Annotated in this window: 57 protein-coding genes (1 of these 57 only partly in view); 33 read left to right on the top strand and 24 right to left on the bottom strand. The window is 64.2% G+C overall.

Annotation, left to right across the window (positions count from 1 at the left end):
• On the bottom strand, positions 1–755 hold the 5' portion of the coding sequence (locus GCN78_RS19095) for a cryptochrome/photolyase family protein (protein WP_152253109.1). The gene continues 709 nt to the left of window position 1, outside the view; only the first 755 of its 1,464 coding nucleotides appear in the window; it begins with the start codon at positions 753–755; the stop codon falls past the left edge of the window.
• Positions 756–1,141: 386 nt separating this feature from the next.
• Here GCN78_RS19095 and GCN78_RS19090 point away from each other — a divergent pair, with 386 nt between their 5' ends.
• The 6 genes from GCN78_RS19090 to GCN78_RS19065 all read left to right on the top strand — a co-directional run bounded on the left by GCN78_RS19090 (position 1,142) and on the right by GCN78_RS19065 (position 5,975).
• On the top strand, positions 1,142–1,744 hold the full coding sequence (locus GCN78_RS19090) for a YqgE/AlgH family protein (RefSeq protein ID WP_034746689.1): 603 nt from the start codon (positions 1,142–1,144) through the stop codon (positions 1,742–1,744).
• 165 nt (positions 1,745–1,909) lie between these two features.
• A complete protein-coding gene (ruvX, locus tag GCN78_RS19085; protein ID WP_099668368.1) occupies positions 1,910–2,293 on the top strand; it encodes a Holliday junction resolvase RuvX in 384 nt (127 codons plus the stop codon).
• 39 nt (positions 2,294–2,332) lie between these two features.
• Entirely contained in the window at positions 2,333–2,857 is a 525-nt protein-coding gene (gene pyrR / locus GCN78_RS19080) for a bifunctional pyr operon transcriptional regulator/uracil phosphoribosyltransferase PyrR (protein WP_152253108.1), read from the top strand.
• Positions 2,850–3,815, top strand: coding sequence for an aspartate carbamoyltransferase catalytic subunit (locus GCN78_RS19075; RefSeq protein WP_152253107.1), 966 nt, complete (start codon positions 2,850–2,852; stop codon positions 3,813–3,815). Before pyrR ends, GCN78_RS19075 begins: the two co-directional genes overlap by 8 nt.
• 24 nt (positions 3,816–3,839) lie before the next feature.
• Positions 3,840–5,141: a dihydroorotase gene (locus tag GCN78_RS19070; RefSeq protein ID WP_152253106.1), complete on the top strand. Its 1,302-nt coding sequence runs from the start codon at positions 3,840–3,842 to the stop codon at positions 5,139–5,141.
• An 87-nt stretch (positions 5,142–5,228) separates the two neighbouring features.
• Complete coding sequence (locus tag GCN78_RS19065) at positions 5,229–5,975, top strand: lysophospholipid acyltransferase family protein (protein WP_152253105.1); 747 nt, start codon at positions 5,229–5,231, stop codon at positions 5,973–5,975.
• A gap of 9 nt (positions 5,976–5,984) precedes the next feature.
• Here GCN78_RS19065 and GCN78_RS19060 read toward each other — a convergent pair whose 3' ends face one another.
• The 7 genes from GCN78_RS19060 to GCN78_RS19030 all read right to left on the bottom strand — a co-directional run bounded on the left by GCN78_RS19060 (position 5,985) and on the right by GCN78_RS19030 (position 12,425).
• Positions 5,985–6,749 (bottom strand): ABC transporter permease, encoded by a 765-nt coding sequence (locus GCN78_RS19060; RefSeq protein ID WP_152253104.1) that lies wholly within the window; start codon positions 6,747–6,749, stop codon positions 5,985–5,987.
• Between the two features lie 2 nt (positions 6,750–6,751).
• Entirely contained in the window at positions 6,752–7,996 is a 1,245-nt protein-coding gene (locus GCN78_RS19055; RefSeq protein ID WP_152253103.1) for an ABC transporter substrate-binding protein, read from the bottom strand.
• Positions 7,997–8,013: 17 nt separating this feature from the next.
• On the bottom strand, positions 8,014–8,820 hold the full coding sequence (locus GCN78_RS19050) for an ABC transporter ATP-binding protein (RefSeq protein ID WP_152253102.1): 807 nt from the start codon (positions 8,818–8,820) through the stop codon (positions 8,014–8,016).
• On the bottom strand, positions 8,817–9,902 hold the full coding sequence (locus GCN78_RS19045) for an acyl-CoA dehydrogenase family protein (protein WP_152253101.1): 1,086 nt from the start codon (positions 9,900–9,902) through the stop codon (positions 8,817–8,819). Before GCN78_RS19045 ends, GCN78_RS19050 begins: the two co-directional genes overlap by 4 nt.
• Position 9,903: 1 nt before the next feature.
• The gene (locus tag GCN78_RS19040; RefSeq protein ID WP_152253100.1) at positions 9,904–10,458 is read right to left on the bottom strand and encodes a carboxymuconolactone decarboxylase family protein; all 555 of its coding nucleotides are present in this window, start codon (positions 10,456–10,458) and stop codon (positions 9,904–9,906) included.
• Between the two features lie 117 nt (positions 10,459–10,575).
• The gene (locus tag GCN78_RS19035; RefSeq protein ID WP_152253099.1) at positions 10,576–11,496 is read right to left on the bottom strand and encodes an AraC family transcriptional regulator; all 921 of its coding nucleotides are present in this window, start codon (positions 11,494–11,496) and stop codon (positions 10,576–10,578) included.
• A gap of 89 nt (positions 11,497–11,585) precedes the next feature.
• Positions 11,586–12,425 (bottom strand): symmetrical bis(5'-nucleosyl)-tetraphosphatase, encoded by an 840-nt coding sequence (locus GCN78_RS19030; RefSeq protein ID WP_152253098.1) that lies wholly within the window; start codon positions 12,423–12,425, stop codon positions 11,586–11,588.
• A gap of 456 nt (positions 12,426–12,881) precedes the next feature.
• On the opposite strand from GCN78_RS19030, the gene GCN78_RS19025 reads away from it, so the two are divergent.
• The 4 genes from GCN78_RS19025 (at position 12,882) to waaA (ending at position 16,984) form a co-directional block, all read left to right on the top strand.
• The gene (locus GCN78_RS19025; RefSeq protein WP_152253097.1) at positions 12,882–13,190 is read left to right on the top strand and encodes an H-NS histone family protein; all 309 of its coding nucleotides are present in this window, start codon (positions 12,882–12,884) and stop codon (positions 13,188–13,190) included.
• Positions 13,191–13,282: 92 nt separating this feature from the next.
• A complete protein-coding gene (locus GCN78_RS19020; RefSeq protein WP_152253096.1) occupies positions 13,283–14,665 on the top strand; it encodes a phosphomannomutase/phosphoglucomutase in 1,383 nt (460 codons plus the stop codon).
• A gap of 4 nt (positions 14,666–14,669) precedes the next feature.
• Complete coding sequence (waaC, locus tag GCN78_RS19015; protein WP_152253095.1) at positions 14,670–15,692, top strand: lipopolysaccharide heptosyltransferase I; 1,023 nt, start codon at positions 14,670–14,672, stop codon at positions 15,690–15,692.
• A 17-nt stretch (positions 15,693–15,709) separates the two neighbouring features.
• Complete coding sequence (gene waaA, locus GCN78_RS19010; protein ID WP_152253094.1) at positions 15,710–16,984, top strand: lipid IV(A) 3-deoxy-D-manno-octulosonic acid transferase; 1,275 nt, start codon at positions 15,710–15,712, stop codon at positions 16,982–16,984.
• Positions 16,985–17,002: 18 nt separating this feature from the next.
• Here the strand turns inward: waaA and GCN78_RS19005 are convergent, their stop codons facing one another.
• The 11 genes from GCN78_RS19005 to miaB form a co-directional block, all read right to left on the bottom strand.
• Positions 17,003–17,926, bottom strand: a complete 924-nt coding sequence (locus tag GCN78_RS19005; RefSeq protein WP_152253200.1) for a M48 family metallopeptidase — start codon at positions 17,924–17,926, stop codon at positions 17,003–17,005.
• 44 nt (positions 17,927–17,970) lie between these two features.
• The gene (locus tag GCN78_RS19000; protein ID WP_413465218.1) at positions 17,971–18,672 is read right to left on the bottom strand and encodes a lysophospholipid acyltransferase family protein; all 702 of its coding nucleotides are present in this window, start codon (positions 18,670–18,672) and stop codon (positions 17,971–17,973) included.
• A gap of 55 nt (positions 18,673–18,727) precedes the next feature.
• On the bottom strand, positions 18,728–19,315 hold the full coding sequence (gene gmhB, locus GCN78_RS18995; protein WP_152253092.1) for a D-glycero-beta-D-manno-heptose 1,7-bisphosphate 7-phosphatase: 588 nt from the start codon (positions 19,313–19,315) through the stop codon (positions 18,728–18,730).
• Positions 19,315–21,417 (bottom strand): glycine--tRNA ligase subunit beta, encoded by a 2,103-nt coding sequence (glyS, locus tag GCN78_RS18990; protein WP_152253091.1) that lies wholly within the window; start codon positions 21,415–21,417, stop codon positions 19,315–19,317. The genes gmhB and glyS overlap by 1 nt, the downstream gene beginning before the upstream one ends.
• A 39-nt stretch (positions 21,418–21,456) precedes the next feature.
• Positions 21,457–22,374 (bottom strand): glycine--tRNA ligase subunit alpha, encoded by a 918-nt coding sequence (gene glyQ / locus GCN78_RS18985; RefSeq protein ID WP_099376578.1) that lies wholly within the window; start codon positions 22,372–22,374, stop codon positions 21,457–21,459.
• Between the two features lie 147 nt (positions 22,375–22,521).
• Complete coding sequence (lnt, locus tag GCN78_RS18980) at positions 22,522–24,111, bottom strand: apolipoprotein N-acyltransferase (protein WP_226939726.1); 1,590 nt, start codon at positions 24,109–24,111, stop codon at positions 22,522–22,524.
• 16 nt (positions 24,112–24,127) lie between these two features.
• Positions 24,128–25,006, bottom strand: a complete 879-nt coding sequence (locus tag GCN78_RS18975) for an HlyC/CorC family transporter (RefSeq protein WP_034746750.1) — start codon at positions 25,004–25,006, stop codon at positions 24,128–24,130.
• Between the two features lie 117 nt (positions 25,007–25,123).
• Entirely contained in the window at positions 25,124–25,546 is a 423-nt protein-coding gene (locus GCN78_RS18970; protein ID WP_152253090.1) for a DUF4259 domain-containing protein, read from the bottom strand.
• Positions 25,547–25,550: 4 nt separating this feature from the next.
• Entirely contained in the window at positions 25,551–26,015 is a 465-nt protein-coding gene (gene ybeY / locus GCN78_RS18965) for an rRNA maturation RNase YbeY (protein ID WP_152253089.1), read from the bottom strand.
• Complete coding sequence (locus GCN78_RS18960; RefSeq protein WP_152253088.1) at positions 25,999–27,063, bottom strand: PhoH family protein; 1,065 nt, start codon at positions 27,061–27,063, stop codon at positions 25,999–26,001. The genes ybeY and GCN78_RS18960 overlap by 17 nt, the downstream gene beginning before the upstream one ends.
• Complete coding sequence (gene miaB, locus GCN78_RS18955; protein WP_152253087.1) at positions 27,060–28,427, bottom strand: tRNA (N6-isopentenyl adenosine(37)-C2)-methylthiotransferase MiaB; 1,368 nt, start codon at positions 28,425–28,427, stop codon at positions 27,060–27,062. The genes GCN78_RS18960 and miaB overlap by 4 nt, the downstream gene beginning before the upstream one ends.
• A 651-nt stretch (positions 28,428–29,078) precedes the next feature.
• Here miaB and GCN78_RS18950 point away from each other — a divergent pair.
• On the top strand, positions 29,079–29,405 hold the full coding sequence (locus tag GCN78_RS18950; RefSeq protein ID WP_034746769.1) for a hypothetical protein: 327 nt from the start codon (positions 29,079–29,081) through the stop codon (positions 29,403–29,405).
• A gap of 116 nt (positions 29,406–29,521) precedes the next feature.
• Here the strand turns inward: GCN78_RS18950 and GCN78_RS18945 are convergent, their stop codons facing one another.
• Positions 29,522–30,367: an HDOD domain-containing protein gene (locus GCN78_RS18945; RefSeq protein ID WP_152253086.1), complete on the bottom strand. Its 846-nt coding sequence runs from the start codon at positions 30,365–30,367 to the stop codon at positions 29,522–29,524.
• Complete coding sequence (locus GCN78_RS18940; protein WP_319633142.1) at positions 30,364–30,693, bottom strand: hypothetical protein; 330 nt, start codon at positions 30,691–30,693, stop codon at positions 30,364–30,366. Before GCN78_RS18940 ends, GCN78_RS18945 begins: the two co-directional genes overlap by 4 nt.
• Before the next feature lie 215 nt (positions 30,694–30,908).
• Here GCN78_RS18940 and GCN78_RS18935 point away from each other — a divergent pair, with 215 nt between their 5' ends.
• From GCN78_RS18935 to GCN78_RS18925, 3 genes are read left to right on the top strand one after another with little or no spacing between them, the layout of a single operon-like run.
• Positions 30,909–32,474: a sensor histidine kinase gene (locus GCN78_RS18935; RefSeq protein ID WP_152253085.1), complete on the top strand. Its 1,566-nt coding sequence runs from the start codon at positions 30,909–30,911 to the stop codon at positions 32,472–32,474.
• A 15-nt stretch (positions 32,475–32,489) separates the two neighbouring features.
• On the top strand, positions 32,490–33,077 hold the full coding sequence (locus GCN78_RS18930; protein ID WP_152253084.1) for a DUF1697 domain-containing protein: 588 nt from the start codon (positions 32,490–32,492) through the stop codon (positions 33,075–33,077).
• 19 nt (positions 33,078–33,096) lie between these two features.
• Entirely contained in the window at positions 33,097–33,276 is a 180-nt protein-coding gene (locus tag GCN78_RS18925) for a hypothetical protein (RefSeq protein ID WP_099376588.1), read from the top strand.
• A 76-nt stretch (positions 33,277–33,352) separates the two neighbouring features.
• Here the strand turns inward: GCN78_RS18925 and GCN78_RS18920 are convergent, their stop codons facing one another.
• The gene (locus GCN78_RS18920) at positions 33,353–33,760 is read right to left on the bottom strand and encodes a PEP-CTERM sorting domain-containing protein (RefSeq protein WP_152253083.1); all 408 of its coding nucleotides are present in this window, start codon (positions 33,758–33,760) and stop codon (positions 33,353–33,355) included.
• 333 nt (positions 33,761–34,093) lie between these two features.
• On the opposite strand from GCN78_RS18920, the gene GCN78_RS18915 reads away from it, so the two are divergent.
• The 4 genes from GCN78_RS18915 to GCN78_RS18900 are packed head-to-tail and all read left to right on the top strand — an operon-like array spanning position 34,094 to position 36,209.
• Positions 34,094–34,447 (top strand): ArsR/SmtB family transcription factor, encoded by a 354-nt coding sequence (locus GCN78_RS18915; protein ID WP_152253082.1) that lies wholly within the window; start codon positions 34,094–34,096, stop codon positions 34,445–34,447.
• 7 nt (positions 34,448–34,454) lie between these two features.
• Entirely contained in the window at positions 34,455–34,880 is a 426-nt protein-coding gene (locus GCN78_RS18910; RefSeq protein ID WP_152253081.1) for a YeeE/YedE family protein, read from the top strand.
• Positions 34,880–35,308 (top strand): DUF6691 family protein, encoded by a 429-nt coding sequence (locus tag GCN78_RS18905; protein ID WP_193316796.1) that lies wholly within the window; start codon positions 34,880–34,882, stop codon positions 35,306–35,308. Before GCN78_RS18910 ends, GCN78_RS18905 begins: the two co-directional genes overlap by 1 nt.
• Positions 35,309–35,351: 43 nt before the next feature.
• Positions 35,352–36,209: a ChaN family lipoprotein gene (locus tag GCN78_RS18900; protein ID WP_152253079.1), complete on the top strand. Its 858-nt coding sequence runs from the start codon at positions 35,352–35,354 to the stop codon at positions 36,207–36,209.
• A gap of 14 nt (positions 36,210–36,223) precedes the next feature.
• Here the strand turns inward: GCN78_RS18900 and GCN78_RS18895 are convergent, their stop codons facing one another.
• Positions 36,224–37,051, bottom strand: coding sequence for an IclR family transcriptional regulator domain-containing protein (locus GCN78_RS18895; protein WP_152253078.1), 828 nt, complete (start codon positions 37,049–37,051; stop codon positions 36,224–36,226).
• Between the two features lie 165 nt (positions 37,052–37,216).
• Between GCN78_RS18895 and GCN78_RS18890 the strand changes: the two genes are divergently transcribed.
• From GCN78_RS18890 to GCN78_RS18860, 7 genes are all read left to right on the top strand, one after another.
• Complete coding sequence (locus GCN78_RS18890) at positions 37,217–37,918, top strand: 3-oxoacid CoA-transferase subunit A (RefSeq protein WP_152253077.1); 702 nt, start codon at positions 37,217–37,219, stop codon at positions 37,916–37,918.
• A 12-nt stretch (positions 37,919–37,930) separates the two neighbouring features.
• On the top strand, positions 37,931–38,572 hold the full coding sequence (locus GCN78_RS18885; RefSeq protein WP_152253076.1) for a 3-oxoacid CoA-transferase subunit B: 642 nt from the start codon (positions 37,931–37,933) through the stop codon (positions 38,570–38,572).
• 41 nt (positions 38,573–38,613) lie between these two features.
• The gene (pcaF, locus tag GCN78_RS18880; protein WP_152253075.1) at positions 38,614–39,816 is read left to right on the top strand and encodes a 3-oxoadipyl-CoA thiolase; all 1,203 of its coding nucleotides are present in this window, start codon (positions 38,614–38,616) and stop codon (positions 39,814–39,816) included.
• A 152-nt stretch (positions 39,817–39,968) separates the two neighbouring features.
• Positions 39,969–41,264: an MFS family transporter gene (locus GCN78_RS18875; protein WP_058048361.1), complete on the top strand. Its 1,296-nt coding sequence runs from the start codon at positions 39,969–39,971 to the stop codon at positions 41,262–41,264.
• A 76-nt stretch (positions 41,265–41,340) separates the two neighbouring features.
• Complete coding sequence (locus tag GCN78_RS18870) at positions 41,341–42,036, top strand: fumarylacetoacetate hydrolase family protein (RefSeq protein ID WP_152253074.1); 696 nt, start codon at positions 41,341–41,343, stop codon at positions 42,034–42,036.
• Positions 42,037–42,054: 18 nt separating this feature from the next.
• A complete protein-coding gene (locus tag GCN78_RS18865) occupies positions 42,055–42,378 on the top strand; it encodes a thioredoxin family protein (protein ID WP_152253073.1) in 324 nt (107 codons plus the stop codon).
• Between the two features lie 507 nt (positions 42,379–42,885).
• Positions 42,886–44,172, top strand: coding sequence for an MFS transporter (locus GCN78_RS18860; RefSeq protein WP_152253072.1), 1,287 nt, complete (start codon positions 42,886–42,888; stop codon positions 44,170–44,172).
• A 63-nt stretch (positions 44,173–44,235) separates the two neighbouring features.
• Here the strand turns inward: GCN78_RS18860 and GCN78_RS18855 are convergent, their stop codons facing one another.
• Entirely contained in the window at positions 44,236–45,204 is a 969-nt protein-coding gene (locus GCN78_RS18855; protein WP_152253071.1) for an IS1595 family transposase, read from the bottom strand.
• Between the two features lie 285 nt (positions 45,205–45,489).
• On the opposite strand from GCN78_RS18855, the gene GCN78_RS18850 reads away from it, so the two are divergent.
• From GCN78_RS18850 to GCN78_RS18815, 8 genes are all read left to right on the top strand, one after another.
• On the top strand, positions 45,490–46,509 hold the full coding sequence (locus GCN78_RS18850; protein ID WP_226939724.1) for an ABC transporter substrate-binding protein: 1,020 nt from the start codon (positions 45,490–45,492) through the stop codon (positions 46,507–46,509).
• Positions 46,510–46,712: 203 nt separating this feature from the next.
• The gene (locus GCN78_RS18845; RefSeq protein WP_226939723.1) at positions 46,713–48,887 is read left to right on the top strand and encodes an ABC transporter permease; all 2,175 of its coding nucleotides are present in this window, start codon (positions 46,713–46,715) and stop codon (positions 48,885–48,887) included.
• A complete protein-coding gene (locus GCN78_RS18840; protein WP_152253069.1) occupies positions 48,884–49,969 on the top strand; it encodes an ABC transporter ATP-binding protein in 1,086 nt (361 codons plus the stop codon). Before GCN78_RS18845 ends, GCN78_RS18840 begins: the two co-directional genes overlap by 4 nt.
• Positions 49,966–50,796 carry an inositol monophosphatase family protein gene (locus GCN78_RS18835; protein ID WP_226939722.1) on the top strand — a complete coding sequence of 277 codons (831 nt, stop codon included), beginning with the start codon at positions 49,966–49,968 and terminating at the stop codon, positions 50,794–50,796. Before GCN78_RS18840 ends, GCN78_RS18835 begins: the two co-directional genes overlap by 4 nt.
• A 111-nt stretch (positions 50,797–50,907) precedes the next feature.
• The gene (locus tag GCN78_RS18830) at positions 50,908–52,002 is read left to right on the top strand and encodes a porin (RefSeq protein WP_152253068.1); all 1,095 of its coding nucleotides are present in this window, start codon (positions 50,908–50,910) and stop codon (positions 52,000–52,002) included.
• A 62-nt stretch (positions 52,003–52,064) separates the two neighbouring features.
• Positions 52,065–53,054: an inositol 2-dehydrogenase gene (gene iolG, locus GCN78_RS18825; RefSeq protein WP_152253067.1), complete on the top strand. Its 990-nt coding sequence runs from the start codon at positions 52,065–52,067 to the stop codon at positions 53,052–53,054.
• Positions 53,055–53,066: 12 nt separating this feature from the next.
• A complete protein-coding gene (locus GCN78_RS18820; protein WP_152253066.1) occupies positions 53,067–55,013 on the top strand; it encodes a bifunctional 5-dehydro-2-deoxygluconokinase/5-dehydro-2-deoxyphosphogluconate aldolase in 1,947 nt (648 codons plus the stop codon).
• Positions 55,010–55,482: thiamine pyrophosphate-binding protein (locus GCN78_RS18815; protein WP_264372692.1), on the top strand; the 473-nt coding region annotated here is incomplete at its 3' end. The genes GCN78_RS18820 and GCN78_RS18815, both read left to right, overlap by 4 nt.

Genomic DNA, 55,482 nt, shown 5'->3' with positions numbered 1-55,482 from the left:
CCGAAGCGCAGATGCATGGACAGGTAGGACGGTCCCTTCAGGGCGGGGAAATCGCGCGCCACGTCATAGCGGGCCACGCGCGGCAGGAAATCCTCGAACAGCTTGCTGGCGCCCGACATGCCGGTGGGAATGGCCAGCTCGGTCAGGTTGCTGGCCTCGAAGCCCAGCTCGCCCAGGGTGGGCAGGGGCGCCGGCGTGCCGGTGCGCGGCGGCGCCAGGCTGGCCGCGTGCGGCTCGATGGCGAACGGCGCCAGACAGCCGGGTTCGGCGCGCATTTTCTTCAGCCAGGCATTCTTGTACGGCGTGTAGACGGTGTACGGCTTGGCCGAGAGCGTCAGCACCTCGTCTTTTTCAAAGATCACCTGATCCTTGAAGCTGAACCACAGGCGCGCGTCGCGCGTCAGCGCGGCGGCCACGCTGGCGTCGCGCGCGATCGCTTGCGGTTCGTAGTCGTGGTTGGCGAAGACGGCGTCGGCGTTCAGCTCGGCGGCCAGGCGCGGGATGGCCTCGGCGGCGTCCGCGTGCAGCACGATCAGGTCGCCGCCCAGCTGGCGCAATTCGCCGGCCAGCTCGGCCACGCTGGCATGGATGAAGTCGACCCGCCGGTCGCGGCGCGGCAGGGCTGCCAGGATGGCGGTGTCGTATACAAACACGCAATGCACGGCCTGGCTCTGGCGCAGGGCGTGATGCAGTGCAGCATGGTCAAACGCGCGCAGATCGCGCCGGAACCACACCAGGGAAGTCTTGATTGTCATGATTTCGCGTGTTCAGGGTCAAAGATAGGCTATTTTTTGCCGCCAACAGGGCTTTATGGCCGCTCGCGTCGTGCCTTTGGCGTCGCTGCGGCGGCAATTCAGTGTAAACTACCGGGTATGTTCGCGGTGCTTTATGTGCGACCGCGATTTTGCAATCAATTTTACAATTGGCATTGCAATGCGCCTGCAGGCAAAGCGAATTGATCATTAATTTACAACATAACAAGAATAGCGCCTGGCAACCCGATTTTCGCCGCCCGACATGCGCGGCAGGATGTGCCAGGCGTACGATAGCGGGGTAAGCGAGACTTGCCAGCAAGCCCACAGAGAGAGCATCGCGTATGAAAAAGAGTAAAATCGACCAGACTCTACCAGGACATCGTTTGATGCAGGGTGTGGGAGAACCGGCCGCGACCGGTTCCTCCACCCTGAATCTGGCCAACCATTTCCTCATTGCGATGCCGGCCATGCAAGATCCGATCTTTGGCGGCACGGTCGTCTACGTGTGTGAACACAATGAAAACGGCGTGCTGGGCGTCGTCATCAACAAACCCACCGACATGACCATGGAAGTGCTGTTCGACCGCATCGACCTGAAACTGGCGGCTGGCAGCGACACGCCCATCATCAATGAACCGATCATGTTCGGCGGCCCCGTGCAGGATGACCGCGGCTTCGTGCTGCATACGCCGGGCGCGCGCTATTCCTCGTCGCTGACGGTCACCGATGAAGTGGCGTTTACCACCTCGATCGACGTGCTCGAAGCCGTCGCCAAGGGCGATGGTCCCGAGCGCATGCTCGTCTCGATCGGCTACTCGGGCTGGAGCCCGGGCCAGCTGGAAGACGAGATCGGCCGCAACGGCTGGCTGACGGTGGGCGCCTCGGCCGACATCCTGTTCGATTTCCCCATCGAGCAGCGCTACGTGGCGGCCATCAAGCTGCTCGGCATCGATCCACTCATGTTGGCGAGCGAGGCCGGACACGCATGAGGTGGATGCCATAAACCTACTGCGCAGCCCACTTTCGGGCATCCGTTGCTCGCTGTACCTTCGTACAGCTCCGCTACTCAACCCGACATTGAGCTTGCTCGCTACGGTTTCTGGCACCACCTATGTTGATCTTTATTATGGAAAAATGCTGTGACGAGTGACGCCATCGACACCATCCTCGCCTTCGATTTCGGCTTGAAACGCATCGGCGTGGCCATCGGCAATACCATGATTTGCCAGGCCAAGCCGCTCAGCGTGATCACGGCGACGGCGAACGAGCCGAAGTTTGCCGCCATCGATAGCCTGATCAAGGAGTGGGGCGCGAGCCGCATCGTGGTAGGTCTGCCCAGCCATCCGGACGGCACCGAACACGAGATGAGCGCGCGCTGCCGCCGTTTCGCCAACCAGGTGCATGGCCGCTTCAACCTGCCGGTGGAACTGGTCGACGAGCGCTATTCCTCGGCCGTCATCGCCGCCAAGCGCGGTGAAGTCATCGACGACCGCGCCGCCGCCGTCATCCTGCAACAGTATTTCGACGCGAATTATTAATCTGACCTTAGACTCCCTCCCTGAATGATTAAGAACTCTATGCCGCATCCTGCGAATCCTTCCCAACTCGACGCCGAGGCCCTGTATGCGGTCTTGCTGCAGCAAGTGCAGAGCGGCCTGGCGGGCATCCCCAACGTGGCCATCGTCGGCATCCATTCGGGCGGCGCCTGGCTGGCCGAACGCCTGGCGCGCGACCTGAACCTGCTCGACCGCCTGGGTGTGCTCGACGTCTCGTTCTACCGCGACGACTTCGCCCAGAAGGGCCTACATGCCGACGTCAAGCCGACGCAAATCAGTTTTGACGTGGCCGGCGCCACCATCCTGCTGGTCGACGACGTGCTGTACACGGGCCGCACCACGCGCGCGGCCATCAATGAACTGTTCGACTACGGCCGCCCGGCGAAGATCATGCTGGCCGCCCTGGTCGACCGCGGCGAACGCCAGTTGCCGGTGGCCGCCGATTTCGTGGCCGCCTTCACTGCCGTGCCACCGGGCCAGGCCCTGGTCCTGAAGCAAGCCGACGATGGAAAATTCACGCTCACCATAGATACCCACCATGCTTAATCCGCAACTGAATAAACACGGCGAACTGCAACATCTGCTGACGATTGAAGGCTTGCCGAAGTCTATCGTCAACCACATCCTCGACACGGCTTCCTCGTTCGTCGGCATCTCCGACCGCGATGTGAAAAAAGTGCCGCTGATGCGCGGCAAGAGCGTTTTCAACCTGTTCTTTGAAAACTCCACGCGCACCCGCACCACCTTCGAGATCGCCTCGAAGCGTTTGTCGGCCGACGTCATCAACCTGAACATCCAGGCGTCGTCGGCCAGCAAGGGCGAGTCCCTGCTCGACACCATCGATAACCTGTCGGCCATGCATGCCGACATGTTCGTTGTGCGCCACGCGCAGTCGGGCGCGCCCTACCTGATCGCCAAGCACCTGATCGACACCAAGCAGCCGCATGTCCACGTCGTCAACGCCGGCGACGGACGCCACGCTCACCCGACCCAGGGTTTGCTCGACATGTACACGATCCGCCACTACAAGAAGGATTTCACCAATCTGACGGTGGCCATCGTGGGCGACATCCTGCACAGCCGCGTGGCCCGTTCCGACATCCACGCGCTGACCACCCTGGGCGTGCCGGAAGTGCGCGCCATCGGCCCGCACACCCTGCTGCCGGGCGGCCTGGAGCAAATGGGCGTGCGCACCTTCACCAACATGGATGAAGGCTTGAAAGGCGTGGACGTGATCATCATGCTGCGCCTGCAGAATGAACGCATGAGCGGCGCGCTGCTGCCATCGGCGCAGGAGTATTTCAAGAGTTACGGCTTGACGGCCGAGCGCCTGGCGCTGGCAAAACCGGACGCCATCGTCATGCATCCGGGCCCGATGAACCGCGGCGTGGAGATCGATTCGGCCGTGGCCGACGGTCCGCAGGCGGTGATCCTGCCGCAGGTGACGTTCGGTATCGCCGTGCGCATGGCGGTGATGAGTATTTTGGCTGGTAATCAGGGCTGATAGCCCAAGGACGAGTAAGCGAGCATGACGACACTACATATCAAGAACGGCCACCTGATCGACCCTGCCAACGGCATCGATGGCTTGCAAGACCTGTTTATCGCCGACGGCAAGGTGCTGGCCGTGGGCAGCGCCCCCGTCGGTTTCACCGCCGACACGACGTTCGACGCGGCAGGCCTGGTGGTTTCCCCCGGCCTGGTCGACCTGTCCGCGCGCCTGCGCGAGCCGGGTTACGAATACAAGGCGACCCTGGAATCGGAATTGCAGGCGGCCCTGCAAGGCGGCGTCACGAGCCTCGTGTGCCCGCCCGACACCGATCCCGTGTTGGATGAGCCGGGTCTGGTGGAAATGCTGAAATACCGCGCCAAGACGCAGAACAAGGCGCACGTGCACCCGCTGGGCGCGCTGACCATGGGTCTGAAAGGCCAGTCGCTGACGGAGATGGCGGAACTGACGGAAGCGGGCTGCATCGGCTTCGCGCAGGCGGAAGAGCCGATCGAAGACACCACCGTGCTGCTGCGCGCGATGCAGTATGCGAACACCTTCGGCTACACCGTCTGGCTGCGCCCGCAGGATCCGCACATCGGCCGCGGCGGCATCGCCCACAGCGGCCCGCTGGCGTCGCGCCTGGGCCTGTCCGGCGTGCCCGTGATGTCCGAAACCATCGCCCTGCACACGATCTTCGAATTGATGCGCGCCAGCCGCGCGCGCGTGCACCTGTGCCGCATCTCGTCGGCGGCGGGTCTGGAACTGATCCGCGCGGCGAAAGCCGAAGGCTTGCCCGTCACCTGCGACGTGGGCGTGCACCATGTGCACCTGACGGACGCCGACATCGGCTTCTTCGATCCGAACGCGAGGGTCACGCCGCCGTTCCGCAGCCAGCGCGACCGCGATGCGATCCGCGCCGGCCTGCTCGACGGCACGGTCGACGCCATGTGCTCGGACCACACGCCGGTCGACGACGATGAAAAACTGCTGCCGTTCGGCGAAGCGTCGCCTGGTGCCACTGGCCTGGAACTGCTGCTGTCGCTGGCCCTGAAATGGGCTGACGACTATGCGCTGGCGCAGCCGCAGGCGGGCGCCCGTCCGCTGGCGCGCGCCGTGGCCAAGGTCACGTCCGACGCGGCCCGCGTGGCCGGCATCCCGGCCGGCAGCCTGGCCGTGGGCGAGGCGGCCGACATCTGCGTCTTCGACCCCGCCGCGCGCTGGACCGTGTCGTCGGCGTCGCTGGCCAGCCAGGGCAAGCACACGCCTTTCCTCGGCTATGAGCTGAGCGGCATTGTCAAGGCGACCATCGTGGCTGGACAGGTGGCGTTTCAGCGTTAAAAAATCAGATCCATGGACCGGGGCAGACTGCCCCGGCATCCCTTGTCTGCTCCCGGATTTCGGTTCTGGTTTATTTGTTGGTGTGATTTGAAACTTCTGCTTACCTACCGCCTCGCGCGCATCGCCATTCACCTGAGCTGCGGCATGGCCAAGAGCGCCGTGCTCTTTCCCTGGCTGGACCTGGAGGGCCGCAACCGGCGCATCCGCCGCTGGTCGACGCAGCTGCTGGACATCTGCGGCGTGCATGTGGCGCAGCCGGCCGACAGCGCGCCGGCCCTCGACCACGCGATGGTGGTGGCGAACCACGTGTCGTGGCTCGACATCTTCGTCATCAACGCCGTCCACCCCTGCCGTTTCGTCGCCAAGGCGGAAATCCGTGCCTGGCCTATCCTCGGCTGGCTGGCGGGACGCGCCGGCACCATCTTCATTTCGCGCGGCAGCAAGCGCGACCTGCGCCTGATTTTCCAGGGCCTGGTGGATAAGTTGACGGCCGGCGAGCGCATCGCGTTCTTCCCCGAAGGGACGACCGCCGCGCAGGGGCAGATCCTGCCGTTCCACGCCAACCTGTTCGAGGCGGCCATCGACGCGCAAGTGCCGGTGCAGCCGTTCGCGCTCGTGTATGTGGATGACAAGGGAGCGTTGCATCACGCCGTCGACTTCATCGGCGAGATGAGTTTTGCGCAAAGCATGGTGGCGATCCTGAGCGGTCCGCCGATCACGGCGCGCCTGACCTGTCTGGCGCCCGTGGCGACTCTTGACGCGCACCGGCGTGAGCTGGCGGCGGCAACGCAGGCGGCCGTGGCCGCCGCGCTGCCGCTGGAAAAGACCGCCTAGCGCATTGGCTTAGTTCTTCACGTGCAGCCAGCGCGCATGCGCGGCGCGGGCCAGGTAGTCGAGCATGAAACCGAGTATGCCGATCAGTACGATGGCGGCCATCAGCTCCGAATACGCGAGGCGGTCGCGCGTGTCGAGGATGAAGTAACCGAGACCGGCCGACACGCCCAGCATTTCCGCCGGCACCAGCACGATCCAGATGATGCCGATGGCCAGGCGCACACCCGTCAGGATATCGGCCGTGATGCCCGGCAAAATCACCTTGAAGACGATTTCGCTGCGCGTGGCCGACAGGCTGCGCGCCAGCAGCAGCCAGTTCGGGTCGAGCCGCGCCACGCCGGCCGCCGTATTGAGCAAAATCGGCCAGACGGCCGCAAATGCCAGCAGAAAGTACACGGGCGCGTCGCCGACACCGAGCACCATCACGGCGATCGGCATCCACGACAGCGGTGAAATCATGCGCAGCAGCTGGAACAGCGGCATGGCCGCGCCGGAAAAGCTTTTCGACATGGCCACCAGCACGCCCAGCGGCACGCCGATGACGATGGCCAGCCCCAGGCCCACGGCCACCCTTTGCAGGCTCAATACCACGTGCAGCCAGATATCCGAACCGCCCACCATCTCCTGGAACGCCAGCGCCGTGGGCAAGGGCGCGAAGGCGGTGGCGATGGGCGTGGATTTCTCCAGCGCCGTCACGCCCATGGACCACAGCAGCAAGGCACAGGCCAGCCCCACCAGGGGCAGGCCGAACTTCGTGAACAACTTGCGCGTCATCGTCAGACCGCCACGGTTTCGCTGCGCAGCAGGTTGGCCGGCAAGCCGAAGGCGGCAGGGCCGCCGACTGCCGTGATGGCCTTGCGCACGAAGCGGTCATCGACCAGGTCGCGCGCGGCGAACTTCGGATCGAGGTTGGCCAGGAAGCGCGTGTCGCCTTCGACCTTGGTGCGGCCGATGGCGCGCACCAGCTCTTCCGTGTACGAGGCGAATGGATACGGCTGGAAGTCGATGCGGCGCTGCTGCCAGTTCTTGTGCACGATCAGGCCCTGCTTTTCATAGCCGGCGTAATCGGTGGTGGCCAGAACCTTGGTCAGCACTTGCAGCGGATGCGGCGTGTAGCGGTGTTCGCCGACGTTCGACAGCAGCTTGGCCGTGTCGACCTGGTTCGAACGCGTCCACAGCTGCGCCTTGACGATGGCGTTGGTGACTTTCTGCGCCCATTCGGGACGCGTGTTGATGTCGCGCTCGGACAGGAATGTGACGCAGCACGCATGGTTTTTCCACACGTCGCCCGAGAAGCGCAGGATCTTGCCGATGCCGGCGTTTTCCGCCGCCGCATTGAACGGTTCGGCCACGATATAGCCGGCAATCGACTTGCTGGCCAGGGCCGAGACCATTTCGGCCGGCGCCAGCACGATCAGGTTGACTTCATTCGGCTTGATGGCCGCGTTGCGCGCGCGCGTGACCGGGGTCAGGCCATTGGCGCTCAGGATTTGCTGCAGCAGGATGTTGTGGATCGAGTACCAGAACGGGATGGCAACCGTGCGCCCACCCAGGTCGGAGACCTTGTTGATCTCGTTGGCCACCGTCAGCGCGGAGCCGTTGACGTGATTCCAGGCGACGACCTTGGCGGGGAACTTGGCGCCGTAGCGCACCCACAGGGTGGCCGGCGACAGCAGGTGGATGACGTTGACCTGGCCGGAGACGAAGGCTTCGATGATCTGAGCCCAGCTGCGGAACAGGCGCGGCGTTTCCGCCTGCAGTCCTTCCGCTTCAAACAGCTTGCGGGCGTGGGCGACGAGCAACGGGGTGGCGTCGGTGATCGGCAGGTAGCCGATCTTCACGGGCTGGTCGTCGCCTTTCGGGCCTTGCTGGGCCATGGCGTCGCCGGCGAACAGCAGCGGCGAGGCGACGCTGGCCGTGGCCAGGGCCGACATGCGCAAAAAGTCGCGCCGCGTCAGGCCGCAGTCGCAATCGGACGAGGCGCAGATATGCAGGGGGTTGTTGTGGTCTTCGAATGTCATGGGAAAGTTCCGGTCGATTAATTGGGGGCGAAGGCGGGCGTTTGATCCTGCTTTTGCAGCGCCTGTAGGGCGTCGAGGATGTCCATCTTGAGGGCGATCACGTCGGCGCTGTGGCCGATGCGCGGCTGGTCGATGGCGACGGGCCATTCCCGCACGATGTTGCCCGGCTTGCCGCCCATCAGCAGGATGCGGTCGGCCACGAGGATGGCTTCGTCGATATCGTGCGTGACCAGCAGCACAGCCGTATGCCAGCGGTGCACCACGTCGACCAGCAGCGACTGCATCTCGGCGCGCGTGATGGCGTCAAGCGCGGAAAACGGTTCGTCGGCGAACAGCAGTTCCGGTTCGCGCGCCAGCGCGCGCGCCAGCGCCACGCGCTGCGCCATACCGCCCGACAGCGCGGATGGATACAGCTTTTCGCGGCCCTTCAAGCCCACCGCATCGATGGCTTGCGCCACGCGCGCCTGGTGCGCCTCGCGCGTCAGTTGCGGCTGGTGCTTGAAGTCCAGGCCGAAGCCGGCGTTGCCCGTGACGTTCAGCCAGGGCAGCAGGCTCGCCTGCTGGAAGACGAGGGCGCTGCGCGGGTCCGGTTCGCGCATGGGCGCGTCGAGGAATTGAATCGCGCCCGTGGACGGCGGCTGCAAGCCGGCCAGCACGCGCAGCAAACTCGATTTGCCGCAGCCGCTGCCGCCCAGCAGGCAGACGATTTCGCGCTTGCGCACGCCCAGCGAGACGTGCTGGAACACGGGCGCCGTGCCCGGATAGGCATAGCTCAGGTCCTGCGCCTGCAGCGCCCAGTCTTGCGTTTCCACCGCTGTCGTCATGCCGGGGCTCCCGCCGCCTTGGCCGCCTGCTGGCTGTCGAACAGCTGCAAGGCCGCCTGCAACTGCGTCAGGCTGGGGGTGACGATGGGGATGAACGACGATTCGCGCCAGCGGCGGGCAAAGCCCTGCTGCTCGGCGTTCAGGTAGGCGCGCCCGCCCATGGCTTGCAGTTCCAGCATCAGCGCCTGCTGCAGCACGTCGGCCAGCTGTATGCGCAGGCGGAACATGGCCGGCGCCTGCGCCTTGAAGCGGCCATCGTGCACGCCGGCCAGCAAGGTGGCGACGGCGGCCTCCAGGGTCGCTTGCAGCGCTTCGATGCGCGGCGTGAGCGCGTTGCGCGAACCGGCCGAAATCTGCGCCGCCTTGGCCAGGCTGGCGCGCGCCAGGCCGATCGACAGGCCGCACTGCATGCCGAGGAACGATGGGCGCACCTGCGGCAGCCAGGCTGGCGCATTGTCGCTGATGATGTCCGCGGCGGGGATGTGCACCTGCGCCAGCTTGACGGATGCCGTATTGCTGCCGCGCAGGGCGATCAGGTCCAGGTCGTCGCTGCGCTGCACGCCTGCCGTGCCGCTGTCGAAGGCGACGATGACGGGGGGCGCGCCGTCGTTCGGCGCCACGGCGGCCGCCGCGACAAAGCCCGCCTTGCGCAAGTTCGTCACCCACGCCAGGCCGCCGTCGACCAGCAAGCCGTCGTCGTGGCGCGCGCCCGTGATTTGCAGCTGCTCGATGCCGGACAAGAATTTCATGGCGTTCGACAGGCCGCTGGCGCCCGCCTGCGTGCCGGCCAGCAGGCCCGGCAAGCGGCGTTCGGCCAGCGCGCGGTTCTCGCTTTGCAGCAGGAATTCGATGAAGCAGCGCTGGCCCCAGAAGACAAAGGCGGCCGTCACCGATTGTTCGGCCACCTTGGCGATGGCGTCGATGGCGTCGCGCACGTCGCCGCCCGTGCCGCCGTGTTGCTGCGGTACGCCGATGGCCAGCAGCTGCTCGCCGGCCAGGGCCGGCACGATGGTTTCAGCCAGCTGCGACGATTGGTCGAGCTGGTCGGCGTGCGTGTGCAGCCAGTGATTGAGGTGGCCCATGTCAGACGGCGCCAGGCAGGTAGGGCGTCAATTGCGGATTGACGGGCGTGCCGGCCAGGCTGTTGGAGAAATTGCACAGGGTGGCCAGGCTGATGCCCAGCACCACTTCCAGCGCCTGCTGTTCGTTGTAGCCGGCCGCCAGGAAGGTTTGATATTCGGCGTCGCTGACGGCGCCGCGCGTGGCGATGACGGCCGTGGCGAAGGCGGCGACGGCGTCGAGCTTTGTGTCGCCCGTCGGCTGGCCATGCTGCAGCGCGCGCACGGTATCGGGCCTCTGGCCCGCTTTTTTCAGCGAGATGGCGCTATGGCCGGCGATGCAGAAATCGCAGCCATGGATGCGCGCGGCCGTGATCTGCACCACTTCGCGTTCCATCAGACTCAAGCTGGCGCGCGCATTGATGCCGGAGACGGTCAGATAGGTTTCCAGGGCCAGCGGGGCGTTGGCCAGCACGCCGATCAGGTTGGGCAGGAAGCCATTGTTGGCGATGGCCTTTTCCACGAAGGGACGGCTGTCGGCCGGGGCGGTATCGAGAGTGTGCAGCGTCAGACGGGACATGGGGTACCTTGCTAAGTTAGTAAGTCACCCGGTCATTATATCGGCCATGCCGTGCAGGTAACAGACGTCAGCGTCGTCCTTTTGTGCTCGTTCGTCTGCGATTGTGTGATTCTTGATTTAGCTGGCCAGCTGGCGCTGGCGCTGGTCGCGCCGGTAGGCGCCCGGCTGCTCGCCCGTGACCCGCTTGAAGGCGCGCGTAAAGGCGGCGTGCGAGCGGTAACCCACCAGTTCGGCCGCGCGTTCGACGGAGACGCCGTCGTGCAGGCGCCGCGCCGCGATCTTCATGCGCAGCAGGAGCAGGAACTGGGCCGGCGAGTGGCCGCTGGCGCTGGCGAAATGCTTGCAGAAGCTGGCGCGCGACATGCAGGCCGCCTTGGCCATGTTCTCGATCGACCAGTCGTCGGCGGGGGCGTCGAGCATGCGCTCGAGCAGCGGCGAAAATGCGGGCTGGTGCAGCAGCGACAGCAGGCCGGCCGCCACCTGCTCGCCCTGCGCCACATGGCGGATCAGGTAAAAGAACAGCAGTTCGACCAGACGCGCGATGAGCGGCGACGGCTGTTCCGGATCGCCGCCCGCTTCCGCCAGGATCAGGTCGAACAGCGCGGCGGCGGCGCTGAAGGCGGGCGCATCGCCGCGTATCAGCAGATACGGCGGGAAGGAGTCGACGATCAGCGCGGAGAGGGCGCCGCGAAATTGAAAGAAGCCGCAGGCCAGCGCCGTCGCCGGCCGCTCCGTGGGCGATCGCAACGGCAGCATGGCTTGCGCGCTCACCGCCTGCAGCGGGTCGCTGTGGGGGCTGAGGAAGTGCGGCAAGTCGCGCAGCAGGAAGACGCCGTCGCGCGGGCCGAGCGCAATCGGCGCCGCCCCGTCGAGATGCAGATAGCAGTGGCCATCGAGCACCAGGTGAAAGCTGCCCAGTTCCCGGCCCGCCGTGGAAGCGCGCCAACGGCCGCAGTACTGGCCCACATGCAGGACGGCGGTGTCGAGTTCCAGGCTGCCGAGCAGCCAGCGCGCCAGTCTGTCGGTATCAGGATGCATGGGATCGCAATGGCAAAAGCGCCATCATACGGGCCATGCGCGGCAAGGCCAACGACCGATTTCGACTAAGCATATGCGCGCCATGCAGTTCACCGCTTGCCGCTGTGCTGCTGGAAGGCGGGACAGTCGACCTGCAGCAGCGAGCGGTCTTCCAGGCACACGGCCGACAGCTTGCCGCCCCAGACGCAGCCGCTATCGAGGCCGATCAGGCGTTCCCGCAACTGCAATCCCAGCGCCGACCAGTGGCCGAAGACGATGGTGTCGTTGGCGCTTTGCCGGCCCGGCACGTCGAACCAGGGCAGCATGGCGGAACCGGGCGGCGCGCTGCCGCTCTCCTTCATCTTGAAGTCCATCACGCCGTCCGGCGTGCAAAAGCGCAGCCGCGTCATGGCGTTGACGATGCAGCGCAGCCGGTCGGCGCCCTGCAGGTCGTCGCGCCAGGCGGCCGGCTCGTTGCCGTACATGCTGCGCAGGAAGGCTATCCAGCCGTCGCTGCGCAGCATGGCGGACACTTCCCCGCTCAGCGACAGGGCCTGGGCCGCGCTCCATTGCGGCAGCAGGCCCGCATGCACGAGCACATGGCCGTCGTGCGCCAGCGCCAGTGGCCGCTGGCGCAGCCAGGTGATCAACTCATCGCGGTCGGGGGCGTCGAGGATCTCGGCCAGCGTATCGGACGCATGCTCGGGCCGGATGCCGTTGGCCACGGCCAGCAGGTGCAAGTCATGGTTGCCCAGGACGCTGTCGGCCAGGCCCTGCTGCGCCAGCGCATGCACGTGGCGCAGGGTGGCCAGCGAGGCCGGGCCTCGATTGATCAGGTCGCCCGCGAACAGCAGGCGGTACGGGCCGCTTGCCGCCGCCTGGATCCGTTCGATCAGTTCGACGGTTTGTGCATGGCAGCCTTGCAAATCGCCGATAAAGTAAGTTTTCATATGTGCCGGGGTGAAGTGAACTACGCGCCTGCATTATAAGCATGCCAGCTCCTGGGCGTCGGGTGCATTGCTGGTCCGTGAGCAATTGCGCGCGCGGCCAAGGGGAGAGAAAAAAATCGTTGCCGATTATGCCGCCGGGCGATTGAATGGTCTTCATTTCCCGCTGGCGTGCATCGATATTAATCCACCTGCGCGTTTTCTGAATGAATAGCCGCGCCATTGCAGCCTCGCAGGCGGCATGCGCGGGCAATCCGGAACGCCAGCCATCCCTGTTTATTTATGTTTTCACGCGCGCTTTCGGCATATTCCTCATTGAATCTTCATATTGAGAAGATAAATAAGTCGATGGCCGTGATTCAAATGACGACGGATTATGCTGCGGTGCGCGGATATTTATACAATGTAGTATATTTCACGCCTATTTTATTATTTAAATTAATGTAAAGGATGTACGGGATGGATTTGTCTACGATGACGATGCTGGAATTGCGCAAGCTGGAAGATAATGTCAAGCGGGAATTGAACAGCCGCGAGCGTGAAGACTTGAACAAGGCGCGCGAACAGATCATGGCCATCGCGCAGCAGGCGGGTATTCCGCTGAAACAGCTGATAATCGACGGCTTGCACCCGCGCGCGGGCAAAGTCGCGGTGCGTTACCGCCATCCTGACAATGCGACCGAGCAATGGACAGGCCGTGGCCGCCAGCCGCTGTGGGTCAGGCAATGGGTGGAATCGGGCAAGTCGATCGATCTGCTGCGCGTATAATTCGGTATACTCTTGGCGCAGTGGCAAGCCGCCAGCCGCGCGCTGCACCTTGCCAGGCACCTTACTATCCCCTTACTTATACCGCCCACACCATGCTTCCATTGTCCAGAACGATCTTCAAGGCCTACGATATTCGCGGCATCATCGCTAAAACCCTCGATGCCGGCGTGGCCCACAAGATCGGTCAGGCATTTGGCCAAGCCGCCCTGGCCAAGGGCGAGCAGCGGGTCGTGATCGGCCGCGATGGTCGCCTGTCTGGGCCGGAATTGACGGCGGCGCTGGCGCAGGGCTTGCAAGCGGCAGGCGTCGACGTGATCGACCTGGGCGTGGTGGCCACGCCGATGGTGTACTTTGGCACGAATGTGCTCGACACGCGCTCCGGCATCATGGTCACGGGCAGCCATAATCCACCCGACTACAACGGTTTCAAGATGGTGCTGGCCGGCGAAGCGATCCACGGCGAAGCGATCCAGGCGCTGTACCACAGCATCGTCGCGCACGACGTTAGCGCCAGCGCCACCCCGGGAAGCTATGCCACGCACGATATCCGCGCCGCCTACCTGGAGCGCATCCTGGGCGACGTCAAGCTGGCGCGCCCGATCAAGATCGCCGTCGACTGCGGCAATGGCGTGGCCGGCGCGTTCGCGGGCGACCTGTTCCGCGGCATGGGCTGCGAAGTCATCGAACTGTTCTGCGACGTCGATGGCAATTTCCCGAACCACCACCCGGACCCGGCGCATCCGGAAAACCTGCAGGACCTGATCCGCTGCCTGGCCGAGACGGACGCGGAAATCGGCATCGCTTTCGACGGCGACGGCGATCGCCTCGGCGTGGTCACCAAGGATGGCCAGATCATCTACCCTGACCGCCAGATGATGCTGTTCGCGGCCGACGTGCTGACCCGCCATCCGGGTGCGCAGATCCTGTACGACGTCAAATGCACGCGCCACCTGGCGCCCTGGATCACCAAGCATGGCGGCGTGCCGCTGATGTACAAGACGGGCCACTCGCTGGTGAAAGCCAAGCTGCGCGAGACGGGTGCGCCGCTGGGCGGCGAAATGAGCGGGCATATCTTCTTCAAGGACCGCTGGTACGGTTTCGACGACGGCCTGTATTCCGCCGCGCGCCTGCTGGAAATCCTCACGCGCGAAGCGAATCCATCGGCCTTGCTTAATTCCCTGCCGCAGTCCGACAGCACGCCGGAACTGCATCTGGAGCTGAAGGAAGGGGAGAACGTCGCGCTGATGGACATGCTGCGTCGCGACGCCGTCTTCCCCGGCAATGAACAGATCATCACCATCGACGGCTTGCGCGTGGAATACGCGGACGGCTTCGGCCTGGCCCGCTCGTCGAACACCACGCCGGTGATCGTCATGCGCTTCGAAGCGGAAACGCTGGAAGCCCTGGCGCGCATCCAGGGCCAGTTCAAGAGCGTGATCCTGGCCGCCAAGCCTGACGCCGTCCTGCCGTTCTGACAGCATGGCCGGCCAAACGGGCGCACAGACGCCCTTGAAAATCCTGCTGGTGCGGGTGTCTTCGCTGGGCGATGTGCTGCATAACCTGCCGATGGTGGCGGACATCGCCCGCCATTATCCGGACGCGACCATCGACTGGGTGGTCGAGGAGGGTTATGTCAGCCTGGTGCGCCTGAACCCGCGCGTGGGTACCATCTTCCCGTTCGCGCTGCGGCGCTGGCGCAAGAGCCTGGGCAAGAAAGAGACGCGCGCGGAAATCGCCGCCTTCTTCCGCAACCTGCGCCAGACGCATTACGATTATGTGTTCGATACCCAGGGCTTGCTCAAGACGGGCATCATCATGGGTGCCGCGCGCCTGGCGCCGGGCGGACAGAAGGTCGGCCTGGCCAATGGCAGCGAAGGCTCCGGCTACGAAGGCATCTCGCGCATTTTTCACACGAAGAGCATCCCGCTCGACCCGCGCACGCATGCGGTGGCGCGCGGCCGCCTGGTTGCCGCCGCGGCACTCGGCTACACGGTCGACACGCCGGCCGATTTCGGCTTGCCGGAAGTATCCGGCAGCGAAGCGCGCCCGGACTGGATGGGCGAGGCGCCCTACTGCGTGTATTTCCATGGCACGGCGCGCGACGCCAAGAAATGGGCGCCGCAGAACTGGATCGCCCTGGGCCAGGCGCTCGCGCCGATGCCGATTCTGCTGCCCTGGGGTTCGCCCAAGGAAAAGGCGGAAGCCGAACAACTGGCGGCCAGCCTGCCCAACGCGCGCGTGCTGCCGAAGCTGTCGATGGGCGACGCCACCCTGCTGGCGCACCACGCGGCGCTGGTGATCGGTGTCGATACGGGCTTGACGCATATCGCCGCCGCCTTCGTGCGTCCGACAGTGGAAATCTATGCCGATTCGCCGCTGTGGAAAACGGAAGGCAACTGGTCGCCGAAAATCATCAACCTGGGCGACAAGGGCGCGCCGCCCGGCGTGCCGGAAGTGCTGGCCGCGGCACGGCGCCTGCTGGCCGACCATCCGCCCGCCTGACTTCAACATTACCTATCATGCGACTTCTTTATACCCTTGCCTGGTGGCTGGCCTTGCCCCTGGTGCTGGCGCGATTGTGGCTGCGCGGACGCCAGGAACCCGGCTACCGCCAGCACTGGGGCGAACGCCTGGGCTTTTACGGGCGCCAGTCGACACCTGCGACGGACACCATCTGGCTGCATGCCGTCTCCGTCGGCGAGACGCGCGCGGCCGAGCCGCTGATCGATGCGCTGCTGGCCGCATGGCCGGCGTGCCGCATCGTTCTCACGCACATGACGCCGACGGGGCGTGCCACGGGAAAATCCCTGTTCGCCAGACACGGCGCGCGCCTGGTGCAAAGCTATTTGCCGTATGACACGGGCGCCATGCCGGCCCGATTCATCCGCCATTTCGCGCCGCGCATCTGCATCCTGATGGAGACGGAAGTGTGGCCGAATCTGATCCACCAATGCAATCGCTACAAAGTGCCCGTGGTGCTGGCCAATGCGCGCCTGTCGCAACGCTCGCTGGGCAAGGCGCAGCGCCTGGGCAAACTGATTGCCGATGCGGCGCGCGGCATCACCCTGGTGGCGGCGCAGACGCAGGACGACGCCGATCGCGTGCGCCAGCTGGGCGTGCGGGGCGTGGTCGTCACGGGCAGCATCAAGTTCGACGTCGTCGTGCCCGAGGCGGCGCTGGCGACGGGCGCCTGGCTGCGCGGCGCTATAGGAACAAGACCCGTGCTGCTGTGCGCCAGCACGCGCGAAGGGGAAGAACAACTGATTCTTGCAGCCTTGGGCCGCGCCAGCCTGCCGGAAAATGCGCTGCTGCTGATCGTGCCGCGCCATCCGCAGCGCTTCGACGAAGTGGAAAAACTGGTCGCCGCGCACGGCCTGGCCGTGCAGCGCAGGTCCGGCCTGGCGCAGGACGACGCCGTTGCCGCAGGCACGCAGGTGCTGCTGGGCGATTCGATGGGCGAGATGTTTGCCTATTACGCGGCCTGCGATTGCGCTTTTGTGGGCGGCAGCCTGCTGCCGCTGGGCGGGCAGAACCTGATCGAGCCGGCGGCGCTGGGCAAGCCCGTGCTTATCGGCCCGCACACCTTCAACTTTGCGCTGGTCACCGAGCAGGCGATTGCCGCCGGCGGCGCCGCGCTGGTGGCGGATGCCGACGCGCTGATGATGCAGGCGGCGGCGCTGCTGCAAGACCGGGCGCGGTTATCGTCGATGGGACAAAAGGCGCTGGCGTTTGCCAACCAGCACCGGGGCGCCACGCCGCGCACGATAGCGGCCATCAAGCCCCTGTTGCCGTAATATTGCCGACAATGTTGTTTACGCGAACAGGACGGGAAGCTCCTGCGAGCGTTTTCTCAGCGCCTGCTTGGCGCCATCGTAATCGGGATAGATCGATTCCACGGTGGCCCAGAAGCGGGGGCTGTGGTTCATTTCCAGCAGGTGCGACAGTTCGTGCGCCACCACGTAGTCGATCAGCGGCAGCGAAAAGTGGATCAGGCGCCAGTTCAGGCGGATCTTGCGCTCAATGGTGCAGCTGCCCCAGCGTGTGCCGGCCGAGGACAGCGACAATGAATCGTAGCGCACGCCCAGCTTGTCCGCATACAGGTCCAGGCGCGACTCGAACAGCTGGCGCGCCTCGTGCTGGAACCAACCCTTCACTTTTTCCTTCAACTGCTGCTCGCTGCCCGTGGGCGTGACCCATACGTGCAGTTCGTTCGTCTCGCGCTGGAAGCTGGCGCGGTGGCGCGGCGCCTGGTGCAGGCGCAAGGTGATGTCGCCGCCAAGATACGGCAGCACGGCGCCGTCGACCCATGCCACGGGCGGGCGCTGCTGGCGCTGTACCTTGCGTTCGCCCCGTTCCAGCAGTTTCGAGACGATCCAGCCTTGCTTGGCGCGGATGGCGTTGTCGATTTCGGCCAGGGTGACGCGCTTGGGCGCGGTCACGCGCAAGCCGTTATCGTCGATCATGAAGCCGATGGAGCGGCGCGTGGAGCGCCGCAGGGCGAATTCGACGAGGTGGCTGCCCAGCTGCAGCTGGCGCAGCGGCGGGCCGTCTGCGGTGCGTGGCGGGGAAGGCAGGGGAGGCGGGGCGGGACGAACGATGGGGGGCGCGGGGGCCACTAACGGTGGCGCCACGGGCGGCGCTGGCGGTGCCGTGGGGCGCACCGCCGGGGGCGTGCTGGTCGAGACGTCATGCGCGAACAAATCCAGTTGCTGGTCGCCGACCTTGATGGTCTTCATCTGCTGGCGCAGGGTCGGCTCCTGGATGACCGCGCTGATGCCGTCTAGCAAGCGTTGTAGGCGTGAGGCGAAATGACGCGCATTTCTGATTCTATCCAATTTTCCACCTGTTGCATCATGCTGTCCGGGGTTTGCCCTTCCGGCGAAATCGGTTTGCCTATCGAGACGGTGATCAGTCCCGGGCGTTTGAGGAATGACTGCTTGGGCCAGCACTCGCCTGAATTATGCGCAATCGGCACCACCACGGCGCCTGTGGCGATGGCCAGACGCGTGCCGCCGCTCTTGTACTTGCCTGCCTGGCCCACGGGAATGCGAGTGCCTTCCGGGAACATGATAATCCATTGGCCATCGGCCAGGCGGCGCTTGCCATGCGCGACGACGCTCTTGAACGCATGCTTGCCCTGTTTGCGGTCGATGGGGATCATGCGCAGCAGCGCCATGGCCCAGCCGAAAAACGGGATGTACAAAATCTCCTTCTTGAACACATACACGAGCGGGCGCGGAAGGCTGGGCAGCAAGAAGATGGTTTCCCAGGCCGACTGGTGCTTCGACAGCACGATGGCCGGCGCATCGGGGAAATTCTCGGCCCCCTTGACTTCATAGCGGATGCCGCAAATGACCTTGGCACACCACAGGATAAACACGTTCCAGCGCGAGGTGACCCAATAGCGCTTGTTGTAGCTCAATGGCGCGGCAAAAAAGCACACGCAGGCCCAGACGATGGTGGCCACGATCATGATGATCATGAACAGCAGGGATCGCAGGAACAGGGAAATATTACGCAATGCGGTTCTCCGAAGATTAGATACTCAATGCCACGGTGGGCGCAGGTGCCGCGGGCGCCTTGAGCAGGTGGCTGACGACGGCGGCCAGGTCGGGGAAGACCTGCGTGCCAGGCGGCAGGCCACCCGTCTCGTTGGTTTTTTCGCCCTTGCCCGTCAAGACCAGGTAGGGCACGCAGCCGCTGATGAAGCCTGCCTGCAGGTCGCGCAGCGAATCGCCGACCGTGGGCACGCCTTTCAGGCTGGTGTTGTAGCGCTGCGAAATCTCATGGAACATGCCGGGCTTGGGCTTGCGGCAGTCGCAGTTGTCCGCGCCCGCGTGCGGGCAAAAGAAGATGGCGTCGATATCGGCGCCTACCTGCTGCGCCAGGGTGTGCATCTTCTGGTGGATCGCGTTCAACACCGTCATGTCGAAATATTCGCGCGCGATGCCCGACTGGTTCGAGGCGATGACGACGCGATAGCCGGCCTGGTTCAGGCGGGCGATCGCTTCGAGCGAACCGGGTATCGGCAGCCATTCGGCAGGCGACTTGATGAAGTCCGGCGAGTCATGATTAATGACGCCATCGCGGTCGAGAATAATCAGTTTCAGCGCCGGCGTACCCATTATGCCGCCAGCTTGGAAATGTCGGCCACGCGGTTCATCATGCCGTGCAGGGACGACAGCAAGGCCAGGCGGTTGTTGCGCAGGGCGACATCCTCGGCCATCACCATCACGTCATTGAAGAAGCCATCGACGTCGTCGCGCAGCTGCGCCAGCGTTTGCAGGGTGCTGGTGAAGTCGCCCTTGGCGAAGGCCGCGTCGACTTCCGGCTGCACGCGCGAGACGGCGGCGGCGAGTTTTTTCTCCGCTTCGTCCTGCAGCAGCGCCACGTTGACGCCGCCGGCGGCGACCAGGCTCACGGCTTCCTCGTTCTTTTTCAGGATGTTCGTGATGCGCTTGTTGGCGGCGGCCAGCGAGGCGCTTTCCGGCAGGGCGGCAAACGCCTGCACGGCTTCCAGGCGCTGCACGATGTCGTCCAGGCGGTCCGGGTTTTGCGCCACGACGGCTTCGATTTCATTCGGCGAGAAGCCGCGCTCGCGCAGGATGCCGCGCAGGCGGTCCAGCATGAAGGTGGTGACGTCCGCCACAGGGTCCTTGAAGCCGGGAATGGCTGCGAACTGCGCGGCCGCATCGGCCAGCAAGCCCTGGATCGACAAAGGCAGGCGCTTTTCCAGCAGCATGCGCAGCACGCCCAGCGCGTGGCGACGCAGCGCGAACGGATCCTTGTCGCCCGTCGGCGCCAGGCCGATGGACCAGATGCCGACCAGGGTTTCGAGCTTGTCGGCCAGGGCCACGGCGGTGCCGGTGGCGGTCGACGGCAGGGCGTCGCCGGCAAAGCGCGGCTGGTAGTGTTCGGAGGCGGCCAGCGCCACTTCCTCGGCTTCGCCGTCATGGCGCGCGTAGTACGTGCCCATGATGCCTTGCAGCTCGGGGAATTCGCCCACCATGTCGGTCAGCAAATCGGCCTTGGCCAGCAGGGCGCCACGTTCGGCCAGGGCCACGTCGCCACCCAATTTTGCGGCGATGGCGCCGGCTAATGCTTTTACTCTTTCTGTGCGTGCCGCCTGCGTGCCCAGCTTGTTGTGGTAGACGACGTTGGCCAGCAGCGGCAGGCGCGATGCCAGAGTCTTCTTCTTGTCTTGCTCGAAGAAGAACTTGGCGTCCGACAGGCGCGGGCGCACGACGCGCTCGTTGCCGCCGATGATGTGCTCGGGCGTGTCCGTCTCGATGTTCGAGACGATCAGGAAGCGCGAGCGCAGCTTGCCGTCGCTGTCGGTCAGGGCGAAGTATTTCTGGTTCGTCTGCATGGTGAGGATCAGGCATTCCTGCGGCACGGCCAGGAATTCTTCCTCGAAGTGGCATTCATACACGACCGGCCATTCGACCAGGGCCGTCACTTCATCGAGCAGCGCTTCGGGCATCAGCACCTGGTCGGCGCCGGCTTTTTCCAGCAGCTGGGCGCGGATGCGTTCCTTGCGTTCCTCGTTGCTGGCGATGACGCTGGCGTTGAGGATCAGGGACGGCGCATAGTTTTCCGCGTGCGCGATGGTGATCGGTTCGCCATCGGTGAGGAAGCGGTGGCCCAGGGTGGTGCGGCCGGCCGTCAAACCCAGCAAGGTCAATGGCAGGATATTGATGCCGTGCAGGGCGATCAGGCTGTGGGCCGGGCGCACGAATTGCACGGTGCTGCCGTCCGGGCGCTGATAGCTCATCAGCTTTGGAATCGGCAGCTTGGTGGCCGATTCGGCCAGGGCAGCTTGCGCGCCCGTGGCGAGCTGGCTGCCGGGCGCCGTGTAGGTGTAGAAGAAGCTTTCGGCCTTGCCGTCGGCGGCGCGTTCCAGCTCGGCCACCGTCAGGTCGGGGAAGCCCAGCGCGGCCAGTTTCTTGGCCAGCGGCGGCGTGCCGTTGCCGTTCGCGTCCAGCGCCACGGAGACGGGCAGGACTTTTTCGCGGATGGATTTGTCGGGCGAGACTTCGCGCACGTTGGTGATGGAAACGGCCAGGCGGCGCGGCGAGGCGTAGCTGGTGGCGACGCTGTCGGCTTCGAGGAAGTCGCGCGCTTTCAGGCCGTTGACGATGCCGGCCGTGAAGGCGGCGCCCAGTTTGGCCAGCGCTTTCGGCGGCAGTTCTTCGGTCAGCAGTTCGATGAGCAGTGTTTGGTTCATGGTGTTCTTGTCTGGTACGGCGGTGTATGAGCTAGGCGATCAAGCGGCGGCGGGTTGGTCTGCGGCGGGCAGCATCGGGAAACCGAGGCGCTCGCGCGAGTCGTAATACGCTTGCGCCACCAGGCGCGACAGGGTGCGCACGCGGCCGATGTAGGCGGCGCGTTCCGTCACCGAGATGGCGCCGCGCGCATCGAGCATGTTGAAGCTGTGCGAGGCCTTCATGATCTTCTCGTAGGCGGGCAGGGTCAGTTGCAGCTCGATCAGGCGCTTCGCTTCCGCTTCGTAGTTGCCGAACTGTTCGAACAGCAGGTCCGTGTTCGCGTGCTCGAAGTTGTAGGTCGATTGCTCCACCTCGTTCTGGTGGAAGACGTCGCCGTAGGTCAGCTTCTTGGTAATCCCGTTTTCTTCCCACTCCGTCCACACCAGGTCATACACGTTCTCCACGCCTTGCAGATACATGGCCAGGCGTTCGATGCCGTAGGTGATTTCGCCCAGCACGGGCTTGCAATCGAGGCCGCCGACTTGCTGGAAGTAGGTAAATTGGGTCACTTCCATGCCGTTCAGCCAGACTTCCCAGCCCAGGCCCCAGGCGCCCAGGGTCGGGCTTTCCCAGTCGTCTTCGACGAAGCGCACGTCATTCTGCTTCAAGTCCAGGCCCAGCGCGGCCAGCGAACCCAGATACAGGTCGAGGATGTTTTCCGGCGCCGGCTTCAAGACCACCTGATACTGGTAGTAGTGCTGCATGCGGTTCGGGTTTTCGCCATAGCGGCCATCTTTCGGGCGGCGCGATGGCTGCACATACGCGGCGCGCCAAGGTTCCGGGCCGATCGCGCGCAGGAAGGTACCGGTGTGGAAGGTACCGGCGCCGACTTCCATGTCGTAAGGCTGGAGCAGGGCGCATCCTTGCTTGTCCCAATAGGTTTGCAAGGTCAGGATAATTTGTTGAAATGTGAGCATCGTATGAGTTCGCCGCGCGCGAGGCTGCGCTTTGTTAAGGTTTGCTTGAAGCCCGGGCGCATGCTTGGAAGCGCGTCCGGGCCGGAGTTTTGCTAATTTTAGCGGTTTTTAGGGGCCCACTGTGACTCTTCGGGCAATATCGGCCGCTTATTGCTGTGCCGCGCGGCCACGGCGGGCGGCGCGCGACAGCAGGAAGGCCGTCAGCAGGGCCAGCGCGGCCAGGGCCAGCACCAGTTTATTGCCATAGAGAATGTATGGCGTCATGCCGCCCATGCCCTGCACCTTGGCCGCCAGCGTGGCTTGCTGTTCCGGCGGCAGCAGGCTTCGCACGACGCCCTTGCCGTCGATGACGGCGGTGGCGCCCGTGTTCGTCGAGCGCAGCATGGGGCGTCCCGTTTCCAGGCTGCGCATCTGCGAAATCTGCAGATGCTGCGGGATGGCGATCGAATCGCCAAACCAGGCCAGGTTCGAGATATTGAGCAGCACGGAGGCCGATTGCTTGCCGCCGCGGTGGGCGCTGGCCAGCTGGCCGGCGATTTCCTCGCCAAACAGATCTTCGTAGCAGATATTCGGCAGCACCAGCTGGTCGCGCACGGGCAAGGGCGCCTGCACCTCGGCGCCGCGGCCCATGTCGCCCAGCGGGATGGCCATCATGGCGACAAACCAGTGCAGGCCGGGCGGCACGAATTCGCCGAACGGCACCAGGTGGTGCTTGCGGTACTGGTAGTACGGTCCCGGCGCGCCGTTGGGCGTGATCCCCAGCGCCGCATTGTAGAAGCGCTGCTGTTCGTCGAGCACGGGCATGCCGACCAGGATCGTGCTGCCCGTCTGCTGCGCATACGTCGCCAGGCTATCCAGATAGCCGGGCGGCAGCTGGTGCGGCAGCACGGTGACGGCCGTTTCCGGCGTGGCGATCAGGTCGGCCGGCGCGCTGGTGATGGCGCCCTGGTACATCTGCAGGGCGCCGAGCACGAAGCCAGGGTCGAATTTCTGCTGCTGCGGCACATTGCCCTGCAACAGGCGCACCGTGATCGGGCGCCCGACCGGATGCGTCCAGTTCACGTACTGCAGGCCGAAGCCGGCGGCGTACAGTGCGATGACGCCGCCCAGCGCGCTCCAGCGCGTGCGGTGCAGGGGGTGGACTAGCAGCAGCAGGGCGCCGGCCGACAGCGCCGCCAGCCAGCCCAGGCCGTACGAACCGACGATGGGGGCGAAGCCGCCCAGCGGGCTGGCATTGTGGGCGTAGCCGGTGGCCAGCCACGGGAAACCCGTAAACAGCCAGCCGCGCGTCCATTCGAACAGGGTCCAGGTCGCGGGCAGCACCAGCAGGGTCATGGCGGGCAGCGAAAGTACCCAGCGCTGGCGCAGCCAGGCGGCCGCGCCCATGGCCAGGGCCACGTAGATGGCCATCAGGAGGGCCAGCAGGGCCACGGCGATGGCGGCGATCGGTGCGACCATGTCGCCATAGCGGTGCATCGAGATGTACAGCCAGTGCGTGCCGGCCGCGCACCAGCCGAAGCCGTAGGCCCACCCGATCAGCGCGCCGGCCTTGACGTTCGCTGCGCGCAGCACCTGGTAGAACAGCACGCCCAGGCTGAGGATTTGCAGCGGCCAGTAGCCGAAAGGGGCGAACGCCAGCACCGCGACGGCGCCGGCGATGGCGGCAGTCAGCATGCGCGCCCACGTGCTGCGGGGCGGTTTGGCGGGGGCGTTGGGGTCGGCGCGTCTGAAACGCATCTACAGCACGCGCATGTCAGAGTTCCAGTTCCGGCACGTTGGGCAGGCGCTCGACGAGCAGCACGTGCACCTGGCGCGCATCGGCGCGCAGCACCTCGAAGCGCAGATTGCCCAGATCGAAAATGTCGCCCTTGTGCGCCATGCGGCCCAGGTACTTCGAGACGAGGCCGCCGATGGTGTCGACGTCGTCGTCCACCAGGTGGCTGCCCACTTCTTCGTTGAACTGTTCGATCTCGGTCAGCGCCTTGACGCGCCAGCGGGGGCCGAACTGGCCTTCCTTGAGCGAGAGGATATTGTCCTCGGCTTCGTCGAAGTCGTATTCGTCCTCGATATCGCCGACGATCTGTTCCAGCACGTCTTCGATGGTGATCAGGCCGGCGACGCCGCTGTATTCATCGACGACGATGGCCATGTGATTGTGGTTGGCGCGGAAATCGCGCAGCAGCACATTCAGGCGTTTCGATTCGGGGATGAAGATGGCGGGGCGCAGCATGTCACGCACGTCGAAAGTTTCTTCTGCGTAATAACGCAGCAAGTCTTTCGCCAGCAGGATGCCGATGACCTTGTCGCGCTCGCCTTCGATCGCGGGGAAGCGCGAGTGGGCGGTGGACAGGACTTCCGGCATCCATTCCTCGATCGGCTTGCTGATGTCGATGACATCCATTTGCGAACGGGGGATCATGATGTCGCGCGCGCAGAGATCCGATACCTGGAACACACCTTCGATCATCGACAGGGCGTCGGCGTCGATCAGTTTGCGTTCATGCGCATCGTGTAGAACTTCGAGCAATTCTGCACGGTTCTCTGGCTCGGGGGAAATGAGTGCGGTCAGGCGTTCAAACAGTGACCGGTGGGGCTTGACGTCAGTTCTGACGCCACTAGGGTGCTCGGGCATAGGAGGCGTGAGCCGTTGTTGCGAAGGGATATAGGATACACCAAAAGTGGGGGAATACCGGATTTCCCCGCTTTTGATGCAAATTTAATACGTTGAAGTGCGCCGTTGCCCGATGTTTTACGCGGCGTCCGCGCCCAGCACGCGGCTGCGCAAGGCCGCCACGTCGGCCTGCCAGTCGGCGTAATGCTCGCTGTCCTGCCACAGCTGGCGCAGTTCCGACGCTTCCGCGCCGATCTTGTCGAAGGCCAGGCGTGCCTTGTCCAGCAGCGGCGGCGTCACCTTCTTCTTGCAGGCGGCCACCCACTTGTCCACTTCCGCCGTGGCCGGGTCTTCCTCGCCCGGCTTGCCCAGCAGGCGGGCGATCACTTCCAGCGCGGCCAGGGCCTCGGCGGCGAACGGCGCCTCGAGTTCCGCTTCCTGGCTGTCGATGACGTTGTCGAGCGTTGTCTCGACCAGTTCCAGGGTTTTATATTCGTGCAAATCCTGCGCCCAATCCATGGCGTAGTCGTTGCCGAAGGCGTCAGTGGCCCAGGTTCCCATGGTCTTACTCCTTGTACGGGTCGGTGATGCCGAGTCTTGCGAGGATTGCCGTTTCCAGGCCCTCCATTTCGGCCGCTTCCTCGTCATCCATGTGGTCGTAGCCCTGCGCATGCAGCACGCCGTGCACGATCAGATGGGCCGTGTGCTCTTCCACGCTCTTCTTTTGCTCTTGCGCCTCCTTTTCCAGCACGTCGGTGCACAGGATGATGTCGGCCCGCGTCGGCTCGTCGTCATTCAATTCTTCGCCTTCGTTGTAGGCGAACGTCAGCACGTTGGTGGCGTAGTCCTTTTCGCGGTAATCGCGGTTCAGGCTGCGGCCTTCCTCGGCATCGACGAAACGGATGGTGAATTCGGCGGGGGCGAACAGGGCCGCCTTGACCCAGCGGCGCACTTTCGGGCGCGTGATCAGGGTTGCCAGGCGGGCGTCCGGGTATTGCACGGACAGGGACAGTTTATTTTTTTCGGACATGTTTGGCGGCAGCTGGTTTCAACAAGGGGAGTAACTGGGCGGCGTCGGCGTTGGCCGCCTGCGCCGTTTCATAGGCGTCGACGATGCGCGCGACGAGCGGATGGCGCACCACGTCGGTGCTGTTAAATTGCGTGAAGCCGATGCCGCGCACGTCCTTCAATACGTGCACGGCGTCGATCAGGCCGCTCGTCTGGCTCTTGTGCAGGTCGACTTGCGTCACGTCGCCCGTCACCACGGCCTTGCTGCCGAAGCCGATGCGCGTCAAAAACATCTTCATCTGTTCGACGGTGGTGTTTTGCGCCTCGTCGAGAATGACGAAGGCGTGGTTCAGGGTGCGTCCGCGCATGTAGGCCAGCGGGGCGATCTCGATCACCTGTTTTTCAAACAGTTTTTGCGTGCGGTCAAAGCCCAGCAAATCGTACAGCGCATCGTACAGGGGACGCAGATACGGGTCGACCTTTTGCGCCAGATCGCCCGGCAGGAAGCCCAGGCGTTCGCCCGCTTCGACGGCCGGGCGCGTCAGGATGATGCGCTTGACGGCGTCGCGTTCGAGCGCGTCGACGGCGCAGGCGACGGCCAGGTAGGTTTTACCCGTGCCGGCCGGACCGACGCCGAAGCTGATGTCGTGTTCGAGGATGTCGCGCAGGTAGGCGATCTGGTGCGGGGTGCGCCCGCGCAGGTCGGCGCGCCGTGTTTTCAGCACGGGGCTGGCGATGTCCGGTTCGACGAAAGTGCTGACGGGCGCGTTGGCGTGGTGTTCCGAGGCGGCGGACAGGCCCGCGCGCTGTTCCACCAGGGCCAGCTGCACTTCTTCCAGCGGCACGACCTTGTTGGCGATGGCGTAGAACTGTTCGAGGATTTCCACGGCGCGCTCGGCATTGCTGCCGCCGACGATGAATTTCTCGCCGCGGCGGAAGATCGTCACGTCGAGGGCGGCGGAAATCTGGCGCAGGTTTTCATCGAGCGGGCCGCACAGGTGCGCCAGGCGCGTGTTGTCCAGCGGCTCGGGAATGAAGTAATGCGGCTGTATCGGGGCTTTGGTTTTCAACTGGCTCTTTTCAATGCGGGTGCGCTGGCGACGAGTTCGCCGCGCAGGGTGTAGGAATGGCTTTCGGTGATGCGCACGTCGACCAGCTGGCCGACCAGCTGCAGCGCATCCGCGCCGGCGTCGAAATTGACCACGCGGTTGTTTTCCGTGCGGCCTTGCAGTTCGCTGTCATTGGTGTCCTTCTTCGAGCGGCCTTCGACGAGGATGGTTTGCACCGTGCCCACCATGGCCAGGCTGTATTTGCGCGTGTTGGCGTCGATGGCCGCCTGCAGTTGCTGCAGCCGCGCCAGCTTGACCTCATGCGGCGTCTCGTCTTCCAGGTTGGCGGCCGGCGTGCCGGGGCGCTTGCTGAAGATGAAGCTGTAGCTGTTGTCGAAGCCGACGTCGGCGATCAGTTTCATCATCGCGTCGAAATCGGCCTGCGTCTCGCCAGGAAATCCCACGATGAAGTCGGAGGAAATCGCCATGTTCGGGCGCACGGCGCGGATGCGGCGGATGATGGACTTGTATTCGAGGCCCGTGTAGCCGCGCTTCATGGCGCCGAGGATCTTGTCGGAACCGTGCTGCGCCGGCAGATACAAATGGTCGACCAGTTGCGGGATCTTCGCGTAGGCATCGATCAGGCGCTGCGTGAATTCCTTCGGGTGGCTGGTGACGAAGCGCATGCGCGCGATACCGGGAATGTCGGCCACGTATTCGAGCAGTAGGGCGAAGTCGGCGATGTCGCCGCCTTCCATGGCGCCCCGGTAGGCGTTCACGTTCTGGCCCAGCAGGGTGATTTCCTTGACGCCCTGGGCGGCCAGGCCCGCCACTTCCGTCAGCACGTCCTCGAAGCGGCGCGAGACTTCCTCGCCCCGCGTGTAGGGCACGACGCAGTAGCTGCAATATTTGCTGCAGCCTTCCATGATGGAAACAAACGCCGAGGCGCCGTCCACCTTGGCCGGCGGCATGTGGTCGAACTTTTCGATTTCCGGGAAGCTGATGTCCACTTGCGCATCGCCGCTGGCGCGGCGCAGTTCGATCATCTGCGGCAGGCGGTGCAGGGTTTGCGGGCCGAAGACCATGTCGACATACGGCGCGCGCTTGACGATGGCGTCGCCTTCCTGCGACGCCACGCAGCCGCCCACGCCGATCAACAGGTGCGGCTTGGCCAGTTTCAGCTCGCGCAGACGGCCCAGGTCGGAAAACACTTTTTCCTGCGCCTTTTCGCGCACGGAGCAGGTGTTGAGCAGGATCACATCGGCATCTTCCGGCGTGTCGGTGCGCACCAGGCCATCGGAAGCGCCCAGCACGTCGGCCATCTTGTCCGAGTCGTACTCGTTCATCTGGCAGCCGAAGGTTTTAATGAATACTTTTTTCTGCATGGAGTCGGATGCTTATCGGTAAATGTGGCAGCAAATAAGTGTGGCGGAAAATAAGCCGGGCAGGGGGCTCGCGCTATGCGCCGCTCGGATGGGAGGCGGTGGAGGACCGACCGGGCGCCTCGGGCTTCCCGCTGGCAGGCTCGCTGCCAGTTCAGGCCATAGTTTAGCGTAAATCGCCGGGGCGGGCCATGTTGTGCTTACCTTGCCGACAAGGTTGCCGCGTGACTATGCCGTCATGTGTCGCGATGCTCAAAAGCATTTATTGCCCTGCGACACCATTGATTTGTAACAAGTTGCTGCAAAGCCTTGTGCGCGCCCGCTGGCGTCCTAATGTGTTGAAATAGCATCGTTGCCAAGCCAACCAGCAGCTTGATTGATATTTAACAATCAGGAAGTTTGCGCGAGGCGCAGATGCCGCGTGTTTGGGCTAGTATATTGCCTTATATGCAATTCATTTCAGTGGGTTGCACGTGCGTTTACTCACGCGGCAGGTTGCGTACGTTGGCTGGGCGTGGCTGTGCGAGTCCTGTACAGGCAGTGCGATAAGGAGGGAGGGCTGAATCCGATGGACAGACGTTTATTTGAACACTCTAAGCCAGCCTTAAGTTCGTATCGGCATTATTTTCTACATTCACCAGACGAGGAAAAATCATGGCACATCATGCATTAGCATCGCAAGAGAGTTACAACCCGAATCACCTGCTGGACATTCTGCTGAGCAAGATGCAGCTGAAAAACGACGCAGCCCTGTCGCGTCTGCTCGAAGTGGCGCCACCCGTCATCAGCAAGATTCGCCACCACCGCTTGCCGGTCGGCGCTTCGCTGCTGATCCGCATGCACGAAGTGACGGGCATGAGCATCCGCGACTTGCGCGACTTGATGGGCGACCGCCGCACCAAGTATCGTCTGTCCGACGCCCAGGGCCGTCCAAAAGCGGAAGACCGCGGCGATGCGCAAGAATCGAATTACGCGCACTGATGTGGCGGTTGGACGCTGACTGTGCCGCTTGCCTAGCTGCTGGCGGCATGGACACACCGCAGTACCCTTGACGGCTTTCGCTTCGCGGCGAGAGCCGTTTGCGTTTGCGGCAATGCTTAGCTCAGCAGTGCCGAAGTGATTTCGTCGTAGCGCAGTTCCGTTTCGCGGAACAGCTGCAGATACGTGTCTTCGCTCAGGCCCAGCGCGTCCCAGGCCAACGGCGAGACGCGCGGCACCATGTCGTCGCCCGCCTGCGCCAGGTCGAGCGCGCAAACGACGGCATTGGCCACGTGGATCAGCGACGCGAGGAAGCCTGCCCCCGGCGTTTCCGGCTGCAGGTAATTGGCCAGCGCCAGGCGCATGGTGTCGGAAAAATTCCAGTGTTCGGCCAGCGCCACGCCCGCCTGCACGTGGTCCACGCCCAGCACGGTTTGCTCCGCTTCGAGCAGGCTGCAATCGTGCGCCGCCTGGTAGGCGATCGCCTGCGCGTACTGGGCGGGAAAGCTGCTGACCAGCACCAGGCGGCCGATGTTATGCAGCAAGCCGGCCGTGAACGCGTAATCCTGGTTGAAGCGGATCTGCCGCGCCAGCACCTTGGCGCAGGCGGCCGTCGCCACCGAATGGCGCCAGAAGGCCTTGTCGTCAAAGCCGGGGCAGCGTCCTTCCGGGAAGCAGCCCGTGATGGCGGCCGACGTGATCAGGCTGCGCGTGGTCTGGAAGCCCAGGTAGGTGATCGCCTGCTGGATGGTGGTGGCTTTCACTTGCAAGCCATATTGCGACGAGTTGGCCAGGCGCAGGGTTTTCGCCGTCAGCGCCTGGTCGTACGACACTTTTTTGGCCAGCACGGAAATATCGACGTCGTCCTGATCGATGCTATTCAACAGTTCCATGACGACGGCGGGCAGCGACGGCAGGTCATCGAGGTGGGCGACGATATCGTCGAGCGTCAGCAGGGTGCTCATGCGACCTCTCCCGTACCCAGGCGGTAAGCCGCGACATAGTTGCGCAGCAAGGTGGTGGCCGCGTCCAGGGGATCGTCCGGGTCGTGCTTGCGGAACAGGTAAGCCAGCCGTTCGCTATCGGCCGCCCGTTGCGCGGCGATTTCTTCCGGCGACGGTGGCGGCGCCTGGATCGGCAGCATGTCGATGTTGTGGCGCGGCATCAGAGCCAGCATGTTTTCCGTCAATACCGCGCCTTGCGGCAACAGCACTTGTCCATGCGCATCGAGCAAGACATCCGACAAGACCATGCCGGGACGAACTTGTTCCAGGGGGAGATGTTGATGCATGACCGTCATGACGACTCCTTAGATGATTGCGGGATATTACCATTGCCATGACGCAATGTCTCAACCTGTATCAAGGCCGTTGTGGAAAACGCCATTGCTGTAAATCTTGCCAATAAGCATGTCATACCGTACATTTGATTCAGGCTGTTGTCCGCTGACGTCTGTGCGCCCGCGCCGCGGGCTGGCGGCCGGCCTGGCCCGGGGAGTATCGATTGATGGTGAGTATCAAAGTCCGGCTGACCCTGCTTTTTGTCGTGATCGTCACCGTGGTGCTGGGCATTTCGGGTTCTTATACCCAATATACACTGAGCCAGGAACTCGAATCGGGCAGCGCGCGCCTGCGCAGCGGCGTGCTTACGCGCTTGCAGACCAGCTTGCCTTCCGCCCTGTGGGATCTCGATAAGTCCAAGGTCGACAGCATCGTCGCGGCCGAAATGCTGCCGCCGGAACTGGTCGGCATTCGCGTCTACGACGCCTCGGTCGGCCTGTTCGCGGGCGAAGTGCGCGACGCGGCCGGCACCCTCGTGCCTTTGACCTCCGACGTCGCCATGGGCGGCACGCCCGTCGAGGCGCCGCTGGTCTTCCGCGACGCCGTGGCGGCCGCCAGTGGCGGCAAGCCGGTGATCGTCGGCAAGGTCATCGTCAATTTCAGCCGCGCCCAGATCGATGCGGCATTGCGCAGCGAAGTGCGGCGCAAGGTGCTGGAAGTTTTGCTGCTTGACATCATTTTGGTGGGCGCCCTGGCGCTGAGCCTGCGCATCGTCTTTGATCCCCTGAAACAGTTGCGCGACGGCTTGATCGACCTGGCCACGCGGGGCAGCGACGACGTCGAAGAGCTGCCGGAGAACCGGCGCGACGAGCTGGGCGACGTGATCCGCGGCTTCAATGCCGTGCAGCGCAAGCTCAAGTCCATCATCGAGGACAGCCGCGAGGCGGAAGACATGGCGCGCCGCTCGCAGCAGGAGACGGCGCAAGCCATGGATGAGCTGCGCCGCGCGCAGGAATCGTTGCTGCAGTCGGAACGCCTGGCCTCGCTGGGCAGCCTGGTGGCGGGCGTGGCGCATGAAATCAACACCCCGGTGGGCATCGCGCTGACCAGCGCCTCGGTGCTGAAGGAAGCCACCGATCACATCAGCGCGGCGGTGGCCGGCGGCAGCGTCAAGAAGACCGATATCGTGCGCTACCTGGAAACGGCCGGCGAGAGCGCGCGGCTGATCATGAACAATGCCTATCGCGCCGCGCACCTGATCCACAGCTTCAAGCAGATCGCCGTCGACCAGGTCAGCGAGGCGCGCCGTTTGTTCGAATTGCGCGACTATATCGGTGAAGTGATCTCGAGCCTGCAGCCGACCCTGAAAAAGACGCATATCCGCATCGATATCGATTGTCCGCCTGACATCATGCTCGACAGCTATCCGGGCGCGCTGGCGCAGGTGCTGACCAACCTCGTGTTGAACTGTGTTGAGCACGCCTTCGATGCGGACACGGCCGGTAACATCCATATCGGCGTGCGTCGCGACGGCGACTCCATCGCCATGCAGGTGCGCGACAACGGCCGCGGCATCGCGCCCGACATGCTCGACCGCGTGTTCGACCCGTTTGTCACCACGCGGCGGGGGCAGGGCGGCACCGGACTGGGCTTGAATATCGTGTTCAACTTGATTGCCAAGCAGTTTGGCGGCACCATCACGGTCAGCAGCATCCTGGGCCAGGGCGCGACGTTCCTGCTGCGCCTGCCCACGGTGACGCCATTGCCGGAAAGCACCAGCAGCCCGGCCTAGGCAAGGAGAAGAGACATGGCACAGCCAGAAAATAGTCAGCAAGTGGCGCTTTTGCGCGGGATCAATGTGGGCCGCGCCAAGCGCGTGGCCATGGCCGACTTGCGCAAGCTGCTGGGCGACCTGGGTTTTACGCAGGTGCGTACTGTACTCAACAGTGGCAATGTCGTGTATGACGGGGGCAAGGTGGCGCCGGCCGACGCCGCTGCCCGCATCGAGGAGGCGCTGGTGCTGAAACTGGGCGTGGCGGCCAGGGTGACGGTGCTGTCGGCCAGCCAGTTTGCCGAACTGATCGAACAAAACCCCCTGGCACCGGCGGCCGATGCGGCCCGTCTGCTGACCTTGGTGCTGAACAATCCGGCCGACATGCAGCGACTGGCGCCCTTGCTGCGGCAGCCGTGGCAGCCGGAAGCGCTGGCGCTGGGCCGCTGGGCCGCATATGCCTGGTGTCCCGATGGCGTGCTGGCCAGCAAGGTGGTGGCGGCGCTGGGCGTGCTGCTGGGCGATGGCGTCACCTCGCGCAACTGGGCCACCATGCAAAAATTGCATGTGCTGCTGAACGGGCCCGATGCGCCAGCCACATCTTCCTTTGCCAAGGAGCATTGATGTCTTCCATGGTGACGCCATGAACTGGGATATCGTCAAGGGCGTGCTGATCCTGCTGGTCGCCGTCAGCGCCCTGGGCACGGCCTTCGTGCTCATTTCCGCCTCGGGCACGGACAAGGCGGCCTGCATCGCGCGCGCCCTGAAATCAGGCATTCCGGTGGGCAATATCGAACGGGTCTGCCGCCTGCTGGACAAATGATGGCGACACAAAAAAACATTCCGCACCAGGCGGAATGTTTTTCAGCAATGCCGTACCAGTGCCAGAGCCGGCTCCGTCAATTATCGAATTTTTCCTGTTTTTCGCCGTGCAGGCTCAAGGCCACCAGGCCTATTCCCACCAGCAACATCGAGTACATGCTTGCTTCAGGCACGGGGGCCGGCACGTTGGCTTGCTGTGCGGGCGCGGCCGTCACGGACTTGGGCGGCGCCAGGGCCGCATGACGCGCGCCAATGGTGCTCCAGTGCGGTGCCGCGCTCGCGTTGCTGCTGGCCAGCAGGCGTGCATACGGCAAGTCCGGTGTTTCCCAGCCGGGGTTATTATTCAAGCTGATGCTTTCATCGATCGTCACGTGTTCGCCGGCTTCCTGCAGCTTGCCGGTCGCGCTGTCGCTGACTGCCGCCATGCTCCATGTGCTGGCCGACAGCGCCAGCAAGGCAATGCATAGTGGCGGATTGATTCCCATCTTGCTCTCCCTGTTGTTCACCGCGCGGCGCAGCCGAAACCGGCTTGCGCATGGACGGACAATTCGCCTGTACGGGGGCGTATCATGGTTTTTCTGCTGACCTCCCATTACAACATGGATCGTGACAATTTTGATACGTTTATTTCCTGTTTATTACGAATATTTGTCATTTTGATAGCGCAAACATGATCGCTGCCGCACACTTTGCATGAGTACGCTATCGCCGAAAAACACTGTTGTTTTTTTGTGCGAATCGCCAGCAGGAAAACAATATATTGATTAGTATATTGTTTGTCGCATGATGATCAATATGACCGCCTGTGGGAGGGCAAGATGGAGACAGTCGCAACACAACACGCCGAATACAACGTCGACGCCATGCGCGGCGCGGCCTACAAGGCCAGCTCGCTGCTCAAGGCCATGGGCAATGCCGACCGCTTGATGCTGCTGTGCCAGCTATCGCAGGGCGAGCATTGCGTCAGCGACCTGGAGCAAAAAGTGGGCATTGGCCAGCCGACCCTGTCGCAGCAGCTGGGCGTGCTGCGCGAAGAGATGCTGGTGGCCACGCGGCGCGACGGCAAGCAGATCTATTACCGCGTCGCCAGCGCGCCCGTGCTGGCCGTGCTGCAAGTGCTGTACGCGCAATTTTGCGCGCCGCGGCCCCCGTTCAACGACGAAGCGGACTGAGGCAGCCATGCACATCGACTTGCAGCACTTTACGCCGTGGACATCGCTGGCTGGCGGCATGCTGATCGGCCTGGCGGCGGCGATCTTGATCCTGTTCAACGGACGGATCGCCGGCATCAGCGGCATCGTGGGCGGCCTGCTGCGTCCGCGCCAGGGCGACCTGGGCTGGCGCATCGCCTTTCTTGCCGGCCTGATCGGCACTCCCCTGCTGTATTCGCTATGGCAAGCCTTGCCGCCCGTGCAGATCGACGCGGGCACGCCCGCCCTGATCGTGGCGGGCCTGCTGGTGGGCGTGGGCGTGCGCTATGGCGCCGGCTGCACCAGCGGCCACGGCGTGTGCGGCCTGTCGCGCCTGTCTCCCCGTTCGCTGGCGGCCACGTGTGCCTTCATGGCGGCCGGTTTCCTCACCGTCTATCTGTTGCGCCACCTATGATGAAAATCCTGTTCTCCCTGTTGAGCGGCCTCGTCTTTGGCCTGGGCCTGATCGTTTCCGGCATGAGCAACCCGGCCAAGGTGCTCGGTTTCCTCGACCTGGCCGGCGCCTGGGATCCGTCGCTGGCGCTGGTGATGGGCGGCGCCATCGGCGTGGCCATGCCCGCCTTCTGGCTGGCGCGGCGGCGCGGCACGGCGCTGCTGGGCGAGCCCATGCAATTGCCGGCATCGCGGCGCATCGACCGGCGCCTGCTGCTGGGTAGCCTGGCCTTCGGCGCGGGCTGGGGTATCGCCGGTTTCTGTCCCGGCCCCGCCCTCGTGTCCCTGCTGGCGGCCCAGCCGAAGGCCTGGCTGTTTGTCGGCGCCATGCTGGCCGGGATGGTCGTGTTTGAAGTGCTGGAGCGCCGCAAGCTGCCGGCGCCGGCCTGAGACGGTACAATCTGGCGCATCGCCACTCTGGATACCCGCTGACATGAAGACCGTGATTTTCCGCGCCGGCGCGCGCACCGCCCTGCTGTGCAGCATGCTGGCGCTGGCCGCCTGCGGCAGCTTGCTGAAGAAGGAAGCGCCGCCCGCTCCCGCCCCCGTGGCCGACGCCTTGCCCAATCCACAAGTGTTGCTGCTGGGTGAAGTCCATGACAATGCGCAAGGCCAGCGCCTGCGCGTCGCCGAATTGCAGCGCCGCCTGGCGGCCGGCTGGCGTCCCGTGATTGTCATGGAACAGTTCGACCGCGAAAACCAGGCCTTGCTGACGCGCGCCGCGCGCGATTGCGCCGACCCCGATTGCATCATCCGCGTGATGGAGCAGCCGCGCTGGGACTGGAGCTTGTACCGGCCCGTGCTGGACCTCGTCATCAGCTACCAGCTGACCCTGGTCGCCGGCAATCTGTCGCCGGCCGATGCCTCGCGCATCGTGCGCGACGGCATCCAGTGGGCCATGCCGCCCGCCATGGTGGCCACCTACCTGGCCGCGCCCGTGCCGGCCGATATCCTCGACGGGCAAGAGAAGGAAGTCCAGGCAGCCCGCTGCAACATGCTGCCCGACATGATGATCAAAGGTGTCGTCAACGCCCAGGTGGCACGCGATATCTGGATGGCCAAGCTGATCCGTGACCAGGCGCCGCGCGATGTGGTGCTGATCGCCGCCAATGCGCATGTGCGCAAGGATATCGGCGTGCCACGCTGGCTGAAGCTGGCCGACCCGCAACTGAACGTGCGCAGCATCGGCTACCTGGAACAGGGCGTCGCCGGCTACCAGGGCACCTTCGACCTGACGCAAACGATGGCGGCGCAGCCGCGTCCGGACCCGTGCGCGAAGTTTAAAAAATAAGGTTCAAGAAATAATCACTGCTGCACCCGCACCAGGGCGCTGACCCGGCTTGCCGTATCGAGCAGTTTCGGCAGGCTGTGTTCCAGCAGGTGCGCCACGGACGGTCCCGCCGTCTGGCCGCTGACGTTGATCGCCGCCACCACCTTGCCGGCCCGGTCGAACACGGGCGCTGCCAGGGCGATCAAGCCCTGTTCCAGCTCTTCCTGCACCAGGCACCAGCCCTGGCGCCGCACTTGCGCAATCTCTTCCATCAAGACGTCGATATCGACCTTGGTCGCCGGCGTGATTTTCAGCAGCGCCATCTTCGACAGCCGTTCGCGCAGCACGTCGGGCGCCAGGCCCGACAGCAACACCCGTCCCATCGAGGTGCAATAGGCGGGCAGGCGGCTGCCGATGCCCAGGTTGATCGACATGGTGCGGTGCGCGGACAGGCGCACGACATACACGATGTCGTCGCCGTCGAGCACGGTGGCCGAGCACGACTGGCGCAAGGTCTGCATCAATTCTTCCAGCAGCGGCTGTGCCTGCGTCCACACGGGCAAGGACGACAGGTAGGCGTAACCGAGGTCCAGCACCTTGGGCGTCAGGCGGAACAGCCGCCCGTCCGCTTCCACATAACCGAGATGCAACAAGGTGTGCAGGATGCGCCGCGCGCCCGCGCGCGTCAGCTGCGCCCGTTCCGCCACTTCGCTCAAGGTCTGTTGCGGCGCCTGCGCGCCAAAGCTGCGCAGCACGGCCAGGCCGCGCGCGAACGATTGCACATAGCTGTCGCCGGGGCGCGGCGCGCCGTCGGCATCGGGGAGTTCTTCGGCGGAAAGGGGCGTGCTGCTGCGGTCGGTCATGGCAATTCCAATCGATCAAGGTGGCAATTATAGCCATGGCGCTGGTGAAAACGGCAAATTGACAAGCGCCCCGAACAGGCATATTCTCACGAATAAGTTCTAAATACGAATATTTGTTCGCAATACGAACAAATGTCTGATGAGTTTGATTGGAAGGAGACAGCAATGATCGACAAACTGCGTTCCAGCGTCCGTGATGCGCTGGCCGATATCCACGATGGCGCCACCGTCATGATTGGCGGCTTCGGCGGCGCGGGCCAGCCGGCCGAGCTGATCGACGGCCTGATCGCCCACGGCGCGCGCGACCTCGTCATCGTCAACAACAACGCGGGCAATGGCGACACGGGCCTGGCCGCCCTGCTGAAAAACGGGCAGGTGCGCAAGATCATCTGCTCGTTCCCGCGTCAGGCCGACTCCCACGTCTTCGACGCCCTGTACCGCGCGGGCAAGCTGGAACTGGAACTGGTGCCGCAGGGGAGTCTGGCCGAGCGCATCCGCGCCGCCGGCGCCGGCATCGGCGGCTTTTTCACGCCCACCGGCTATGGCACGGATCTGGCCAAGGGCAAGGAAACGCGCGAGATCGACGGCCGCATGTATGTGTTCGAGTCGCCCATCCACGCCGACTTCGCGCTGATCAAGGCGGAGCAGGGCGACCGCTGGGGCAACCTGACTTACCGCAAGACGGCGCGCAACTTCGGCCCGATCATGGCCATGGCCGCCAAGGTCAGCATTGCCTCCGTGCACGAGGTGCTTGAGCTGGGCAGCATCGACCCCGAGCACGTCATCACGCCGGGCCTGTTCGTGCAGCGCCTCGTGCAAGTGCCGCGCACGGCCACCGGCCCGGCCGGCTTCAAAGCTGCAGCTTGAGAAAGAAATAACATGAATAAATGGAATCGAGACCAGATGGCGGCCCGCGTGGCGGCCGACATCCATGAGGGCGCCGTCGTGAACCTGGGCATCGGCTTGCCGACCCTGGTGGCGAACCACTTGCCGGCCGGCGCGGACATCATCTTGCACAGCGAAAACGGCGTGATCGGCATGGGCCCGGCGCCCGCACCCGGCGAAGAAGACTATGACCTGATCAACGCGGGCAAGCAGCCCGTCACCCTGCTGCCCGGCGGCAGCTATTTTCACCACGCGGACAGCTTCGCCATGATGCGCGGCGGCCACCTGGACATCTGCGTGCTGGGCGCCTTCCAGGTGTCCGCCACGGGCGACCTGGCCAACTGGCACACGGGTGCGCCGGACGCCATCCCCGCCGTGGGCGGGGCCATGGACCTGGCCATCGGCGCGAAAAAAACCTGGGTCATGATGGAATTGCTGACGAAGACAGGCGAAAGCAAGCTGGTGCAGGCCTGCACCTATCCGCTGACGGGCATCGCCTGCGTCAGCCGCATCTACAGCGACCTGGCCGTGCTCGACCTGGGGCCCGCCGGCGCCACGGTCGTCGAACTGGCCGATGGCTTGAGTTTCGAGCAGCTGCAAGCGTTGACGGCCGTGCCGCTGACGGACGGACGCTGATTCACCGTCCCTATTCAATACACTTTCTTGGAGGAAAGAACATGAACCACGCATACATTTGCGACGCGCAGCGCACACCGTTTGGCCGCTATGGCGGCGGACTCGCCGGCGTGCGCGCCGACGACCTGGGCGCCGTGCCCATCCGCGCCTTGATGGCGCGCAACCCCGATGTGGACTGGACGGCCGTCACGGACGTGCTGTACGGTTGCGCCAACCAGGCGGGCGAGGACAACCGCAACGTGGCGCGCATGGCGGCCCTGCTGGCGGGCTTGCCCGACAGCGTGCCGGGCGCCACCCTGAACCGCCTGTGCGGCTCGGGCCTGGACGCCATCGGCAGCGCCGCCCGCTTCATCAAGAGCGGCGAAGCGGGCTTGCTGATCGCCGGCGGCGTGGAAAGCATGAGCCGCGCGCCCTTTGTCATGGGCAAGGCGGACAGCGCCTTTTCGCGCGGCATGAAAATGGAAGACACGACCATCGGCTGGCGCTTCATCAACCCGCTGATGAAGGCGCGGTACGGCGTCGATTCGATGCCGGAAACGGCGGAAAACGTGGCCAGCGACTTCGGCATCAGCCGTCTTGATCAGGATGCGTTCGCGCTGGCCAGCCAGGTCAAGGCGCTGGCGGCGCAGCAGGCGGGCGTGTTCGACAGCGAAATCTGTCCCGTCAGCATCGCGCAGAAGAAGGGCGAGCCGATCATCGTTGCCCGCGACGAGCATCCGCGCGCCACCACGCTGGACACCCTGGCCAAACTGAAACCCGTCGTGCGCGCGGACGGCACGATCACGGCCGGCAACGCGTCCGGCGTCAACGATGGCGCGGCGGCCCTGCTGCTGGCCGACGAGGCGAACGCGGCCCGTTTCGGCCTGACGCCGCGCGCCCGCGTCGTGGCCATGGCGACGGCCGGCGTGGCGCCGCGCATCATGGGCATCGGTCCCGCGCCCGCCACCCTGAAAGTGCTGGCCATGACGGGCTTGAGCCTGGCCGATTTCGACGTCATCGAACTCAATGAGGCGTTCGCCGCCCAGGGCCTGGCCGTGCTGCGCCAGCTGGGCTTGCCCGACGACGACCCGCGCGTCAACCCGAACGGCGGCGCGATCGCCCTCGGCCACCCGCTGGGCGCGTCGGGCGCGCGCCTGGCCATGACGGCCGTCAACCAGTTGCACCGCACGGGCGGCCGCTATGCGCTTTGTACCATGTGCATCGGCGTAGGCCAGGGCATCGCGCTGGTGCTGGAACGGGTCTGATTCCTCGCGCCCGCAGGTGAAAAAAGTTGCCGGCAGTACGTATTAACCCGTATGCCGGGCGGCTTTTTGACCCTGATCAAGGGCGTATGATGCAAAACCAGCACGGGCAATCCGGCTGGCGTTGGCTTTTTCACACGAACAAGAAGACTGATATGACATCCCACGATACTCCGCACGACGTTGCGCAGCTGACTTCCCAGCAGCGCATCAAGGCCATCATTGGCGCTTCCTCCGGTAACCTGGTCGAATGGTTCGACTTCTACATTTACTCGTTCTGTGCGCTGTACTTTTCGCACGCCTTCTTCCCTTCCGGTAATCCGACCACGCAGCTGCTGCAGACGGCCGGCATTTTTGCCGCCGGCTTCCTCATGCGTCCCGTGGGCGGCTGGCTGTTCGGCCGCATCGCCGACAAATATGGCCGGCGCCAGTCGATGATGATTTCCGTGCTGATGATGTGCGGCGGTTCCCTGATGATCGCCGTCATGCCGACCTATGACACCATCGGCGCCTTCGCGCCATTCCTGCTGCTGGTGGCGCGGCTGTTCCAGGGCCTGTCCGTGGGCGGCGAATACGGCACCAGCGCCACCTACATGAGCGAAGTGTCGGAATCGGGCAAGCGCGGTTTCTTCGCCTCGTTCCAGTACGTGACCCTGATCGGCGGCCAGCTGCTGGCCTTGCTGGTGCTGGTGGTCTTGCAGCAATTGCTGACCCTGGAAGAGCTGCGTGCCTGGGGCTGGCGCATCCCGTTCGTCTTCGGTGCCCTGGCCGCATTGGTGTCGCTGAACCTGCGTAAATCCCTGACGGAAACGACCACCGCCAGCGAGCGCAAGGACAAGGACGCGGGCAGCCTGCGCGGCTTGCTCAAGCACAAGCGCGCCTTCATCACGGTGCTGGGCTTCACGGCCGGCGGCTCGCTTGTGTTCTACACGTTTACCACCTACATGCAGAAATACCTGGTCAACACGGCCGGCATGGATACCAAGACGGCCAGCGCCGTCATGACGTGCGCCTTGCTGGTCTACATGATTTTGCAACCGGTGTTCGGCGCCTTGTCCGACCGCATCGGCCGCCGTACCTCGATGCTGTTCTTCGGCGGCCTGGCCACGCTGTGCGTGTTGCCCATCATGCATGCCTTGAAGGACATCAGCAGCCCGTACGCGGCGTTTGGCCTGATCATCATCGCCTTGGCCATCATCAGCTTCTACACGTCGATCAGCGGCTTGATCAAGGCGGAAATGTTCCCCGTCGAAGTGCGCGCGCTGGGCGTGGGCCTGTCGTACGCGGTGGCCAACGCCATGTTCGGCGGTTCGGCCGAATACGTGGCGCTGCAGTTCAAGGCCTGGCACGTGGAAGAGTATTTCTATTGGTACGTCACCGTCATGTGCCTGATTTCCTTCATCGTCGCCATCCGCATGCCGGACCCGAGCCGCTCGGGACTGCTGAAGTAACGTTGTCGTAAAATGGGGGACACTGCGGTGTCCCTTTTTCATCACCGCCTTTTTATCGTGCCGATCAGGAGTCTCCATGCCGTATGTCGTTCCCGCACCGAACCAGCCCAGCGTTCCCGTCACCGGCAGCGCCGATACCTTTCCCGTCCACCGCATCTATTGCGTGGGCCGCAACTATGTCGACCACGCCAAGGAAATGGGCCATACGGGCCGCGAGGCGCCGTTCTTCTTCATGAAGCCAGCCGATGCCGTGCTGCCCGTGCCGGCTGGCACGACGGGCGAGTTGCCATACCCGGCGCAGACGCAGGATTTCCAGCACGAGATGGAACTGGTGGTGGCCATCGGCAAGGGCGGCAGCGACATCGGCGTGGCCGACGCGCTGAGCCATGTGTGGGGTTATGCGATCGGCCTGGACATGACGCGCCGCGACGTGCAGGGCGCCGCGAAAAAGCAGGGCCGTCCGTGGGAGACGGGCAAGGCGTTCGAGCACTCGGCGCCCATCGGCCCGATTACCCCGGCCGCGCAGGCGGGCGACGTCCAGCATGCCGCCATCACCTTGCACGTGAATGGCGAACTGCGCCAGGGCAGCACTATCGATATGCTGATCTGGAACGTGGCCGAAACCATCGCCGACCTGTCGACCTACTTTACCTTGCAGCCAGGCGACCTGATCTACACGGGCACGCCGGCCGGCGTGGCGGCCGTGCAGCGCGGCGACGAGTTGGTGGGCGCCATCGATGGCCTGGGCACCTTGCGCATGAAAGTGGTCTAAGCCATCCAGGAGAGCGGCATGATGAACGACACGTATTCTGTAGCGCAACCGGCGCGCGCCGAAATCGACACCCTGGCGGGGCCGGCCCTGCTGGAATTCGGCACGGGCTGGTGCGGCCACTGCCGCGCCACCCAGGCGCCGCTGGCGGCCGCGTTTGCGCAGCACCCCGGCGTGCCGCATCTTCGGGTGGAAGACGGCCCCGGCCGCGCGCTCGGGCGGTCCTTCCGGGTGAAACTGTGGCCGACCCTGATTTTTTTGAAAGATGGCCAGGAAGTGGCGCGCCTCGTGCGCCCGCTCGACAGCGCCGAGATAGCCAAGGCGTTTGCCCTGATCGACGCGTAGACGGTTTCCATCATTTCTTGCCGCACTGCACCACTGCGCGTATCATAAGCCGCTTACAGCAAGATCAACCGCATCCTTCGTGATGCAGGCGCGATCATCGCCGGCCCGCTCCACCCGGAGGGGCCGCAGGCAAGGATTCACCACAAATGACCGACGCCGCGATGCCGACGCGCGGGTCTGGTACGGAATGCCTGGCGATACGCCGGGCCTGATACACGTCGCCCATCCCCTGACGCCTTTCCTGCCGTGCCCCGGGTAACCGGATGGCGCACGACCGTTGTTTCTCTAAATCAGCACTGATCACGGCGCGTTGGCGCGCGTTGCCAGTAGTTCGCTACGGCAACAAAAACCGTTGTTTTTTGTTTGCAAATTTAATAGCAAATGCGCGGCAAATGCATGCACGCAAGGCTATGATATGCGAACGACACGGAGACAACGTGCTGTGCTGCTGCCTGAAAAAACATCCAGAGAATGGCCTTTAGACACCCTCCCCAAGGAGCGCAGTAAATGAGCACCCCCCCCAAGAAAAATTCCCCCGGCACGGTGCTGTTCGCCAGCCTGATCGGCACCACCATCGAGTTCTTTGACTTTTATATCTACGCCACCGCCGCCGTGCTGGTGTTCCCGAAACTGTTCTTCCCCGCCGGCGACCCGTCGGCCGCCGTGCTGCAGTCGCTGGCCACGTTCGCCATCGCCTTCTTCGCCCGCCCCATCGGCTCGGCCGTGTTCGGCCACTTCGGCGACCGCATCGGCCGCAAGGCGACCCTGGTGGCCGCCTTGCTGACCATGGGTATCTCCACCGTCATCATCGGCTTGCTGCCGACCTACGCCGCCATCGGCACTCTGGCGCCGCTGCTGCTGGCGCTGTGCCGTTTCGGCCAGGGCCTGGGCCTGGGCGGCGAGTGGGGCGGCGCGGTGCTGCTGGCCACGGAAAACGCGCCACCGGGCAAGCGCGCCTGGTACGGCATGTTCCCGCAGCTGGGTGCGCCGATCGGCTTCTTCCTGTCGGGCGGCATCTTCCTGCTGCTCAGCGAAACCCTGACCGATGAGCAGTTCTTCAGCTACGGCTGGCGCATCCCCTTCCTCGCCAGCGCGCTGCTGGTCATCGTCGGCCTGTACGTGCGTCTGAAGATCACGGAAACGCCGGACTTCCAGAAAGTCATCGACAAGAACGAAGTCGTCAAGCTGCCCGTCGCCACCGTGTTCCGCCAGCATGGCCGCATGTTGTTCCTCGGTACCATCATCGCCCTGGCCACCTTCGTGCTGTTCTACCTGATGACGGTGTTCGCGCTGAGCTGGGGTACGACCAAGCTGGGCTTCACGCGCAAGGAATTCCTCGTCGTGCAGCTGTTCGCCGTGCTGTTCTTCGCCCTGACGATTCCGTTTTCGGCCGTGCTGGCCGACCGCCGCGGCCGCCGTGCCACCATGATCTGGGTCTCCGTCGCCATCGCCATCTTCGGTCTGGTGCTCGCGCCCATGTTCGGCTCGGGCGTGACGTGGGAAGTGACGCTCTTCATGGCCGTCGGCCTGGGCTTGATGGGCATGACCTACGGTCCGCTGGGTACGATGTTGTCCGAGCTGTTCCCGCCGGAAGTGCGCTACACGGGCGCCTCGCTGACGTTCAACCTGGCGGGTATTTTGGGCGCTTCGCTGGCGCCGTACATCGCCACCTGGCTGGCCACCAACTACGGCTTGCAATACGTGGGCTATTACCTGTCGCTGGCGGCCGTGCTGACCCTGGGCGCGCTGTTGATGGTGGGCAAGCCACGCGCGGGCAAGGAAGCCTGGCAGTAACACGCCTCTGATCCCGGAGCATCCGAAAGCCGCCAACTGTACGCACAGCTGGCGGCTTTTTGGCTATGTCACCGTCAGATGTGGGAATGCGCCCAATGTTGCTTTCAATAGCGTTTCGGGTGAGCGGATGCGTCTGGCGTCGAGTATCCAGCGCCAGCCCAGATAATTCGGCAGATAGCGCGTGGCCACGCCGTGAAACGGCCTTAACCATTCGCGCAGGCGGCTGTGATATGCATTGACGTTCTGCACATGCGCGGCGCCCTGCACACGGATGCCGGCGCGCAAGTTGACGGCCTGATGAGTGAGGCCCGCTTCCCGCGCAAACGCCCGGTAGGCGGCATGGCCATCCGTGACCAGCAGGATATCCTTGTCGATGACAGGCAACAAACAGCGGTGCAGTTGCGCCTTCGTCAGCGTGCCTTTGCCGGTGACGAAATCGAGGGTCTGGCCCGTGCGGTCGCGCGCCACCAGGATGCAGACCTGTTCATTGGAAATGCCGCGTTGGTGGGCATGGCCACCCCGGCGGCGGGCCGGACGCGTCATTTGCCTGGATCCCTTTTCCGACTCCAGCACATATAACTCGTCGGCCTCGGCGATGCCATGCAGGCCATGCGGCCGGTCCGTTTTTGCCAACGATAAAAATCGGTGGCGCCAGCGAAACGTGGTGTTGCGGTGCACGCCCAGTTGTCGCGCCGCCTTGCGCACGGAATCCGATGCAAGCAGGCAATCGGCATAATCGAGCCACTGCGATTTATGGCGCAGGCGGGCCAGAGGCGTCCCCGTCAAGGCATTGAAGGTGCGCCCGCAGGGCACGCAGCGGTAGCGCTGCAAGCCGTGCGCATGGCCATGCCGATGCAGGTGCGGCGAGTGGCAGGCGGGACAGGCCAAGCGCGACTGCGCCACGCTTTCCAGCAACGCGACGGTCGCGTCGTGTGGCGTGTTGCCACGCAGCAGGGCCATGCCTGCCTGCCGCTGGCGCCGGTTCAACTGCGCAAACTGCGCGATAAAGCTGATCCATTCGGCTGGCTGCATGATCTGCTCCCGGTGTGGTGAGTATGCAGAGTCAGACAGCACCGTCATGGGAAGATTCCGGCATTTCCCCTATTTTACGAGGACATAGCCGCTTTTTTTGTCGGTAAAACACCACGCCGCACGCCTGCCGAGATTCTTGTTGACAGTCAAAATCGGCTGGTGGTAAGGTGTGCACACGTGTGCAATGCAGTGCAAGTCTTGAAAAAGCACATCCCGGGACAGTGACACCGCAAGATAGCGGTGCGGTCTGAAGTACCACAACGACAACAAACTTGGAGTGAGACGATGAAGATGCGTAATGTTGCGATCGCTATAAGCCTGGCCCTGCCGATGACGGCCATGGCCGCCGACGAACGCCTGTCCGTACTGTGTTCGGCCGACATGGAATGGTGCCAGCTGATGAAGAACCGCTTCGAGGCGGAAAGCAAGATCAAGGTGTCGATGATCAGGAAGAGCGCCGGCGAGGCGTATGCGAAGATCCGCGCCGAAGCGTCGAACCCGAAATCGGACATCTGGTGGGGCGGCACGGGCGACCCGCACCTGCAGGCCGCCGCCGAAGGCTATACGGAAGAATACAAGTCGCCCACCCTGCTCAAGCTGCAGCCGTGGGCGCTCAAGCAGGCCGAGACGGCCAAGTACCGCACCGTCGGCATCTACATCGGCATCCTGGGCCTGGCCTACAATGAAAACGTGCTGAAGAAGAAAAACCTGCCGCCGCCGCAATGCTGGAAAGACCTCGTCAAGCCCGCCTACAAGGGCGAGATCGAGATGGCCAACCCGAATTCCTCGGGCGCCGCCTACAACGCGCTGGCCACCGTGGTGCAGCTGTTCGGTGAAGAGGAAGCCTTCGATTTCCTCGCGAAAATGGGCCAGAACGTCAGCAAGTATCCGAACGCGGGCGTGGCGCCCGGCGAGGACGTGGGCCGCGGCGAAGCGGGCGTGGCCATCGGCTTCATGCATGATCTGATGAAACTCACCGTGGCCGGCTTCCCCGTGAAAGTCTTGCCGCCCTGTGAAGGCACGGGCTACGAGATCGGCTCGATGAGCATCGTCAAGGGCGCGAAAAACATGGAGCAGGCAAAGAAATTCTATGAATTCGCCCTGCGTCCCGACGTGCAGAGCGAGGCCGTGAAGGCGCTGGCCTTCCAGATCCCGTCCAACGTGGCCGCCACCATTCCCGCCGCCTCGCCGCGCCTGGAAAACATCAAGACCATCAACTACGACTTCGCCAAATATGGCGCGTCGGACACGCGCAAGCGCCTGCTGCAACGCTGGACGACGCAGATTTATTCTGCCGGCAATTAACGCGCGCCAAAACTTACTGCGCGTCGCGATTTGCAGCCTGCGATGCTCACTGTGCTAGCGCACAGCTGCGCGTCTCGGCTACAACTCACTGCCGCTCGCTACAGTTTTGGCAGGCGTTAAACCTATATAAATTGTTCAAAACGTCTGGAAATCAAGGCGCACCGCGCAACAGAATTTCAGACGTTCATAGTTGGATGAAACTCATGAAAAAGATATTTTACGGCTGGCTGCTGGCCGCCCTGGCAGCGTTGTGCCTGTTGCCCTGGCAGCAGCAGGAAGCGGGACTGTTCGCCGGCGAATGGCTGCGCGACGGCCAGTTCTTCGCGGAGCGTGGCGCACCGGCCGTGCTGCACCTGCTGTCGTTCGGCGCCTGGCCGCTGGGCGTGTTCTTCGCCCTGCTCGCCGCCAGCGCCGCGCTGGTGGCCGCCAATCCCCACCGCAAGACCCTGGGCCTGGGCCAGATCGCCATCGGCGGTGCCGGCATGCTGTGGCTGGCATGGCTGGGCTGGGGCCCGCTGGCCGCCGGCACCGGCCTGGGTTTCGGCGCGCTGCTGCTGGCGCTGTGCCTGCTGTTCCTCCTCACGTCCGGCGCGGCCGCCTGCGGCGTGTGCCGCGGCGACGCCTTCGTCGCCGGCGCCATCGGTCTCATCATTTGCCTGATTTCCCTGTTCGTGCTGTTCCCCGTCGCGCTGATCCTCGTCAGCGCCGGCCAGCCGATGGATGATGGCGGCACGGGCGCCGCCGCCCTGGCGCTCCGCATGGTGGATCCGGGCATCTGGAGCCTCAATTGCGTGTCCGGTCCCGGCCGCTGCGGCGTGGCCTGGAATACGCTGGCGCTGGCCTTGCTGACGGGCGTGTCGGCCACCTTCCTCGGTCTCGTGTTCGCCCTGCTGGTGACGCGCACCAATGGCCGCTGGGTGCGTCCGATGCGCGCCATCACGATACTCCCCATCGTCACGCCACCCTTCGTGCTGGGCCTGGCGCTGATCCTGCTGTTCGGCCGCAACGGCGCCATCACGGGCCTCGTCGGCGACCTGTTTGGCATCGAACAAAGCCGCTGGCTGTACGGCATGACGGGTGTGTGGCTGTCGCAGATGCTGGCCTTTGCGCCGATCGCCTTCATGACATTGATCGGCGTGGTGGAAGGCGTCAGCCCTTCGCTGGAAGAGGCGTCGGGCACCCTGGGCGCGAGCAGCTGGCAAACCTTCGTCAAGGTGTCGCTGCCCTTGATGCGTCCCGGCATCGCCAACGCCTTCCTGTTGTGCTTTATCGAAAGCATGGCCGACTTCGGCAACCCGATGGTCTTGGGCGGCAATTTCCACGTGCTGTCGACGGAAATTTTCTTTTCCGTGGTGGGCGCCTCGAACGACCAGGGCCGTGCGGCGACGTTGGCCATCGTGCTGCTGACCTTTGCCGTGGGCGCCTTCTTCATCCAGAACCTGTGGCTGGGCAAGAAATCGTATGTGACGGTGACGGGCAAGGCCGACCACGGCGGCCACGCCTCGCTCAATCCGCGCCTGAAGACCACCCTGTGGACCATCGCGCTGCCATGGTTCGCCTTCACGGCGCTGGTGTATGGCACGGTGGTGGCGGGCGGCTTCGTGAATAACTGGGGCCAGGACAATGCCTTCACCTTGCGCCACTACATCGACGCCTTCGGCATCACGGCGGGCGCTTCCGGCTGGCACTGGACGGGCCAGGCCTGGCCATCGCTGTTCACCACCTTGACGATTTCGGCCATCGCCGCGCCGCTGACGGCGTTTGTCGGCATCCTCTCGGCCTGGCTGCTGGTGCGCCAGCAATTCGCCCTGAAGAGCGCGTTCGAGTTCGGCACCATGCTCAGCTTTGCCATTCCCGGCACCGTCATCGGCATCAGCTACATCCTCGCGTTCAACTCGGCGCCGATCGAGTTGACGGGCACGGCGACGATTCTGATCCTGTGCTTTGTCTTCCGCAACATGCCGATGGGCTTGCGCACCGGCATCGCCGCCATGCGCCAGCTCGACGGCAGCCTGGACGAGGCGTCGATCACCCTGGGCGCCAGCAGCTGGACCACCATGCGCAAGGTCATCCTGCCGCTGCTGCGCCCGGCCATCGCCTCGGCTCTCGTGTATGGCTTCGTGCGCTCGATCACGTCGATCTCGGCCGTCGTGTTCCTCGTCAGCGCCGACTATGACATGGCCACGTCCTACATCATCGGTCTGGTGTCGAACGGCAACTACGGCACGGCCATCGCCTACGCCACGGTCTTGATCGTCGTCATCCTGCTGTGCATCCAATTGATCCACCTGCTGGTCGGCAAGCGCCGCCTTCGCCGCGTCAGCGCCGAAAAAACGCTGCCGGCCGCCGTTCCCAACCTGGAAAAGAGCTACGCATGAACCACTTTACTACCCAAGCAACAGAGCTTGCCGCGCTGGAATTCGACGGCGTCACCAAGCGCTACGGCAAGGCCCTGGCCGTGAACGATGTCTCGTTCACCATCGCGCCGCGCACCATGGTCACCCTGCTGGGGCCCAGCGGCTGCGGCAAGACCTCGACCCTGCGCCTGATCGCCGGCCTGGAGCGCGTCAGCGCCGGGCGCATCCTGCTGGCCGGCGAGGACGTCACGTTGACGTCGGCCGCCGAGCGCGACGTCAGCATGGTGTTCCAGTCGTATGCGCTGTTTCCGCACATGACGGTGCTCGACAATGTGTGCTACGGCTTGACCGTCTCGGGCGAGACCAAGCCGCGCGCCATCGAACGGGCGCAGGAAAGCCTGCGCCTGGTGGGTCTGGCCGATTTCGCCGCGCGCTTCCCCAACGAACTGTCGGGCGGCCAGCAGCAGCGCGTGGCCGTGGCCCGCTCGCTGGTGCTGCAGCCCAAGGTGCTGCTGCTGGACGAACCGCTGTCGAACCTCGACACGAAACTGCGCCGCCGCGTGCGCGACGAGATCCGCGACATCCAGGTCAAGCTGGGCTTGACGGCCGTGTACGTCACGCATGACCAGGAAGAGGCGCTGGCCATTTCCGACCAGATCATCGTCATGAACCGCCAAGTGATCGCGCAAAAGGGCACGCCGCACGAGCTGTTCGAGTCGCCGGCCGACAAGTTCGTCGCCGACTTCATCTGCAACGCGAACATCGTCGATGGCGTGATCGAATCGGTGGCCGACGGCAAGGCCGTCTGTGTGATGGGCAAGCTGCGGCTGCGCCTGCCATGCCGCGGCCAGCGCAGCGGCGAAGCCAGTTTCGCCGTGCGTCCGGAAGCCATCCTGCTGTCGCCCGCGCAGCCCGACAGCGCCATGGTGGTGCGCGTGGCGCGCGCCACCTACCTGGGACGCGAAATGCAATACACGCTCGACACGCCCGTCGGCGAACTGTTTGCCGTCTCGCACGACTTGAGCCAGGTTTTCACGCAAGGCACATCGGTCGCCATGACCGTACACGAACATGGCGCAGCCATCATTGGAGGACAAGCATGACAGATATGACACAGGCAGTACTGGCCGATGCGGCCACGCTGGAACGCTATGCCTATGCGCGGCACATCATCCGCCAGGCGGGCGAGATTGCGCTGGGCATGTTCCTGCGCCGCACGGAGCTGGTGATCGAGGAAAAGGGCTTGCAGGACATGGTCAGCATCGCCGACCGCATGGTGGAGGATTTCCTGCGCGCGCAGATCGCCGAACGCTTCCCGGAAGACGCCGTGGTGGGCGAGGAGCGCGGCGGCGGGGCGTCCGATGCGCGCTGCGTGTGGGTCATCGATCCCATCGACGGCACGGCCTGCTTCGTCAACGGCATGCTGGCCTGGTGCGTGTCGATCGGCGTGCTGGTCGACGGCCAGCCCGCCATCGGCGCCGTGTACGACCCGAATGCGGACGAGCTGTTCCATGCTTGCCTGGGGCAGGGCGCGCACGTGACGGCGAAGGCGGGCGAAACGCGGCTGCGCGTGAACGACGTGGCCAGCTTGCAGGGCGGCGTGCTGGGCGTGGGCTTTTCGCACCGCGTGGGCACCGACACCTTTTTACCGTTCCTGCTCGACGTGCTGGAAGAGGGCGGCATGTTCATCCGCAACGGTTCCGGCGCCTTGATGATCGCCTACGTGGCGGCCGGGCGCCTGATCGGCTATTTCGAGCCACACATCAATTCCTGGGATTGCCTGGCGGGCATCGTGCTCGTCAACGAGGCGGGCGGGCGCTGCAATGATTTTCTCGCCGATAAGGGCTTGGAAAAGGGCAACCCCATTCTCGTGGGCGGTCCCCGTTTGTATCCGCAACTGGAAGCGCTGGCATTGCCGCGCTGCCAATAAACCATCCACTTTGAAAGGGAGGGAAGGCGTCCAGCGGCGGACGCGCGCAGGAGCAACACACTGTTGAGCATCATGAGTAATCCACAACCATAAAAACAGGCAGGAGACAAGATGAAAAACGGGATGAACACCTTGCAGTTGAATACCATCGCCATGGGCTTGTTGCTGGCCATGCCGGGCTGTGTCCTGGCGCAGTCGAGCGTCGTCGTGTACGGGCGCATCCATGCAGGCCTCGACCATATCGAAAGTTCCACCTCGGCCGCGTCACCGCGTGGCGAATCGCTGACGCGCGTATCGGACAATTCCTCGATGCTGGGCTTCCGCGGACGCGAAGATCTGGGCAGCGGCAACTTTGCCTTCTTCCAGATCGAAGGCAATGTCAAGACGGACGATGGCACGGGCGTCCTCAACAGCAAGGATACCTATGTCGGACTGGAAAACGCCGCCTATGGCCGCATCGCGCTGGGCCGCTTTTCCACGCCGATCCGCCAGATGAATGGCTACACCAACCGTTTCGTGGGGCAAGGCATCCAGGATGACGCCAACATTTCCCAGCTCGGCGGTGAAGGCTTCAACCGCCGCAGCGCGAACGCCATCAGCTACCGCACGCCCGTGGTGCAAGGCTTCAGCGCCACGCTTTACCGCGCCAGCGAAAACGAGGCGTCGAACGGCGACCGTATCTATTCGGGCATGGTGCAATATGTAAACGGTCCCATCAAGGGGGGCGTTGGCTATGAAAAGCACAAGGATGCGCGTCCCGGTTTCAGCGAAAAAATGTTTCGCGCCGCCGCCAATTACAACTTCGGTGGTGGCGATGTGGGCGTGGCCTGGAATCGCATGATCTTTGACGTGGCCAGTGGCGACTTGCAGCGCGACTACTTCACCATCACGGGCGCCTACAAGGCGGGCGGCGGTTCCTTCATCGGCCGCTTTGGCGTCGCTGGCGATGTGTCGGGTAGCGCGCCGAACGGTGCCAGCGTCACCGTCAAGGCCACCTCGCTGGTGCGTGGCGACGACAGCGGCGCCAAGCAGGCGACCTTGGGCTACGAGTACTACCTGTCCAAGCGCAGCACCGTGTATGCGTATTACACACAGACGAGCAATGACAAGAACGCCAACTATTCCTTTGGCAGCAACTCGTTTTCCAGCGTCAAGAAGGGCGCCAAGGTCAGCGGTGTGATGCTGGGCGCGATTCATTTGTTTTAAATATTTGCCCGGAAATGCACACGTGTGCATTTCCGGGCAAGACGACTATCAAGGAGATTTACATGATTCAAGTGGCATTGTTCGGCGCCGGCCGCATCGGCCGTATTCACGCTGGCAATCTGGTGCGCCAGCCCGGCGTGCGCCTGAAATACGTGGTCGACGTGCATGCGGGCGCGGCGGCGGAAGTGGCGGCCCTGCATGGCGCCAGCGTCGCCAGCGTGGAAGCCGTGCTGGCCGACCCTGAAGTCAAGGCCGTGCTGATCGCCTCGAGTACGGACACGCATGCGGACCTGATCGTGCGCGCGGCCGCCGCCGGCAAGGCCATCTTTTGCGAGAAACCCGTCGACCTGACGCTGGAACGCGCGCGCGCCGCCGCCGCCGCCGTCAAGGAAGCGGGCGTGCTGTGCATGATCGGCTTCCAGCGCCGCTACGACCCCACGTTTTCCGCCGTCAGGCAGCGCATCGCGGCGGGCGAGATCGGCACGCCGGAGTTGCTCATCGTCACCAGCCGCGATCCGGGCCCGCCGCCCGTCAGCTACATCCAGGTGTCGGGCGGCATCTTCAAGGATATGCTGATCCACGATTTCGACATCTTCCGCTGGATACTCGACGATGAAGCCGTCAGCGTGCACGCGACGGGCAGCTGCCTCGTCGACCCCGCGATCGGCGCGGCGGGCGACCTCGATTGCACGGCCGTGACCATCCGCACGGCACAAGGCCGCTTGTGCCAGATCAACACCACTCGCCGCGCCGCCTATGGCTACGACCAGCGCTTCGAAGTGCTGGGCAGTGCCGGCATGCTGCAGGCAGGCAACCACAAACCGACGGAAGTGACGGCGTATGGTGCCGTCAACGTCAGCGTGGACCGTCCGGAAGATTTTTTCCTGGAACGCTACCGCGCCGCCTACGCCAGCGAGATGGCGCACTTTTTCGACGCCTTTGCCCACGGCGCGCCCCTGCGCACCACCGTCCACGACGGCTTGAAGGCCCTGGAACTGGCCGAAGCGGCCACCGTGTCGTGGCGCGAGCAGCGCATCGTGCAACTGTCATAAGGAAGCAATGCCATGAAGAATACGACTGAATTTGCCCAGGGCCGCGCGCTCGACGTGATCTGCCTGGGCCGCCTGGCGGTGGACCTGTACGCGCAGCAGATCGGCAGCACCCTGGAAGACGCGACCAGTTTCGCCAAGTATCTGGGCGGCTCGTCGGCGAATATCGCCTTCGGCACGGCCCGCCTGGGCTTGAAGTCCGCCATGCTGTCGAAAGTGGGCGACGACCATATGGGGCGTTTCTTGACGGACACGTTATCGAAAGAGGGTTGCGACGTCAGCCATGTCGGCATCGACCGCGACCGCCTGACGGCCCTCGTCATGCTGGGCATCAAGGATAAAAACACCTTTCCCCTGATTTTCTACCGTGAAAATTGCGCCGACATGGCCATCGACCTGGCGTCGGTGGATGCGGCCTTCATCGCTTCGAGCAAGGCGCTGTTGATCACCGGCACGCATTTTTCGACGGCTACGATGCACGCCGTCAGCACGCAGGCCCTGAAATTGGCGCGCGCCAATAACGTGCGCACCGTGCTCGACATCGATTACCGGCCCGTGCTGTGGGGCTTGTCGGGCAAGGCCGATGGCGAAACGCGTTTCGTCTCGAACGAAGGCGTGACGAAACATCTGCAAAGCATCCTGCCGCAGTTCGACCTGATCGTCGGTACGGAAGAGGAATTCATGATCGCCGGCGGCGGCGCGGACATCATGGCCAGCTTGCGTGCCGTGCGGGCCGCCACCCTGGCGACCCTGGTCGTCAAGCGGGGCCCGCTGGGCAGCGCCGTCATCGACAATGTGGTGCCGGCCAGTCTCGACGATGCATATAACTACCGTGGCGTGCGCGTGGACGTGCTGAACGTGCTGGGCGCGGGCGACGCTTTTCTTTCCGGTTTCCTGAAGGGCTGGCTGCGCGGCGAGGGCTACGCAGCGTGCTGCCGCTACGCGAATGGCTGCGGCGCCCTCGTCGTGTCGCGCCACGGCTGCGCGCCGGCCATGCCGTCGCCCGTCGAGCTCGACTATTTCCTGGCCAACGCGGCCAAGCTGACGCAGCCGGACCAGGACGCGACCTTGTCCCGCCTGCACCGCACGACGGTGGCGCGCAAGCAATGGAATGAGTTGTGCGTGTTTGCCTTCGATCACCGCACGCAATTCTTTGAGCTGGCCCAGCAGGGAGCCAGCGATGAAGCGCGGATTGCAAAGCTCAAGCAACTGTTCGTGCAAGCCGTGGCCCAGACGGAGGCGGCGCGCGGCTTGCAAGGCGGCACGGGCGTGCTGATCGATGACCGCTATGGCGCCGATGCGCTCAACGACGCGACGGGGCGCGGCTGGTGGATCGGCCGTCCCGTCGAGATGCCGGGCTCGAATCCGCTGCAGTTCGACTGGGGCCGCTCGCTCGCGTCGCGCCTGACGCAGTGGCCCAAGGAACATGTGATCAAGTGCCTGGTGCAGCTGCACCCCGACGATACGCCGGAAAACCGCCTGGAGCAGGAAGCGCAGATCAAGGGCTTGTACGACGCCGCGCAAATCACGGGCCATGAATTGCTGCTGGAAATTATTCCCGCCAAGTCGCTGCCGCAGCACGACGACACCGTGTACCGCGCGGTGAAACGGTTGTACAACCTGGGCATCTATCCGGAATGGTGGAAGCTGGAAAGCATGTCGGCCAAGCAGTGGCAAGAGATCGATGCCCTCGTGCACGAGCGCGATCCGTATTGCCGTGGTGTGGTATTACTTGGCCTGAACGCGCCGATTGCTGCCCTGGCCGACAGTTTCGAGCAAGCCAGTGCCAGCAGCACCTGCCGCGGCTTCATGGTGGGCCGCACCATCTTCCAGGAACCGAGCCGCCGCTGGCTGGCTGGCGAGCTGGACGATGCGGCCCTGATCGCTGCCGTGCGCGCCAACTTCGAACAGCTGATTTCCCTGTGGCAGCGCACGCGCAACCGCCTGGAGCGTGCCGCATGAAGACGACGATCCGCTTGACCATGGCCCAAGCCTTGGTGCGCTATCTGGCCGCCTTGCGCACGGAGGACGGTGATGGTTCCTTGATCCCGCTGTTCGGCGGCGCCTTCGCCATCTTTGGCCACGGCAACGTGGCCGGCCTGGGCGAGGCGCTGTACCAGTACCGGGAATCCTTTCCCACCTACCGCGCCCACAACGAACAGGCGATGGCGCACTCGGCCATTGCCTACGCGAAAGCCCACATGCGCCGGCGCATGCTGGCCGTCACCAGTTCCATCGGCCCCGGCGCGACGAATTTGCTGACGGCCGCCGCGCTGGCGCACGTGAATCGCTTGCCGGTCTTGCTGTTGCCCGGCGACGTCTTCGTCTCGCGCGCGCCGGACCCGGTGTTGCAGCAGCTGGAAGACACCGGCGACGGCAGCGTCTCGGTGAATGACGCTTTTAAACCTTTATCACGCTATTTCGACCGCAT

Origin of the sequence: Janthinobacterium rivuli (assembly GCF_009208735.1) — a bacterium.
Classification (GTDB): domain Bacteria; phylum Pseudomonadota; class Gammaproteobacteria; order Burkholderiales; family Burkholderiaceae_D; genus Janthinobacterium.
Note: the sequence above shows the minus strand (reverse complement) of the source record. Positions and strands in the feature narration are given on the sequence as shown.

Coding starts and splice junctions, on each gene's coding strand:
- GCN78_RS19090 (WP_034746689.1), top strand. CDS start 1,142: ATGCAGGGTGTGGGAGAACCGGCCGCGACCGGTTCCTCCACCCTGAAT.
- pyrR (WP_152253108.1), top strand. CDS start 2,333: ATGCCGCATCCTGCGAATCCTTCCCAACTCGACGCCGAGGCCCTGTAT.
- GCN78_RS19075 (WP_152253107.1), top strand. CDS start 2,850: ATGCTTAATCCGCAACTGAATAAACACGGCGAACTGCAACATCTGCTG.
- GCN78_RS19070 (WP_152253106.1), top strand. CDS start 3,840: ATGACGACACTACATATCAAGAACGGCCACCTGATCGACCCTGCCAAC.
- GCN78_RS19060 (WP_152253104.1), bottom strand. CDS start 6,749: ATGACGCGCAAGTTGTTCACGAAGTTCGGCCTGCCCCTGGTGGGGCTG.
- GCN78_RS19055 (WP_152253103.1), bottom strand. CDS start 7,996: ATGACATTCGAAGACCACAACAACCCCCTGCATATCTGCGCCTCGTCC.
- GCN78_RS19050 (WP_152253102.1), bottom strand. CDS start 8,820: ATGACGACAGCGGTGGAAACGCAAGACTGGGCGCTGCAGGCGCAGGAC.
- GCN78_RS19045 (WP_152253101.1), bottom strand. CDS start 9,902: ATGGGCCACCTCAATCACTGGCTGCACACGCACGCCGACCAGCTCGAC.
- GCN78_RS19040 (WP_152253100.1), bottom strand. CDS start 10,458: ATGTCCCGTCTGACGCTGCACACTCTCGATACCGCCCCGGCCGACAGC.
- GCN78_RS19035 (WP_152253099.1), bottom strand. CDS start 11,496: ATGCATCCTGATACCGACAGACTGGCGCGCTGGCTGCTCGGCAGCCTG.
- GCN78_RS19030 (WP_152253098.1), bottom strand. CDS start 12,425: ATGAAAACTTACTTTATCGGCGATTTGCAAGGCTGCCATGCACAAACC.
- GCN78_RS19025 (WP_152253097.1), top strand. CDS start 12,882: ATGGATTTGTCTACGATGACGATGCTGGAATTGCGCAAGCTGGAAGAT.
- GCN78_RS19020 (WP_152253096.1), top strand. CDS start 13,283: ATGCTTCCATTGTCCAGAACGATCTTCAAGGCCTACGATATTCGCGGC.
- waaC (WP_152253095.1), top strand. CDS start 14,670: ATGGCCGGCCAAACGGGCGCACAGACGCCCTTGAAAATCCTGCTGGTG.
- waaA (WP_152253094.1), top strand. CDS start 15,710: ATGCGACTTCTTTATACCCTTGCCTGGTGGCTGGCCTTGCCCCTGGTG.
- GCN78_RS19005 (WP_152253200.1), bottom strand. CDS start 17,926: ATGAAGACCATCAAGGTCGGCGACCAGCAACTGGATTTGTTCGCGCAT.
- GCN78_RS19000 (WP_413465218.1), bottom strand. CDS start 18,672: ATGATCATCATGATCGTGGCCACCATCGTCTGGGCCTGCGTGTGCTTT.
- gmhB (WP_152253092.1), bottom strand. CDS start 19,315: ATGGGTACGCCGGCGCTGAAACTGATTATTCTCGACCGCGATGGCGTC.
- glyS (WP_152253091.1), bottom strand. CDS start 21,417: ATGAACCAAACACTGCTCATCGAACTGCTGACCGAAGAACTGCCGCCG.
- glyQ (WP_099376578.1), bottom strand. CDS start 22,374: ATGCTCACATTTCAACAAATTATCCTGACCTTGCAAACCTATTGGGAC.
- lnt (WP_226939726.1), bottom strand. CDS start 24,111: ATGCGTTTCAGACGCGCCGACCCCAACGCCCCCGCCAAACCGCCCCGC.
- GCN78_RS18975 (WP_034746750.1), bottom strand. CDS start 25,006: ATGCCCGAGCACCCTAGTGGCGTCAGAACTGACGTCAAGCCCCACCGG.
- GCN78_RS18970 (WP_152253090.1), bottom strand. CDS start 25,546: ATGGGAACCTGGGCCACTGACGCCTTCGGCAACGACTACGCCATGGAT.
- ybeY (WP_152253089.1), bottom strand. CDS start 26,015: ATGTCCGAAAAAAATAAACTGTCCCTGTCCGTGCAATACCCGGACGCC.
- miaB (WP_152253087.1), bottom strand. CDS start 28,427: ATGCAGAAAAAAGTATTCATTAAAACCTTCGGCTGCCAGATGAACGAG.
- GCN78_RS18950 (WP_034746769.1), top strand. CDS start 29,079: ATGGCACATCATGCATTAGCATCGCAAGAGAGTTACAACCCGAATCAC.
- GCN78_RS18945 (WP_152253086.1), bottom strand. CDS start 30,367: ATGAGCACCCTGCTGACGCTCGACGATATCGTCGCCCACCTCGATGAC.
- GCN78_RS18940 (WP_319633142.1), bottom strand. CDS start 30,693: ATGCATCAACATCTCCCCCTGGAACAAGTTCGTCCCGGCATGGTCTTG.
- GCN78_RS18935 (WP_152253085.1), top strand. CDS start 30,909: ATGGTGAGTATCAAAGTCCGGCTGACCCTGCTTTTTGTCGTGATCGTC.
- GCN78_RS18930 (WP_152253084.1), top strand. CDS start 32,490: ATGGCACAGCCAGAAAATAGTCAGCAAGTGGCGCTTTTGCGCGGGATC.
- GCN78_RS18925 (WP_099376588.1), top strand. CDS start 33,097: ATGAACTGGGATATCGTCAAGGGCGTGCTGATCCTGCTGGTCGCCGTC.
- GCN78_RS18920 (WP_152253083.1), bottom strand. CDS start 33,760: ATGGGAATCAATCCGCCACTATGCATTGCCTTGCTGGCGCTGTCGGCC.
- GCN78_RS18915 (WP_152253082.1), top strand. CDS start 34,094: ATGGAGACAGTCGCAACACAACACGCCGAATACAACGTCGACGCCATG.
- GCN78_RS18910 (WP_152253081.1), top strand. CDS start 34,455: ATGCACATCGACTTGCAGCACTTTACGCCGTGGACATCGCTGGCTGGC.
- GCN78_RS18905 (WP_193316796.1), top strand. CDS start 34,880: ATGAAAATCCTGTTCTCCCTGTTGAGCGGCCTCGTCTTTGGCCTGGGC.
- GCN78_RS18900 (WP_152253079.1), top strand. CDS start 35,352: ATGAAGACCGTGATTTTCCGCGCCGGCGCGCGCACCGCCCTGCTGTGC.
- GCN78_RS18895 (WP_152253078.1), bottom strand. CDS start 37,051: ATGACCGACCGCAGCAGCACGCCCCTTTCCGCCGAAGAACTCCCCGAT.
- GCN78_RS18890 (WP_152253077.1), top strand. CDS start 37,217: ATGATCGACAAACTGCGTTCCAGCGTCCGTGATGCGCTGGCCGATATC.
- GCN78_RS18885 (WP_152253076.1), top strand. CDS start 37,931: ATGAATAAATGGAATCGAGACCAGATGGCGGCCCGCGTGGCGGCCGAC.
- pcaF (WP_152253075.1), top strand. CDS start 38,614: ATGAACCACGCATACATTTGCGACGCGCAGCGCACACCGTTTGGCCGC.
- GCN78_RS18875 (WP_058048361.1), top strand. CDS start 39,969: ATGACATCCCACGATACTCCGCACGACGTTGCGCAGCTGACTTCCCAG.
- GCN78_RS18870 (WP_152253074.1), top strand. CDS start 41,341: ATGCCGTATGTCGTTCCCGCACCGAACCAGCCCAGCGTTCCCGTCACC.
- GCN78_RS18865 (WP_152253073.1), top strand. CDS start 42,055: ATGATGAACGACACGTATTCTGTAGCGCAACCGGCGCGCGCCGAAATC.
- GCN78_RS18860 (WP_152253072.1), top strand. CDS start 42,886: ATGAGCACCCCCCCCAAGAAAAATTCCCCCGGCACGGTGCTGTTCGCC.
- GCN78_RS18855 (WP_152253071.1), bottom strand. CDS start 45,204: ATGCAGCCAGCCGAATGGATCAGCTTTATCGCGCAGTTTGCGCAGTTG.
- GCN78_RS18850 (WP_226939724.1), top strand. CDS start 45,490: ATGAAGATGCGTAATGTTGCGATCGCTATAAGCCTGGCCCTGCCGATG.
- GCN78_RS18845 (WP_226939723.1), top strand. CDS start 46,713: ATGAAAAAGATATTTTACGGCTGGCTGCTGGCCGCCCTGGCAGCGTTG.
- GCN78_RS18840 (WP_152253069.1), top strand. CDS start 48,884: ATGAACCACTTTACTACCCAAGCAACAGAGCTTGCCGCGCTGGAATTC.
- GCN78_RS18835 (WP_226939722.1), top strand. CDS start 49,966: ATGACAGATATGACACAGGCAGTACTGGCCGATGCGGCCACGCTGGAA.
- GCN78_RS18830 (WP_152253068.1), top strand. CDS start 50,908: ATGAAAAACGGGATGAACACCTTGCAGTTGAATACCATCGCCATGGGC.
- iolG (WP_152253067.1), top strand. CDS start 52,065: ATGATTCAAGTGGCATTGTTCGGCGCCGGCCGCATCGGCCGTATTCAC.
- GCN78_RS18820 (WP_152253066.1), top strand. CDS start 53,067: ATGAAGAATACGACTGAATTTGCCCAGGGCCGCGCGCTCGACGTGATC.